This window comes from Helicobacter anseris (assembly GCF_003364335.1).
GTDB lineage: Bacteria > Campylobacterota > Campylobacteria > Campylobacterales > Helicobacteraceae > Helicobacter_H > Helicobacter_H anseris.
On sequence record NZ_NXLX01000006.1, the window covers coordinates 1 to 57,671 of the forward strand.

At 32.4% G+C, this 57,671-nt stretch carries 51 protein-coding genes (1 of these 51 running past the window's edge); 32 read left to right on the plus strand and 19 right to left on the minus strand.

The window, feature by feature from the left end; all coding sequences use genetic code 11:
• Positions 1–246: 246 nt before the first annotated feature.
• From mnmH to CQA57_RS03350, 9 genes are all read right to left on the minus strand, one after another.
• On the minus strand, positions 247–1,263 hold the full coding sequence (mnmH, locus tag CQA57_RS03310) for a tRNA 2-selenouridine(34) synthase MnmH (RefSeq protein WP_115578819.1): 1,017 nt from the start codon (positions 1,261–1,263) through the stop codon (positions 247–249).
• A complete protein-coding gene (locus CQA57_RS03315; protein WP_115578820.1) occupies positions 1,260–3,224 on the minus strand; it encodes an LTA synthase family protein in 1,965 nt (654 codons plus the stop codon). The genes mnmH and CQA57_RS03315 overlap by 4 nt, the downstream gene beginning before the upstream one ends.
• Entirely contained in the window at positions 3,221–3,781 is a 561-nt protein-coding gene (locus CQA57_RS03320) for a hypothetical protein (RefSeq protein ID WP_147288344.1), read from the minus strand. Before CQA57_RS03320 ends, CQA57_RS03315 begins: the two co-directional genes overlap by 4 nt.
• Before the next feature lie 2 nt (positions 3,782–3,783).
• Positions 3,784–4,914 (minus strand): sialidase family protein, encoded by a 1,131-nt coding sequence (locus CQA57_RS03325; RefSeq protein WP_115578822.1) that lies wholly within the window; start codon positions 4,912–4,914, stop codon positions 3,784–3,786.
• 3 nt (positions 4,915–4,917) lie between these two features.
• Complete coding sequence (locus CQA57_RS03330; protein ID WP_115578823.1) at positions 4,918–5,418, minus strand: chemotaxis protein CheW; 501 nt, start codon at positions 5,416–5,418, stop codon at positions 4,918–4,920.
• Positions 5,411–7,711 carry a hybrid sensor histidine kinase/response regulator gene (locus CQA57_RS03335; RefSeq protein WP_115578824.1) on the minus strand — a complete coding sequence of 767 codons (2,301 nt, stop codon included), beginning with the start codon at positions 7,709–7,711 and terminating at the stop codon, positions 5,411–5,413. The genes CQA57_RS03330 and CQA57_RS03335 overlap by 8 nt, the downstream gene beginning before the upstream one ends.
• A 64-nt stretch (positions 7,712–7,775) precedes the next feature.
• Entirely contained in the window at positions 7,776–8,492 is a 717-nt protein-coding gene (locus tag CQA57_RS03340; RefSeq protein ID WP_115578825.1) for a metallophosphoesterase, read from the minus strand.
• A gap of 1 nt (position 8,493) precedes the next feature.
• Positions 8,494–9,498: an N-acetyl-gamma-glutamyl-phosphate reductase gene (gene argC, locus CQA57_RS03345; protein WP_115578826.1), complete on the minus strand. Its 1,005-nt coding sequence runs from the start codon at positions 9,496–9,498 to the stop codon at positions 8,494–8,496.
• A complete protein-coding gene (locus CQA57_RS03350; protein WP_245941849.1) occupies positions 9,495–10,013 on the minus strand; it encodes a DUF4149 domain-containing protein in 519 nt (172 codons plus the stop codon). Before CQA57_RS03350 ends, argC begins: the two co-directional genes overlap by 4 nt.
• A gap of 64 nt (positions 10,014–10,077) precedes the next feature.
• Between CQA57_RS03350 and yaaA the strand changes: the two genes are divergently transcribed.
• On the plus strand, positions 10,078–10,836 hold the full coding sequence (gene yaaA, locus CQA57_RS03355; RefSeq protein ID WP_115578827.1) for a peroxide stress protein YaaA: 759 nt from the start codon (positions 10,078–10,080) through the stop codon (positions 10,834–10,836).
• On the opposite strand, the gene fliI is transcribed toward yaaA, so the two are convergent.
• A complete protein-coding gene (fliI, locus tag CQA57_RS03360) occupies positions 10,820–12,124 on the minus strand; it encodes a flagellar protein export ATPase FliI (protein ID WP_115578828.1) in 1,305 nt (434 codons plus the stop codon). The genes yaaA and fliI overlap by 17 nt on opposite strands.
• A gap of 79 nt (positions 12,125–12,203) precedes the next feature.
• Here fliI and tig point away from each other — a divergent pair, with 79 nt between their 5' ends.
• From tig to CQA57_RS03395, 7 genes are all read left to right on the plus strand, one after another.
• On the plus strand, positions 12,204–13,577 hold the full coding sequence (gene tig, locus CQA57_RS03365; RefSeq protein ID WP_115578829.1) for a trigger factor: 1,374 nt from the start codon (positions 12,204–12,206) through the stop codon (positions 13,575–13,577).
• Positions 13,577–14,164 carry an ATP-dependent Clp endopeptidase proteolytic subunit ClpP gene (gene clpP, locus CQA57_RS03370; RefSeq protein ID WP_211305539.1) on the plus strand — a complete coding sequence of 196 codons (588 nt, stop codon included), beginning with the start codon at positions 13,577–13,579 and terminating at the stop codon, positions 14,162–14,164. The genes tig and clpP overlap by 1 nt, the downstream gene beginning before the upstream one ends.
• A gap of 19 nt (positions 14,165–14,183) precedes the next feature.
• A complete protein-coding gene (locus tag CQA57_RS03375; protein ID WP_170126811.1) occupies positions 14,184–15,275 on the plus strand; it encodes a diguanylate cyclase in 1,092 nt (363 codons plus the stop codon).
• Positions 15,275–15,787 (plus strand): peptide deformylase, encoded by a 513-nt coding sequence (def, locus tag CQA57_RS03380; protein WP_115578832.1) that lies wholly within the window; start codon positions 15,275–15,277, stop codon positions 15,785–15,787. Before CQA57_RS03375 ends, def begins: the two co-directional genes overlap by 1 nt.
• A 4-nt stretch (positions 15,788–15,791) precedes the next feature.
• Complete coding sequence (locus CQA57_RS03385; RefSeq protein ID WP_115578833.1) at positions 15,792–17,303, plus strand: YifB family Mg chelatase-like AAA ATPase; 1,512 nt, start codon at positions 15,792–15,794, stop codon at positions 17,301–17,303.
• A 231-nt stretch (positions 17,304–17,534) separates the two neighbouring features.
• Positions 17,535–19,553, plus strand: coding sequence for a heavy metal translocating P-type ATPase (locus CQA57_RS03390; protein ID WP_115578834.1), 2,019 nt, complete (start codon positions 17,535–17,537; stop codon positions 19,551–19,553).
• Between the two features lie 68 nt (positions 19,554–19,621).
• Entirely contained in the window at positions 19,622–20,584 is a 963-nt protein-coding gene (locus CQA57_RS03395) for a catalase family peroxidase (RefSeq protein ID WP_115578835.1), read from the plus strand.
• A 27-nt stretch (positions 20,585–20,611) separates the two neighbouring features.
• Here CQA57_RS03395 and CQA57_RS03400 read toward each other — a convergent pair whose 3' ends face one another.
• From CQA57_RS03400 to CQA57_RS03430, 7 genes are all read right to left on the minus strand, one after another.
• A complete protein-coding gene (locus CQA57_RS03400; RefSeq protein WP_115578836.1) occupies positions 20,612–21,118 on the minus strand; it encodes a YagU family protein in 507 nt (168 codons plus the stop codon).
• Between the two features lie 9 nt (positions 21,119–21,127).
• On the minus strand, positions 21,128–22,543 hold the full coding sequence (locus CQA57_RS03405) for a class I SAM-dependent DNA methyltransferase (RefSeq protein ID WP_115578883.1): 1,416 nt from the start codon (positions 22,541–22,543) through the stop codon (positions 21,128–21,130).
• On the minus strand, positions 22,536–24,173 hold the full coding sequence (locus CQA57_RS03410) for an AIPR family protein (RefSeq protein WP_115578837.1): 1,638 nt from the start codon (positions 24,171–24,173) through the stop codon (positions 22,536–22,538). The genes CQA57_RS03405 and CQA57_RS03410 overlap by 8 nt, the downstream gene beginning before the upstream one ends.
• A 33-nt stretch (positions 24,174–24,206) precedes the next feature.
• Positions 24,207–25,412, minus strand: coding sequence for a restriction endonuclease subunit S (locus tag CQA57_RS03415; RefSeq protein WP_170126812.1), 1,206 nt, complete (start codon positions 25,410–25,412; stop codon positions 24,207–24,209).
• Entirely contained in the window at positions 25,409–26,290 is an 882-nt protein-coding gene (locus tag CQA57_RS03420; protein ID WP_115578839.1) for an STM4504/CBY_0614 family protein, read from the minus strand. Before CQA57_RS03420 ends, CQA57_RS03415 begins: the two co-directional genes overlap by 4 nt.
• A gap of 72 nt (positions 26,291–26,362) precedes the next feature.
• Entirely contained in the window at positions 26,363–26,977 is a 615-nt protein-coding gene (locus CQA57_RS03425; RefSeq protein ID WP_115578840.1) for a DUF6037 family protein, read from the minus strand.
• 29 nt (positions 26,978–27,006) lie between these two features.
• On the minus strand, positions 27,007–29,808 hold the full coding sequence (locus tag CQA57_RS03430; RefSeq protein ID WP_115578841.1) for a type I restriction endonuclease subunit R: 2,802 nt from the start codon (positions 29,806–29,808) through the stop codon (positions 27,007–27,009).
• 159 nt (positions 29,809–29,967) lie between these two features.
• Between CQA57_RS03430 and CQA57_RS03435 the strand changes: the two genes are divergently transcribed.
• The 23 genes from CQA57_RS03435 to CQA57_RS03545 all read left to right on the plus strand — a co-directional run bounded on the left by CQA57_RS03435 (position 29,968) and on the right by CQA57_RS03545 (position 54,611).
• Positions 29,968–30,756: an undecaprenyl-diphosphate phosphatase gene (locus CQA57_RS03435; protein WP_115578842.1), complete on the plus strand. Its 789-nt coding sequence runs from the start codon at positions 29,968–29,970 to the stop codon at positions 30,754–30,756.
• Positions 30,749–31,426 (plus strand): uroporphyrinogen-III synthase, encoded by a 678-nt coding sequence (locus CQA57_RS03440; RefSeq protein WP_170126813.1) that lies wholly within the window; start codon positions 30,749–30,751, stop codon positions 31,424–31,426. Before CQA57_RS03435 ends, CQA57_RS03440 begins: the two co-directional genes overlap by 8 nt.
• A complete protein-coding gene (crcB, locus tag CQA57_RS03445; protein WP_211305541.1) occupies positions 31,395–31,805 on the plus strand; it encodes a fluoride efflux transporter CrcB in 411 nt (136 codons plus the stop codon). Before CQA57_RS03440 ends, crcB begins: the two co-directional genes overlap by 32 nt.
• Before the next feature lie 94 nt (positions 31,806–31,899).
• Entirely contained in the window at positions 31,900–32,736 is an 837-nt protein-coding gene (locus tag CQA57_RS03450; protein ID WP_115578844.1) for a peptidylprolyl isomerase, read from the plus strand.
• Positions 32,737–32,750: 14 nt separating this feature from the next.
• On the plus strand, positions 32,751–33,674 hold the full coding sequence (locus tag CQA57_RS03455; RefSeq protein ID WP_115578845.1) for a class II fructose-bisphosphate aldolase: 924 nt from the start codon (positions 32,751–32,753) through the stop codon (positions 33,672–33,674).
• A 10-nt stretch (positions 33,675–33,684) separates the two neighbouring features.
• Positions 33,685–34,248, plus strand: a complete 564-nt coding sequence (gene efp, locus CQA57_RS03460) for an elongation factor P (RefSeq protein ID WP_115578846.1) — start codon at positions 33,685–33,687, stop codon at positions 34,246–34,248.
• 136 nt (positions 34,249–34,384) lie between these two features.
• Positions 34,385–35,848: a Na+/H+ antiporter NhaA gene (gene nhaA, locus CQA57_RS03465; protein ID WP_115578847.1), complete on the plus strand. Its 1,464-nt coding sequence runs from the start codon at positions 34,385–34,387 to the stop codon at positions 35,846–35,848.
• A complete protein-coding gene (gene nhaA, locus CQA57_RS03470) occupies positions 35,838–37,154 on the plus strand; it encodes a sodium/proton antiporter NhaA (protein WP_115578848.1) in 1,317 nt (438 codons plus the stop codon). Before nhaA (CQA57_RS03465) ends, nhaA (CQA57_RS03470) begins: the two co-directional genes overlap by 11 nt.
• 48 nt (positions 37,155–37,202) lie before the next feature.
• Positions 37,203–37,487, plus strand: coding sequence for a preprotein translocase subunit YajC (gene yajC, locus CQA57_RS03475; protein ID WP_115578849.1), 285 nt, complete (start codon positions 37,203–37,205; stop codon positions 37,485–37,487).
• A complete protein-coding gene (gene secD, locus CQA57_RS03480) occupies positions 37,488–39,074 on the plus strand; it encodes a protein translocase subunit SecD (protein WP_115578850.1) in 1,587 nt (528 codons plus the stop codon).
• Positions 39,074–40,045 (plus strand): protein translocase subunit SecF, encoded by a 972-nt coding sequence (gene secF / locus CQA57_RS03485; protein ID WP_115578851.1) that lies wholly within the window; start codon positions 39,074–39,076, stop codon positions 40,043–40,045. The genes secD and secF overlap by 1 nt, the downstream gene beginning before the upstream one ends.
• Before the next feature lie 12 nt (positions 40,046–40,057).
• Positions 40,058–42,478 carry a leucine--tRNA ligase gene (gene leuS, locus CQA57_RS03490; RefSeq protein WP_211305542.1) on the plus strand — a complete coding sequence of 807 codons (2,421 nt, stop codon included), beginning with the start codon at positions 40,058–40,060 and terminating at the stop codon, positions 42,476–42,478.
• The gene (lptE, locus tag CQA57_RS03495; RefSeq protein ID WP_115578853.1) at positions 42,475–42,969 is read left to right on the plus strand and encodes an LPS assembly lipoprotein LptE; all 495 of its coding nucleotides are present in this window, start codon (positions 42,475–42,477) and stop codon (positions 42,967–42,969) included. The genes leuS and lptE overlap by 4 nt, the downstream gene beginning before the upstream one ends.
• 5 nt (positions 42,970–42,974) lie before the next feature.
• Positions 42,975–44,354 carry a GGDEF domain-containing protein gene (locus CQA57_RS03500; protein ID WP_115578854.1) on the plus strand — a complete coding sequence of 460 codons (1,380 nt, stop codon included), beginning with the start codon at positions 42,975–42,977 and terminating at the stop codon, positions 44,352–44,354.
• 8 nt (positions 44,355–44,362) lie between these two features.
• Entirely contained in the window at positions 44,363–45,472 is a 1,110-nt protein-coding gene (locus tag CQA57_RS03505) for a Mur ligase family protein (RefSeq protein WP_170126814.1), read from the plus strand.
• A complete protein-coding gene (locus CQA57_RS03510) occupies positions 45,462–46,379 on the plus strand; it encodes a M23 family metallopeptidase (RefSeq protein ID WP_170126815.1) in 918 nt (305 codons plus the stop codon). The genes CQA57_RS03505 and CQA57_RS03510 overlap by 11 nt, the downstream gene beginning before the upstream one ends.
• Entirely contained in the window at positions 46,376–47,296 is a 921-nt protein-coding gene (locus tag CQA57_RS03515; protein ID WP_115578857.1) for a M23 family metallopeptidase, read from the plus strand. Before CQA57_RS03510 ends, CQA57_RS03515 begins: the two co-directional genes overlap by 4 nt.
• The gene (locus tag CQA57_RS03520) at positions 47,230–47,616 is read left to right on the plus strand and encodes a bactofilin family protein (RefSeq protein ID WP_115578858.1); all 387 of its coding nucleotides are present in this window, start codon (positions 47,230–47,232) and stop codon (positions 47,614–47,616) included. The genes CQA57_RS03515 and CQA57_RS03520 overlap by 67 nt, the downstream gene beginning before the upstream one ends.
• A complete protein-coding gene (mfd, locus tag CQA57_RS03525) occupies positions 47,613–50,594 on the plus strand; it encodes a transcription-repair coupling factor (RefSeq protein WP_115578859.1) in 2,982 nt (993 codons plus the stop codon). Before CQA57_RS03520 ends, mfd begins: the two co-directional genes overlap by 4 nt.
• A 59-nt stretch (positions 50,595–50,653) precedes the next feature.
• A complete protein-coding gene (gene argF / locus CQA57_RS03530) occupies positions 50,654–51,613 on the plus strand; it encodes an ornithine carbamoyltransferase (RefSeq protein ID WP_115578860.1) in 960 nt (319 codons plus the stop codon).
• The gene (locus tag CQA57_RS03535; RefSeq protein ID WP_115578861.1) at positions 51,586–52,008 is read left to right on the plus strand and encodes a DUF2603 domain-containing protein; all 423 of its coding nucleotides are present in this window, start codon (positions 51,586–51,588) and stop codon (positions 52,006–52,008) included. The genes argF and CQA57_RS03535 overlap by 28 nt, the downstream gene beginning before the upstream one ends.
• A 9-nt stretch (positions 52,009–52,017) precedes the next feature.
• The gene (gene hemN, locus CQA57_RS03540; RefSeq protein WP_115578862.1) at positions 52,018–53,391 is read left to right on the plus strand and encodes an oxygen-independent coproporphyrinogen III oxidase; all 1,374 of its coding nucleotides are present in this window, start codon (positions 52,018–52,020) and stop codon (positions 53,389–53,391) included.
• A complete protein-coding gene (locus CQA57_RS03545; RefSeq protein WP_115578863.1) occupies positions 53,388–54,611 on the plus strand; it encodes a (Fe-S)-binding protein in 1,224 nt (407 codons plus the stop codon). The genes hemN and CQA57_RS03545 overlap by 4 nt, the downstream gene beginning before the upstream one ends.
• Here the strand turns inward: CQA57_RS03545 and pseB are convergent.
• Positions 54,585–55,574 (minus strand): UDP-N-acetylglucosamine 4,6-dehydratase (inverting), encoded by a 990-nt coding sequence (pseB, locus tag CQA57_RS03550; RefSeq protein WP_115578864.1) that lies wholly within the window; start codon positions 55,572–55,574, stop codon positions 54,585–54,587. The genes CQA57_RS03545 and pseB overlap by 27 nt on opposite strands.
• 9 nt (positions 55,575–55,583) lie before the next feature.
• Positions 55,584–57,233, minus strand: a complete 1,650-nt coding sequence (locus tag CQA57_RS03555; RefSeq protein ID WP_170126816.1) for an outer membrane protein transport protein — start codon at positions 57,231–57,233, stop codon at positions 55,584–55,586.
• Between the two features lie 233 nt (positions 57,234–57,466).
• Between CQA57_RS03555 and CQA57_RS03560 the strand changes: the two genes are divergently transcribed.
• Positions 57,467–57,671, plus strand: the 5' portion of a protein-coding gene (locus CQA57_RS03560) for a hydrogenase small subunit (RefSeq protein WP_115578865.1). The gene runs 947 nt beyond the window's last position; 205 of the gene's 1,152 nt are visible here — the first part of the coding sequence; its start codon is at positions 57,467–57,469; its stop codon lies beyond the right edge, outside the window.

A 57,671-nucleotide genomic window follows, 5' to 3' on the forward strand; every position in this document is an offset into this window, starting at 1 on the left:
AAAGATTTTTCCTTCTCCTGCCACCACTTAAACATTTTTATATTTTTTATTTTATTTTTTACTTTTCACTTTATAATTTTTTTGTTTTAAACAAACTAAAACAAAAAGAAATAAAACAATACTTTAAGCTTTAAAGATAAAAGAGAAATAACAAAACTCTTTAATCTTAAAATCAAATCTTAAAGTTTTATGACAAAACTCCTTAGTTTAAGTGGTGGTTGGAGAGGGAAAGAGAATGAAATGTATTTATGGGGTTTTATTGAGGGATTGTATCTCTTTTAATTCTTTGAGTGCTTCATTTAAATCTTTATTTTCTATCTTATACTGATAAGATGGGATTTTATAAACTTTGTCATAATATTTCTCAATTAAAATTTGTGCAATTTTTTCAAGAGCTTGTTTTTCCCATAGCTGCAAAATATCATCAAATGTGTTATTGCTAATGTAGGGTTTGATTCTATGCATTGCACAAAAAAAGAAATCTTGAGTGATAGTTTTATAGAGATTTGTAATTCTTTTTATTCTTTGTTCTATGGGTGCATCGATAAAAATAAATATCCCCTTGTGATAATTATCATAGAGCTCTTTTGGGATAATAATATTTCCTAATTTTTTTGATTCTGCTTCGATAATAAGAGGAGAATGGATTTGTTTTTTTGAGAGCTCAAATTCTAAGAGATTTTCAAACATTTTTTGAGTAGGTTGGGTTCCTAATACAAGGGTGGCTAAATCTCCAAAACTAGAACCATAATGATGTGCTAAGTTTTCTAAATCAATGCTTGATTGTGAGTATGCTTGAATTATTTCACTTTTTCCACAGCCAGTAGGACCACAGAGTGTAAGGAAGTGATGGGGGGTTTTTAGATTGCAAAGTACAAGTTGCCGATATCCTTTATATCCCTCTTGGAGTTTATATACTTGTAAATCAAGATTTTTCAATACTTCATAAAGTGCTTGACTTCGTTTTCCACCTCTTGCACAATAGATAAGAATTTTGTTTTTATGTGAAAAAAGCTGAGCTATTTGTTTTTGTGAAGCAATTTTTTCAAGAAGTAGTGCAATATTTTTACAAGCTATGCTTGCGCCAAGAATTTTTGCTTGTAGAGAATCTTGATGATAGAGTGTGCCAATTTGCTTAAATTCATCATCATTTAAAACGGGGAAATTGTATGCTGTAGGGATATGAGAGTGTTGGTATTCGCTAGGGCTTCTTACATCAATGATTACATCAAATCCCCTATAATCATTTGCATAGCGTATCATTTTTGTGCTTCTTGATTTTTAAAAATAAGATACCAGCTTATAGCTTTGGCTTGATTGAGTTTTTCATAGAGCGTTTGAATGTGTGTGATATTAGCTTGCTTTGTGATGAAAATCGGATTTTCATTTGGAGTATAAAGCATATCTTTATTTCCTATGACAAAGTATCCTAAAGCAAGTTTATTAGGGATCTTAAAGTTTGGATTGGTGCTTGCTAGAGGATTTCCAAAACTAGAATATTTGAAATCTTTGTGAGAGATGAGCTCAATAATTGTTGGAGCAATATCAATATGTGCACCAATATTTGTGGTTTTATGTAAGGAGAGTGTAGGGGCGTAGATGATACAAGGGATTTGCTTTGTAATGGCAATATTTGGGTTATTGGGATAGTTTCTATCGTAGTGATCTCCTGTGATAATAAAAAGAGAATCGGGATATTTTTTTGACATTTTTTCAATAAAGTCAATAAGAATTTTGTCATACCAATAGATATGTCCTAATATTTTTGCAGAAATAGGAAGATGATTTGTGTCTATAAAATCTTGTATTTTTTGCAATGGCACACCATATTTTTCCAAAGGAATATCATAGGGTGGGTGGTTTGATGTTGTCATAATCATATTAAAACTTGGAGTATTTGTTGTATTTTCAAAGATAAAGTCAAATAAAACATTATCACTTACTCCCCAAATATTTTTATATGGAGAGGGATAGTCTTTTTGTTTTGCGAAGTTAAGAAGAAAGCTCTCATCAAAAAGTTTATTGAATCCTTGAGAATGGGTAAAAGTATCTAGTTTTTGCCAATTTCCAGATCCTCCATAATAAAAATAAGTTTGATAATGTAGTTTTTTTACAATATTGGCAATAGAGGTTTCAAAACTAGGGATTTTCCCAATAAGTGTGTGTAGTGGAATATCTAGTTGCAATAATCCACTAATTTGAGAATCTAGGCTTTTTGCAGTAGATGGGGCATTTTCTAAAAAATAATCAATAGAGATAGCGTGAGGGTTTTTGATGAGATTTTTTGTAGCACTCATAAGGTTGATATCATCAAACCTTTCTTCAAAATGCCATTTGCTTAAACTTTCTGAGACAATATAAAAAATATGTCTAATTTTAGCAGAAGCAGTATTTTGTGATGATTGTTCAAGGAGTTTGTAAATATCATAAGGGGGATTTGTATTGATATCAAAATATTCTTGTAGTGTTGTATTGATATCTTTTGGGTAAAAATCACTCATAGAAGATTTTGTAATAACTTTGTAGCCTTTATATACAAAGTAGAGTGCTCTAAAGCTATCGGTAGTGATTTTTTTGAGAAATAGATTCTGTGATGGGGTGATTTGCTGATCTAAGGATTTACCTTTGAAACTAAAAGAAGCATTGATAAAAAATGTAAGCAATAAAAGTAAGAAAATTGCTGCAGATATGGTGTTGATAAGATGGTATTTTTTAAAAGTCAAAGTATTGATAAATGCAATGCTTTTTTGATAAAACCATAAAAAGATAAAGACAATTACAAAAGCACAAAGTATTTTTACGCTAATAAAATATTCCCCACTAAGACCTGTTTGTAAGATCGCAATTCTATCATCAAATATAAGTCCTAGAAGATTGCTATTATAAATATCATGATAGATAAGAAAAAATACCATATTGCCTATGTCTAAAATAACAATGATGGCAATAGAAAAGCTTGTAAAGATTTTTAAGCCCCTATCTTTAAAGATAAAACTAAAGATAAGATATAAGATTGTAAAAAGTGCAACGATTCTGTTGTCATATTGCATTCCATTATAAAGGCACAAAATACTATCTAAGAATAAGGAGATATTCCATTGCTCTATATTCATTTCATTATGTAATATCCCAACATAGACAATAAAAATAATTCTTAAAGTAATAAATAAAACCGCAAGAATTAGGGCAAAAATGAGGGTTTTTAAAAGATTTTTTAGAATCATTTTTTGATTTTCTGAAAGCTTTTAATACAAAGTGCAATAAGGGTTGCAATTAAAATTGGCACATCAAAGAAATAATCAAAAATATTATTGACTTCAAAAAGACCTAGGTTGTAGGCAAAAAGGCAAAATAGATACGCCAAAGAGACAATTTTATCAAAGAAAAAAGATATAAAGATAATACTACTAGCAATAAGAATTGTGTAAGTATGGTCAGTATAATAGATATTAAGTGGAATAATATTTAAAAAACAAAGATAGAAAAATAAGTTAGCAAAGGCAATATAAAGATATCCTTTGTAGGAAATAAAAAAGATTTTTTTCTTTTTAAATTGCAAAATCTCTAAGCATAAGAGTGCGCAAAGTATGAGGGTAAAAAAACTAAGATTGCTCGTAATACTATAGGTTAAATCATTAAGACTTAAGTGATGGTAGAAAGGGATATTGCATAAAATGCCAATGAATAGTATGCAAAAATAATAAGCAAATTGCTTTGCTCTTGTATAAGAGAGTAGCAAGAGAGTGATGGTGATATAAGGAAGAGTTAAGAGATAATGCATTATCATGGTTGTTCCTCCAAATAATGAGTGCTTAACATAAGGTGTCTAATAAACTTTCTATCCACTGTATAAGTAATATGCAAGATTCCATTTGAGATAAAAATATAAGGATAACTTACTTCTCCATTTGGAGTATTTGTTTCATCAATATTAAGTAATTTTGTGAATTGATTATCATAATTAAGTTTTGAGATGACAAGTTCACCTCTAGGGAGATTATCAATTCTTGTATTGTGTAGCAAATAGGCTGTATTATTTATGGCAAAGAGATTAAGAGAGTTATCTTCATTTGGAATATTTGCGGATTGTAGTGGTTGGTATTTAAGATTGTTATCACATTTTTGCGTATAAAGAATGGATCTTGCTTTTTTGTGGGCTCTAAAGGCAATAAGACAGTGTGTAGAATCTAGAGCTGTAATACTTGGTTGTAATAATCCAAATGCATTATTTGGCTTTGAGATTTGTAATTTTTTCCCTGTAGTATCAAAAGTAACCATTAGTGCATATTTATTTGCAAGTTCGTGATAAATAGGAAGAATAAATCCTTTATCTTGAAAATCATTAAAAGTTATTCCAAGAGGTGGAGTGCGAACAAGGTTGCTTAGATTGGCAAATGGGCTTAAATGTAATGCTTTTTGAAAACGAAAATAGATATTTTGAGGGTTTGCTACAGAGGTGTAGTGATAAATTTTGCTTGTTGCCCATCCTCCAATACTCACTCCCACTACAAAAAGATGCAAGGTATTATCAAGATGATAAAGCACAGGATTTCCAATTTTGCTTATATATTCTTTGGCATCTTGCATCAATTGTTTTGGATTGAGAATCTCAAAAGCCTCGCTCCATTGATTGTTGTGAAAAATATTTGCATAGATTGCCACATCTTTTGCACCTTCTCTGCTTCCAGCAAAATATGCACTGATAAGATATTCAGAATCAATAGGAGCAATCGTGCTAGAATGGGCAGATTTTACATTTGGAGGTGGAGGAATATCTTGTTTTTTATAAATTCTTTGAGTTGTAAAATCTGCTGTTTTAGCGATAAAATCAAATTGTCTATCAGGGGGAATTTGATAATAAGCAATGCCTGATAGAATGCAAAGGGTAATAAAGAAAAATGAAAAATATTTCATATCCTAGAAAGTCTTTTTCAATAAGTTTTCAATCTTTAAGATAGTGATAAGTTTGTCGTTTTGTTTTCCCACGCCAAGCATCAAATCTGCCTTTTCATTGATAGTTTCTGGGATAGGGTCAATTTCACTTTGTTTTAACCTTAAGGCTTCAGTAAGTCTATCAATCATAAAACCAGCAATCATATCTTCGTGTTTGATGACAAGATAGCAAGTATCTTTATTTGGCTTTATTGCAGGAAGATTAAATTTTCTTCGTAAATCTATAAGAGGAAAGACATTGCCTCTAAGATTAAAAACTCCTAAAACATAATCTGGGGTTTTGGGAACTCGTGTATAGTCTATAGGTTTTACAATTTCAAGAACATTTAAAATAGGCACAGCAAATTCCTCATTACCCACAACAAAACCAATAACTTGTGTTACATCTTCAATTTCTTCTTTTTTTGTTTTTGTGTAGTTTTGTTTTTGGTTATCAAATATTTCTTTTAATCGTTCTTTATTCATCATGAGTTCCTGTATTTTTAAAATTGATATTTCTTTTTACAATGTTGATAAGATAGTCTTGTGTGCATGGTTTGGTGATGTATTCTGTCATACCAGATTCAATGCCTCGCATTCTATCTGTTTTTTCTCCTTTGCTTGTTAGGGCAATGATTGGAAGGTTTCTGAAACGATTGTATTTTCTTACTTCTGAAGCAAAGGTATAGCCATCCATTTTTGGCATTTCTACATCTACTAATATCGCATCAAAACCTTTTTCACTATTTTTAAGCAACTCTATCCCCTCAAGACCATTATTAGCTTCTATGATTGTAATGCCAAGAGGTTCTAAAAATTTCTTAAATAAGTGCTTATCTGTAGTGCTATCATCAATCATTAAGATTCTATAATCACTTGGAGATTTTTTGATATCAGAGGAGTTTTCTTTTGCGTCATTTACATTAGTTTTGACATCTTTTGCCATTTCCATCATTGCAGGCACATCAACAATAAGAGTAATTTTTCCATCTCCTCTTACTGTGGCACCAGCGATACCAGGAGTTCCTTTGAGGTAATAGCCTAGAGATTTAATAACAATTTCTTCTTGTCCTATGAGATAATCTACAATAATTCCAATTTTTTGTTCAGCTAGTCCTACAATTACAACATAAACTTCATTAGAGTTATCAAATGTTGTTTTGACATCAAAGATGTCTGCAAGACGCACCAAAGAAAGAACTTCATTGCGTAGTCTTAAGACACTTCTTCCATCAATGCTATAAATTTCATTAGGATCAATTCTCACTGTTTCTAATACAGAGGATAGAGGGATTGCGTAGTATTCTTCTTGAATTGCTACAAGTAATGCTTGAATAATAGCTAGTGTAAGAGGGATTTTTAGCTTTAAGGTTGTGCCAACATTTTTTTCAGATTCTATTTCTATGATTCCATTAAGTTTTTCAATATTGGTTTTTACAACATCCATTCCAACGCCACGACCAGAAATATTTGTAATAGAGCTTGCAGTGGAAAAACCAGGTTTAAAAATCAAAGAATAAGCTTCTTTTTCGCTCATATTTTCAGCTTCAAATTGTGTAATTAGTTGTTTTTCAATAGCTTTTTGCTTAAGATATTGGGCATCAAGTCCTTTTCCATCATCACTAATTTTAATAACAATATGATTCCCCTCATTGTAAGCGCTTAGATTGATATTTCCAGTTTCACTTTTATTAAGGGATTTTCTAGTGGTTATATCTTCGATTCCATGGTCACAAGAATTTCGAATGATATGCACAAGAGGATCTCCAATTTCTTCAACAATAGATTTATCTAGCTCTGTTTCTTCCCCACTAATATTTAGTTCAATATCTTTGCTTAGTTCTCTTGATAAATCTCTAATCATTCTTGGAAATTTGTTAAATACCTTGCTAATTGGAAGCATTCTAGTTTTCATTACAGCAAGTTGCAAATCCGTTGTTACTGTAGAAATAGAAGACACAACTTGATTAAATTCCTCTAGGAAATTTTCCCCATCATAGCGTTGTTCGGCATCACTATAGATTCTTAAAAGTCTATTTTTTCCTAAAACAAGTTCTCCGATAAGATTCATTAGATTATCAAGGCGTTTGACATCAACTCTAACAGTTTGCTCTATGGTTTTTTCTTCTACTGCTTTGGTATTTTTTTGAGGTTTGACATCTGGAGTTTTTGGAGAGGATGTTTGAGGAGTTTTCTTTTGCGCTCTCTTTGCCTTATCAATTTGCTGTCTTTCATTAAGCAATCTTTCTATCTCTGCTTCGACTTCATCACTGCTCATTGCACTATAATCCACATCTTTTGTTTCTTCTTGGGGTTGCTTTGTCTTTTCTGCTTTGGATTTTGTTTTCGTGCTTTTTTTACTATTTTTTTCTTTTGTTGGAGTAAAGGTATTGTTTGAGATATCTTGGAGATTTTGGACACATTCTGTGATATCAATGCTACTATCTATATCACTTTTATTTTTTTGTATAGTTTGCAAAAGTGCTTTCATAAGATCAATAGATTCTAAGACGACATCCATAATGCTAGGAGTAATTACCAATTCCTCTTTTCTGGCTTTATTGAGGACATCTTCCATGTTGTGTGTAAGGTTTGTTAAAATATCAAAACCTAGAAAAGAGCTTGAACCTTTTATGGTGTGAGCTACTCTGAAGATGCGATTTAAAAGCTCTAAATCCTTTGGATTGTGTTCTAATTCTATAAGGTCTTGATCCAATTGCTCTACAAGTTCGGAGGCTTCGATTAGAAAATCTTCTATTATTTCTTGCATTTCATCCATTATTGTGCTCTTCCCTTTCAGTTAGTATTTAATAATTATCTTTCTAATTTTACAATTTTAATCTTTAAATTAGGTTATAAAAATGTTTTTTGCTCATCTGCAAGATTTTTTTATGGCAATAAAATGAAGGAATGGCAAGATAATTTTCCTGATACAATATAGTATGAAAGTGTCCCTCAAGTATATAATCAAAGCTTATATGATTTTTTTTTGAAAAATTGTTGTAGTGATCGATTCTCTTTTTTGAAAAATTTGCATTATTATGCAATGGAATAATTTTTTTTAGCATTATCTTTGCGTGAATTTTTTGATAAATTTTTCCAAAACTCAAAGAATCTATAATCCTTAATAGACTAAGAATTATTGGATTATTTATGGTGTTGATATAAAAAGAATACCACGCAGAAATAAAAATATCCCCGTGTGCAAGTAAAATTTTTTTGTTTTCAAAGCTAAAAAGCGCGGGTTGAAGTTTTCTAGGATAGATTTTTACTTTAGGTAAAAGTGATTGTGGCAGTGCAAAGTCGTGATTCCCTTCAAAATAAAAAACTTCACTTTTTAGGCTTAAATCATTGATTTTTTTTAGCAAGGGTAGATGTTTGTTGAGGCTTGAAGGGATGTGCCCAATTAAAAGATGAAAAATATCTCCCATAAAAAATACTTGCGAAGGAGGATTGAGATTTAATCTTTCTATTAATTCAAAAAACCTTGCATCATTATCATGAAAATGTGCATCTGCTATAAACAATGCACCTTCTTTAATCATAGGTAGGTTTTGCATTTTATCCTATCATGGGTATGCCAAGTGTTTCTTCAAAACCAAACATTAAATTTGCATTTACCACTGCTTGGGAGCTAGCACCTCGCATAAGATTATCAATACTTGTATTGATAAAGAGATCATTTCCGCTACATTTTGCATAAATATCACAAAAGTTTGTTCCTCTGACATTTAATACATCTACACTTTGCGTGCGTATGCGTATAAAAGGTTCGTTTTTATAAAAATCAAAAAGAAGCTCTAGTGGATCTAAAGTTTCTTTAAGAGTAGCAAAGATACTAACAAGCATTCCTTGAGTAAGTGGGGTTAAATGCGGAATAAAATTGATTTTTACTTCTTTGCTTCCAATAAGTTGGCATTTTTCTGCAATTTCTATTTGATGACGATGTGCTAAAGGATTGTAAGCAAAAATATTTTCATTGATAAAGGGGTAGTGTGTATTGGAGCTTAGTTTTTTTCCAGCCCCGCTTACTCCACTTTTTGCATCAATAAAAATGCTTGATTGGATATGTGGAAGAAATGGTAATAGTCCAAGCAATGAGGCTGTTGGATAGCAACCAGGATTTGCGATAAGTCTTGCTTGTTTAATTTTTTCTCTTTGATATTCAACAAGACCATAGACTGCATGCTGTAGATTTTTTTCATCAAGATGTTGGCAATAATTAAGCTCATAGTTTTCTTTGCTTAAGCGATAGTCCGCAGAAAGATCTATGATTTTTATTTGAGAATCAAGCTCAAGTAATTCTTTGCAAAAAAGCATAGATTCTTGATGTGGGAGTGCTAAGAAAAGCAGTTGGATTTTATTTGCAATATCTCTTGGATTTGCTTTATAAATCTTAAGATTACTTACTTTGAGAAGACTAGGGTGTATTGTTTCAATGGATTCTTCACCGCTTGAGTTAGCGATGTATTGTATTTCAAATTTTGGATGTTTGGCAAGAATTTTAAAAAGCTCAAGACCTGTGTAACCACTAATACCAACAATACCTACAGAAATTTTACTCATTTTTTACTCTTATAATTTGGGTTTGTTTGTATAAAGAGTAGAACAAATCTTGTAAAAAAACTTAGTGTTAGCATAATGAAAAGAAATTTAAAAACATATTCACTTTGTAAATGTAGTGTTGCAAATTCTGGGGTCGCTGTGGCTGCAGCTCCTTGAGTCTGTGCCTCAATAATTTTTGGGGTAAAATAAAAACTGAAAAGAAAAATTAATAAGACATTTATAATATTGATTGTTAGGGGAAAAAAACTTGTTTTTTTGGAGAGATTAAAAGCAAGTAATTCATAAACAAGTATCAAGATGGCACTTACATTTAGTAGTGTATTGAGTTTAAGAAAAATTTGTGTCATTAAGATGCCAGAATCATATTGAGTGATGCCAAGATCTGGTAAAAAACTATAAGCATTAAAAACAATCGGTGCGACAAAAATTCCGCAGGTTGCAATAGCGCCAATATTGATACCAATAAGCCATAAATAGGCAATGTGTAAAATAAGTTTCAATCCTATCTTATTCAATGTGATTCCTTAAAATTTTTCTTCGCTTTTGATAATATAATGATACCAAAAAGAGGGAGTAATTATGGAAATATTATTTAGTCCAAGTGAAGGGAAGCTTAAGGATTTTCAGGGTATTGGACAACAGATTGATTTTGCTAAAGGCTTTGCGCTGAGTTTTTCAGAGAGAAGCAAAATTATTATGAAATATTTGGAGCTTTTAGAGAGCGGGGATGATAAGGAGATTTGTAAATTATTTGGAGTAAAAAGTCTTGATAAATATTTGGATGAATTAGCGCTTTGTTCTAGTATTCTAAAATCACCCACTATTCAAGCAATTCGCTTGTATGATGGAGTAGCATATAAGGCATTGGCATTTGATATACTAGATGAAAGAAGCAGGGAGTATATCTTGCAAAATGTATGGATTTTTAGCAATCTTTTTGGAGCCATAAAAGCTTGTGATTTAATCCCATTTTATAAGTTCAATCAGAATTATTCTAATAAATTTTTGGGTATAAAGGCGTTGTATCAGTCTATGCAAGAGGTTTTGGATACATATTTTGAAGATAAAAAGCAAATACTAGATTTAAGAGCAGAGGTGTATGTGAAGGCTTATATGTTGAAGCAGCCTCATTGCGTGATTGAATTCTTAAAGTCTGGAAAAAAGGTAAGTCATTACGCAAAATATTATCGTGGAATTTTTTTACAAGAGATGGCTAAGAATCAAATCTCTAATCTATGTGATATAGAACAATTGGTATTTGAAGATATCTATCTAAAAGATATTGTTTCTAAGGGAGAGCAAACACGATTTATTTATGAGATTAAGATGAAATTTTGATGAGTTGTTGGAGTGTTTCATTAAAATTAAGTAATTCATTTTCATCTTGTTTGATAAAACCTTCCATTGCAGATTTTTTGTCAATTGCTTCATCAAGTTCTGCATCAGATCCTTTTTGATAAGAACCAATGCGTATTAAGATTTCATTTTCTTTGAGTAAGGAATAAAGCCGCCTAAATTTTCTCATAGCATCTTTATGTTGAGGTGTGATAATATCATTACTAACCCTAGAAGCAGAATTTAGAATGTTAATTGGCGGATAGATTCCAAAATCTGTTAATTCCCTGCTTAATACAATATGCCCATCTAAAATGCTTCTACTTTGATCAGCAATTGGGTCGCTTAAATCATCACCTTCTACCAATACAGTGAAAAAAGCAGTAATAGAGCCTTTTCCTTCTTCTTTTCCAGCACGCTCCATAAGTTGAGGTAAAAGAGAAAGCACAGATGGCGGATAGCCTTTGCTAGTGGGTGGCTCTCCTAGTGCCAAGCCAATTTCTCTTTGAGCCATTGCAAAACGCGTAACAGAATCCATGATAAATAAAACATCTCTTCCAGTATTTTTAAAGTATTCAGCAACAGCCATAGCAGAAAAGGCTCCATATTTTCTCATTAGTGCAGAATCATCACTTGTAGCAACAATAAGCACGGTATTTTCAAGATTATTATTAAGATTTTTGTGAATAAATTCAGGAACTTCTCTGCCTCTTTCTCCAATAAGTGCAATAACTTTGATGGGAGCCTGAGTGCCTTTGACTATCATACCCATAAGCGTAGATTTACCAACACCAGATCCAGCAAAGATTCCAAGTTTTTGTCCCTTGCCACAAGTTAGGATTCCATCAATTGCCTTGATACCCACGGGAAAAATTTCATCAATTACTCCTCTTTTCATCGCCTTGATGGGGTGTGAAATTATGGGAGTGGTTTGTGTGGTATGTAATTCTCCTTTATCATCAAGAGGATTGCCAAGAGGATCAAGCACTCTACCAAGCAAGGAATCTCCGACAGGAAACAGCAACCCTTCTTTATCTAAGATAGTTTTATCGCCAACTCGAAACCCTTCTACAAAAGAAAATGGAGTAAAGCCAAATTCTTTATTTTGAATGATAGTCACCATTCCTAGTGCAGTTTCTCCATTGCTTTTAAAAATTTTTACAATATCACCCAAAGAAGGAGCTAAACCACTAGCATAGATAATGGTAGGTGTAATTTTTGTAATAAGGCCATATTTTGGTGAAAGCTGAAAATCATTTTTAAGCTTTGCTTTTAGAGTTTGCAGGGACATTTTAAAAACCTTATAGCAATATTGAGGCATTCTTTTGTTATAATCACAAAATTATACTTAATTTTGTTGAAGGAAAGTTATGAATTTATCTACAAAGAAATTAAATAGTGCAAATGCAATTGCTAATGGAGTGATAGCGACTAAAGATTTAGAGGAGAAATTGACAAAAGTTGCTACAAGATTGAGCAAGACAATTAAAGTGGATGGCTTTAGAAAGGGAAAAGTGCCTTTAAATTTAATCAAGGCTCGCTACAAAGATGCAATTAAGCAAGATGCTCAAAAAGAAGCAGTTCAAGAAATGTTGCAAGAAGCTATTAAAGACTTAAAAATTGAAAGCAAGCAGGTAATAGGGGATCCTATCATTACAAAATTTGATGAAAAGAGTGAGGGGATTGATGTTGAGATAAAAATATCTTTAACACCTGAAATAGATTTAAAACTCGTGGATAAATGTATCCCAAGTGTAAAATTTCCAAAGATTGAGAATAAGGCTATTAAAGAAAGATTAGAGGAAGTTGCAAAGAGGGAAGCACCTCTTGTTGAAGCACCTAAGGATAAAAAACTTGAAAAGAATGATTTTGCAGTTTTTGATTTTGAAGGTTTTATAGATGATAAGCCATTTGATGGCGGAAAAGCAGAGAATTTTGAACTTATGATTGGTAGCAATCAGTTTATTGCAGGTTTTGAGGATTCTATGATTGGAATGAAAGCAGGAGATAACAAAGATATCAAAGTGACATTTCCAAAGGACTATCAGGCTGAGAATCTTGCAGGAAAAGATGCTGTTTTTAAGATCAAGCTTCATGGTATAAAAGTTAAAGATTCAATTAAGATTGATGATGCATTAGCAAAGCGTCTTTTGCCTCAAAAAGAAAATGCAAATCTAGAAGATTTGAATGAGCAAATAAAAAACCAGCTTGAAATAGAAGCTAAGACAAAACTCTATAATGAAGAATTGAAAGAAAAATTAGTGGATAATTTATTTGATACTATTAAATTTGATTTACCAGATTTGATTGTGGAGCAAGAGATGGATATGCTTTTTAGAAATTCTCTTGGCACAATTAGTCCAGATGAGTTAAAACAATTGCAATCAGATGCAAACAAAGCAAAAGAAAAAAGAGAGAGCTTTAGGGCTACTGCTCAAAAGAGCGTAACTATAACATTTATCGTTGATGCATTGGCAAAGAGAGATGGTGTTGTTGTAAGTGATAATGAGGTATTTCAAACTATCTATTATGAAGCAATGATGATGGGGCAAAATCCAAAAGAAGTTGTAGAGTATTATAAAAATAACAATCTTTTACCAGCTATTAAGATGGCAATGATTGAAGATAGAGTTTTGCATAAGCTTTTAGATAGTAAAATTGAACAATCTGAAAAAGTAGTAGAAGAAAAAAAGGAAAGCAAAACAAAAAAAGAGAATAAAAGTACAAAAAAGGATAGTAAATAATGAATTACATTCCTTATGTTATAGAGAGAACAGGTAGGGGTGAGAGAAGTTATGATATTTATTCTCGCCTTTTAAAAGATAGAATTATTCTTTTGAGCGGTGAGATAAATGATATGGTTGCTTCATCAATTGTCGCACAACTTTTGTTTTTAGAGGCTGAAGATTCTGAAAAGGATATTTATCTTTATATCAATTCTCCAGGCGGAGTTATCACAAGTGCATTTAGTATTTTTGATACAATGCATTATATTCGTCCAGATGTAGCTACTATTTGTATTGGGCAAGCAGCTTCTGCTGGTGCTTTTTTGTTGAGCTCTGGAGCTAAGGGGAAGCGTTATTCTCTACCACATTCTCGCATTATGATACATCAGCCTTTAGGTGGTGCACAAGGTCAGGCTACGGATATTGAAATTCAAGCAAATGAGATTTTAAGATTAAAGAAGATTCTAAATGAGATTATGGCAAAAAATACAAATCAAAGTTTAAAGAAAATTACTCAAGATACTGAGAGAGATTTCTTTATGAGTGCTCAAGAAGCATTAAAATATGGTCTAATTGATAAGGTATTGCAAAAAAGTTTGAAGTAAGGATAAAAAAGGAAATATGATGCCAAATAGTAAAGATGACAAGGACGAATTAGATTTTACTAGTAACCCTTATTTTGGGGATATCAATTCTGATATTTTAGATATTCATGAAGAACCAATAGAAGATGTTCAAGAGGAATATGTACAAGGGCAGATTGCAGAAAAAGTAGAAAAGCTCGCAGAAGATACGGTTAGAGAGCTTGCTAATGAGTCTTTGCCACCTTTTCCGGCAAATTATCAAATGTATTTTGAACGGCTTCTTGAGAAAGAAGACGCAATATTAAAACAAAAAATACAAGCTGTAATTGATTTGCAAACAATTAGCGAAGATAGAATAATTGCTTTTGAGAGAAGTGTAAAGGATAGCTTTAAAAATATCAAAAAAATTTTAGAGCTTGTGGCTGCTTTATATAAAAATATTCAGGTAACTCAGGGAATTTCAGATAAGTATTCCAAGGAACTGGCAAAGATTGATAATAAGCTAGTATTTAATAATACAATGCAGATTTTTTTAAAAGATTTAAGTCAGATGAAAGTGCAAGCAGATGAGCAACTTTTGCAAATTAAATCTATTTATCAAAGCACAGCACAAATGATCAATAATGTCAATAATAATACTATTTATGACCCTAAATTTGGCGTTTATAATAAGCGTTATTTTATCTCTTTGATTGAAAAAGAAAGAGAGCTTATTGGTGAGTTAAAACACGAAACGACAATATTAACTCTAGGTTTAGCAAAAAACATCACAGCAGATTTAAAAGATAGGGCAATGACATTGGTATTGTTAAAGAGTATTGCAAGATTGTTGTTAAAGACCTCAAGAAGAAGTGATATATTGGCATATATTGGTGATGGTATTTTTGCAATGGGATTGAAAAATTCAGATCTATCAAGTGCAAAAAAAGCTGCTGAGAGATTAGCAGAAGCTGCGAAAACAACAAATGTTTTTTCTGATGGCAAGGATATTGTATTGCATATAGCTATTGGTATTTCAAGGGTTATTCCAAGCAAGAGCGCAGAAAATATTCTTCAATCTTCCCTATCAGCACTTAATAGTGCATTGGAAGAGAGTGTTGATTTTAAAGTTTATGCACAAGATGAAATATAATGGCAGTCTTAGAGGTTGTTAGCTATCCTAATCCCTTATTGAAGCAAAAGTCTAAACAAGTTGAGATTTTTGATGAGGATTTGCATCATTTATTGGATGATATGTTTGATACGATGAGAAGTCGCAATGGAGTTGGTCTTGCTGGTGTTCAAGTAGGAGTTTTAAAAAGGGTATTACTTGTAAATATTCCTAGAGAGGATGGAGAACAATATAAGGAAGATTTGTTAGAAATTATCAATCCTGTGGTGTTAAATAAAGAGGGGGATATTTTGTGGAATGAAGGATGTTTGTCAGTTCCAGATTTTTACGAAGAAGTGAAGCGTTATCATCAAATTACTTTAGGCTATCAGGATCGTTTTGGTAATGAAAAAGTTTTGCAAGCAGAAGATTTTTTGGCTGTAGCATTACAGCATGAGATAGATCATTTAGATGGTATTTTATTTGTTGATAGACTTTCAATTTTAAAGCGCAAGAAGTTTCAAAAGGAGCTTAAGAAAAATCAGAAAGGCTAGCTAAATGGTAAGAAAAATTTTTTGTGCTACAAGATTTGGTCTTCATACTAAAATTGTAGAAGTAGAAGTTTCTTTTACAAGAGGTTTGCCTGCTTTTTTGATTTCTGGGCTTGCGACTAATGCAATTCAAGAATCTAAGCAACGCGTGCATTCTGCACTAAGTGCAAATGGGTTTAATTTTCCTCCCTTAAAAATCACAATCAATCTATCTCCGGCAGATTTGCCTAAATATGGAAGCCATTTTGATTTGCCTATAGCACTTTTGATTGCTATGCAAAAACAAGAAAATACACTGCAAAATAATTGGTTTGCTTTTGGAGAATTAGGACTTGATGGGACATTAAAGCATAGTAATGATATTTTTGCACTTGTCTTAGATGTGATGCTCTTTGATTCAAATGCTTGCATTATTTTGCCAAAAGAGAGTGAGCAGTATTTTTCTTTTGTGCCAAACTTGCGTTGTGTCTATGCCAGTAATCTCAAAGAAGCTATGGAGCAAATTTTACAAGATACCCCACCATATCCAAATTCAAAGCAATTAACATTTCCAAGTATAAAGATACGTAATACAGAATATTTTTATTTGCAAGAGTTTAAAAATGATTTTAAAGAAGTTAGAGGTCAGATTGTTGCAAAAAGAGCGGCATTGATTGCAGCTGCTGGGTTTCATAACCTTATTTTGGAGGGAAGTCCAGGATGTGGAAAGAGTATGATTATTAAGCGTTTGCAGGAGATATTACCCCCAATGAGTCTTGAGGAGATTATGCAAAATGCAAGACTAAATGCACTTAATAATCAAGAAATATCTTTCTTACCACTTAGAAATTTTAAATCCCCGCATCAGAGTGCTTCAAAAGCCAGTATTCTTGGTTCAGCTTCAAATAAGGAACCAAAACCAGGTGAAATTGCCTTAGCACATCAGGGAATTTTATTTTTTGATGAACTGCCTTATTTTAAAAAGGAGGTTTTAGAATCCTTAAGGGAGCCTTTGGAAAATAATTGCCTAGTTGTTTCAAGAGTGCATTCAAAAATAACCTATGAAACCTCTTTTTTATTTGCAGGGGCGCAAAATCCTTGTCCTTGTGGGAATCTGCTAAGTCTTATTAAAGAATGCAGATGCTCTGAAAAAGAAATTAAAACTTACAAAAATAAGCTAAGTCAGCCTTTTTTGGATAGGATAGATTTGTTTGTGCAAATGAAGGAAATAGATGAAGATAAAAGCATAGGTATGGATTCAAAGACTATGCAACAGCAAGTTTTTGATGCTTTTATAATGCAGAAGCAAAGAGGGCAGAAAAATTTTAATGCAAAAATGAGTGAAAAAGAATTGGAAAAATTTTGCACTTTAAGTGATGAGATACAAGATTTATTAGCAAGGGCAGTTCAGAGATTTGGTATTTCAGAGAGGTCTGTAAATAAATTAAGAAAAATTGCTAGAACGATTGCAGATTTGGATAAAAGCGAGGTGATTCAAAAATCACATATGCTAGAAGCTCTGAGCTATCGTCGCATTTAGAGAATTATGAAGCCCAATTAGATAATCAAAATATTTTTATCTTTTTAATATTTAGATATTGTTATAAAATTTTGGGTAAAAGATATTTTTATTTTTTGATTACAAGGATTTTTATGAAACAATATTTTGGTATATCTTGGGGGGGGGGGATTTAATACTTCTTTAAATATTTTTTTCTTTTTAAGTAATTATTTTCAAAGAAATCTTAAAATACTAAAAGTGAGATAATAAATGAAAAGAATCTATTTAAAAAATATTGATTGTCCTAGTTGTGCAGAAAAGATAGAAAATGCACTTAAAAATCTTGATAGTGTAAAAAGTGTGCAATTAAATTTTCCATCGGGTTTATTGATACTTGAAGGTAATGATATGGATATAGTATTTAAAACTATAAAAAATATTGAACCTAAAGTAGAGATTTTGCTTCAAGAAGATGATGGAAAATTTTCTCACAAAAAGATTATATTTGTTATTGTAAGTTTTATTCTTGGTTTTATTTTTGAATATTTAAATTTTTCTTTCTTTTGGGTTTTTTTGTTTTTATCCTTAAGCTATATGTTTGCCATAAAGCCTATTATTCTTGGTGCTTTTTCTAGTCTTAAAAATAAGATTTTTTTTGATGAAAATGTTTTGATGTTAAGTGCGAGTTTAGCTGCCTTTTTTCTACAAGCCTATACAGAATCTGTTGCAATCATAGTTTTTTATGCACTAGGAGAGCATTTACAAGCTTTTGCAATCTTTAGATCTAAGAAATCTTTTTATGCCCTTCTTGATGCGATGCCTCATAAAGTTTGCATTTTAGAAAATAATACAAGAGTGATGAAAGAAATCTCTCAAGTCAAGCAAGGTGAGAGGGCATTGTATAGTGCAGGAGATTTGGTTATCTTAGATGGTGAAGTTTTGCAAGGAGAAGGTAGTGTAGATACCCAAGCTATTACTGGGGAGAGTGTGCCTGTTTTTGTTTCTAAGGGTGATAGGGTTTTGAGTGGTAGCGTGGTTTTAGATTTTCATTTGGAGGTGCTTGTTACTGAAACTTATGAAAATAGTTTTATACTCAAAACTAAAAGAATGCTTGAAGATGCATTAAATCAAAAAACAAAAGCGCAAGGTTTTATCACAAAATTTGCTAGATTCTATGCACCAATGATTTTTTTTATTGCTGTGGCTTTGTGTTGTATTCCTGTTTTGTTAGGATATGGGGATTTTAGAGAATGGCTTTATCGCTCTTTGGTTGTTTTAATGGTTTCTTGTCCTTGCGCACTTGTCTTGGCGATTCCTCTAGGATATTTTAGTGCGATTGGCAAGGCTAGTAAAGATGGTATTTTGATAAAAAACGCTCAAATGCTAGAAAAACTCAATGAAATTGATTTGATAGTTTTTGACAAGACAGGAACTCTCACAACAGGGCATTTCAAAATAAAATCTTTAAATGCTCATAGGGCTGTGAGTGAAGAAATGCTTTTAGAATCTGCTTGTATTGCGATGCAAGATTCAAAGCATCTTATCGCCTTAGCTTTTCAGAGAGACAAAAAGATTCCTGTGATACAAAGCAGAGAGTTATCTGGTAGGGGAATGATGGTGCAATTGCAAGAGGAAGTTATTTTGGCAGGGAATGCTAGATTGATGGAAGAGTTTGCAATAAAGTATCAAGAGGAGCAAGAGAGTGGATTGGTGGTGCATATTGCTAGAGATGGAAAATATCTTGGTTATATTTTATTGCAAGAAGAACTTAGAGAAGAGGCAATGCAAACTATCAATTTGCTAAAAAAGATTCAAAAAGAAGTTGTGATTATAAGCGGTGATCGTCTAAAAAATGTCCAAGAAATAGCACAAAAATTGCAATGCAAATACTATGCTCAAGCCTTGCCACAAGATAAATATGAGATTTTAAAATCTTATCAAAAACATCATAGAGTAATGTTTGTAGGTGATGGGATAAATGATGCCCCTGCTTTAGCTCTTGCAGATATTGGGGTTGCTATGGGGGTGAGGGGAAGTGATATTAGCAAGCAAGGTGCTGATATTTTATTATTAAGGGATAATCTCCTAGGCATTTTTAGAATGTTTGAAATTTCAAGAAAAACAAAAAGTATCCTTTGGCAAAATGTATTCTTATCTTTGGGTATTAAAGTAGTTTTTATTATTCTTGGAATTTTTGGAATGGCAAATATTTGGGAGGCTATTTTTGGAGATGTTGGAGTGAGTTTATTGGCATTGTTAAATGCTTTGAGGATTTTTAAAATAAGATAATTTGCCAATGATTAAAATAATGAAGTAATAATTATTATCTTTAACATTAAAATTATGAGGAAAGAATAATGAAAAAAAGTATTTTAAGCGCGTGTTTATTGGCTTTTTTGGCAAGTGACTATACAAATGCCAATGAAACTTATGATTCCAATCAGATTGCTGATATTTTTTATAAACTCAATGGCGATGTCAATGATCCACATAGAAAAGTAAATCATGCAAAAGGGTTTTGCACAAGTGGTAATTTTGAACCCACAAAGGATATTGTAAAAAGTCTTGATGTGCCTTTTTTAGATCAAAAGTCTATCCCTACACAGGTGCGATATTCTTTAGGTGGAGCGATTATGAGTGATAAAAGCAAGCCTAGAGGTATGGCAATAAAGATGCAAGATGATAAAGGAAGCTGGACGATGGTAATGCTTGGTTCTGAAATCAATTTTGCAAAGAATCCACAAGAATTTGGTCAGTATTTTGAGATGAGAATTCCTGTAGATGGTAAGGTAGATCAAGAAAAAATCAAGAGATTAACTCAAGAGGTAGATTCTTATCGTAATTTTGAAGAATATATGAAAAATGTAGGTATTAGCTCAAGTGTCGCAAATACGGCTTATTATAGTATCCATACTTTTTATTTCAAGGATAAAAAAAGTGGCAAGATGTTGCCTGCAAGATGGAAATTTGTGCCTGTTGAGGGCGTGAAATACCTAAGTGATGAGGAATTAAAAAAGGTAGGTGATAATTATCTATTAGAGAGATTTCAAGAGCATATAAAAAGTAAGCCTATAGAGTATAAGATGTATCTTGTCTATGCAAATAAAGATGATGTTACTAATGATACTACTGCACTATGGAAAGGTAAGCATAAAGAGGTATTGGTAGGAACTTTAAAAGTTTCAAAGTATGATGGAATGGATTGTAATGCTGATGTATATTTCCCATCAGATTTACCAGATGGTGTAGGTGCTCCAAATGATCCGCTTTTCCAAATTCGCAATGAAACTTATGGTGTTACTTTTGGAAGACGCCAATAAATTTTTCACCCTTTTGATAAGGGTGAATCAAACTTTTAGACTATTTTTTAGCTGATTTCTTACTATCTCAATACTCCACATCCACACAATATGTCCAAAAAATTCTGAAAAATGCTCATCAAAAGGTATTTCTCCCAAAGGTGGTGTGTGTTGCATAATAGGCATTAAAAGGACATGTGCAAAGAAATAAACAAAAATACCAAATAAAACCCCTTGATATTTTGTAATCCAGTGATGTTTTTGAGCAACAAAACAATAAAAAAGCGCAAAAAATACAGAAAATCCTATATGCACGATAAAAATACTCAGAGGTAACTCTATCCCAGAAAAAATATAAAACCAATCTGTAGGCAAGCCTAATTGTTCTAAAAATATTTTTGGTGGAGTGGTGCGTTCAAGAGAATCTATAGGGAAAAATACTTCAGGATTTCTTGGTGGGAATGGTATCTCCCATCCCCATTTTACAATCGCTCCAAAAATACCTGCTACAACTCCAATAAAGAAGAGTTTTAAAAAATTTATTTGCCTTTGCATTTTTTATCCTTAAATGTTGTTTAATATTTTTTGTATATCAGAAATTTTATTTTTAATAGATTCTAGGACTTCTTCAGGAGAGGGGAGTGCGTCTTCCTCTTCTTTAATCCAATTGATATCAAGTTTATAGCTATTGCTTTCAATCTCAGAGTAAGAAAATCTTTTAAATCTCTCGCTTTCTACCCTTTTGCTTCTATCTTCCATACAATAACATCGTTTAAAATCTTCCAAATCTTCAATCCTTATAGGATTTTCTACGAGGGTAAATCTTTTCTTGCTTCTTAGATCATAAATCCATACCTCTTTGCTTTGTATTTCCTCACTCATTTCTTTTTTCTCAAAAAACAGCACATTGGCCTTTACTCCTTGAGCATAAAATATTCCTGTAGGAAGTCTCAAAATCGTATGGAGATTAAAATTTGCAAGCAGTCGTTTTCTTATTTTCTCTCCAGCTCCTTCCTCAAATAGCACATTGTCAGGCAAAACTACCCCAGCTCTACCATTAAAAGAAAGAATACTCATAATATGTTGAAGGAAATTTAGTTGTTTGTTGCTTGTAGTGGCAAAAAAGTCATCCCTCTCATAATATTCTTCTTGGGCTTTCGTATCACCCTCATCAGTAATAATCTTAGTGCTACTTTTTTTACCAAAAGGTGGATTAGTAGCGATAATATCAAAATATTTAGAGCCTTTTTCTTTTAAAGAATCAGCACAAGAAATGTTTCCTTCTTCTCCTCCTATATTATGAAGCACCATATTCATTGCACAAAGACTTGCTACAAGAGGGGCTATATCTTGTCCATATAAAGTAGAGGTTTTAAGCTCTCTAAGCTGAGTGCGGTTGAGAGTGTTATGAGATTTGATATATTCATAGGCTGAGAGCAAAAACCCTCCTGTCCCGCAAGCAGGGTCACAAATCTTTTCCCCAAGTGAGGGACTTAAGCATTCAATAATACAATCAATAATCACTCTAGGAGTGAAATATTGTCCAGCCCCTCCTTTGCTATCTTGAGCATTTTTTTCTAACAACCCTTCATAAATATCGCCTTTAACATCACTACTTAATCCCAACCATTCTTCTTTGTCGATGATGCCAATCAATCTTTTGAGATTAGCAGGCTCATTGATTTTATTTTGAGCTTTGGCATAAATGGTGCCAATCACACCACTTTGATGAGAAAGGGTAGAGAGGATATGCGTATAAATTTTTTCTAATTCTTCTCCTGATGAATTTAAAAGGTTGCTCCATTGACAATCTTTTGGGAGAAGTGATGTAGTGGCATTGCTTTTACATTTTTCATCATCCATTTTTAAAAAAAGAAGATAGGTAAATTGTGCGACATAGTCGGTATAAGCCACACCACTATCTCTTAAGATTGTTGCATAATTCCAAACTTTTTTTATCAATGTTGAAGTATTACTCATTTTTTTCTTTACCGCTCCTTTTTGCAACTTTTTGATCAATGAGGATTTTGATTTCCTTAGATTTGAAAAGGTAATTATGAGAGTAGTTATCTTCCAATTCACTTTTTTTGCGTTCAATGATTGTGTTTATCACTCTAAGTGCTTGTATAAATACTTCGCTAAGTTTTTCTTGTTGTTTTTCAAACACAAATTTTTCATCTAAAATATTTGGATTTAGCTTACTCATTGCATAGCATATGCTGAAAATTGCGTGTGGGAAAAATGCCTCATTTGTATTGTTTTGATTAACAAATCTAATAATCTCATAGCTTCTAAAAAGTCTAAAAGCTAGAGTTTTTTCTTCACTCTTATTTTCAAATATCTCATCAAAATATCTTCTTAATACTGCCATTTTGGAAGATTTGGCATCTGAGGGGTTGGATTTGTAAATTGCCACATAGGCTTGAATAAGAAAATCATTTTTCAAAACTTCAATTTTTTGGTCTTTGCTAGGGATTTCTCCTGATTTGATTTCTAGGAATATTTGATGATCTAAAAAATATTTTTGGATAAAACGCTGTTTTTTATGGTTGGCTTTGAGATCACGAAAATTGATAGGATTTTGGCTATTTGCCCCTTCTGTGATTTTTGCAATGATTGAATCTTCGGTGAGAACAAATATTTTAAGCAAGATTCTTGTATTTTCATTGATATTTGAGCGTGCAAGGGTTTCGGTGGTTTGTCCTCCATTGATAATCATCGGATTTTTGATTTTTAGAATCTTATTGCCAAGCCCATCACCGATGGGAGGGGCAAATCCATCGCATACGATAGAGATACCATTGTTGATAAACCAAAAGAATTTGCTTTCTTCCTTTGATTCTGCTGTGGCTTGAATTTTTTTGTTGATTGTGTTTAGTCCTTTGTAGTAGCGAATATTTTTTTCAAGTAGATTTTGCTCTCCGTGTTTTTTATACATATCTATAAATTCTCTAGCATTTACTGTTGCGATATGTCCGCTCACTCCACTGATGAGGTTTTCGGTAATATCTCCTATGGTGGTGAGTGTTACTTCAAAATCTTTTTTGATTGGTTCAAGCGAATATCTTGCTATCTCTTTTGCCCCATAGGTGCAAATCTCATATTCTTTGTATCTTTCTTTGAATATCTCAATATCCTGAGTGGCTTCCCCATTGCTTACAAAATGGATAAAAATATTAGGGAAGCCATTATCAGTGATTGCTTCTTGAATATCTTGTATTCTACTTTTGAGGAGCTCAGAGAGCTTTGCAGGGATTTTGCCTCCAAGAATTCTATGTGTGGATTCTAGTGTGAGTCGGATATCGTTTTCACCGATACTTTTGTCAGGCTTAGAGAAGTATTTGGATTGAAAAAAATGGATAGAAAAGTTTTCTTCAGTGTGAATGTAAATCGCATCAATTTGGGCATCTCCACTTCCATCGGTAATGCAAGGAATAGCTTCTAAAATATCAATATTGCATATCTCACTCATTGCGTAAGCCAAAAATGCATAAGAGTTTTTTCTCTGCAAGATTTCATCTGTATTCTTAGCTTCAAATTCTTTGAGTTTTCTCTCTGGAATAAGTGAAAAAAATCTTGTGATTTTGTTGGCTAAATACTCATAATACATTGCTTACTCCTTAACTTTATTTTCTGTATTTTATCATACAAGCTCACCTTTGAACGCACTCTCAAGCAGAGAGAGGCGATAGGTTTCGCATTCTTTGAGAGAGGATTCCAAAAGGCTTTTGGCTGAAGCGATTTTCTCTAGTTTTGATTCCAAAATCTCCACGATTTCCCTCTGAATCTCAAGGGGTGGGAGGGGGATTGAGAAGTTTTCTAAATCGTGTGAGCGAATAGAGGGAGAATTATCCCCACGCATAAATTGATTTAGCCCATTGACAACTAGAGGAGAAATCATCAAAAAGAATAAATATTTTGGGAGTAGATTTGACTTTGGGCGACAGACATAAAACCCTGTTGAGGCTACACAATGGCTAAACTCCAAATCAACAAAAGCAATATTTTTGAGATAGGGTCTAACCATAGAAAACAAAGTATCTCCCTCTTTGACTTCTCTTTTGGCACGGCTTGGGGCTTTGGAAGTGGGGAGAGTTTTTGGGGTGGTAATCGTTTGGGTTTTGTTGTCAATGCTTTCTATATCAATATAGGAGAAAGTATCTTTATCAAGTTTTGCTGTTGTCATTTTCTCCAAACACTCTCCTAATCTCACCCATTGCCAATCTTTGGAATGAGGGGTGAGGTTGCCATTGAAAGCGTCGTTGAGGAGTGAGAGGCGATAGGTTTCGCATTCTTTTAGAGATGATTCCAAAATGGCTTTGGCTGAAGTGATCTTTTCTAGTTTTGATTCCAAAATCTCCACGATTTCCCTCTGAATCTCAAGAGGTGGGAGGGGGATTTCAATCTGTTCAACTATGCTTTTTGAAATCTCTTTAAATGTCGTTCCTCTCCCCAAAGAATTGAGAAAAGTAGTTTTGCCTTTGAGAAAGTAAAAAAGATAAAGATTGTAGATTTTTTTCTCATCACATACAAGGTTTTTGAAACCTTGATTGCAATACATTTCACTACCTACAATAGCAACCTTGCCAATAGGTGCTCTTGAGCTTAGCAAAATTGTTCCTATGGGGAGAATTTTTAGGCTTTTATCTTTGACTGCTTTTTGTGTAATTTGTCTTTTTGTCTGATAGATAATCTTTGAATCATTGTTGATTTCTGCAGGGGTAATCCACGGACATTCTCCGTCCCAATACTCTGGGTTTGTTGTTGAGGGGGTTGTTCCTCCAATAATTTCAGCAATATCTCCAAGTCTTATCCATTGCCAATGTTGGGGGAGGTTGTGGGGAGTCATTTGGATTCCCATTCTTTTTGTCTTTGGAGCAAAAAGAGCAAGGTTGAGGCTGTGGAATGCATAGCGTAAGTGATAAAAGATTGGTCGATTTTTCTTTTTTCTACTCCTGTTCCGTGTCCTCCATTGTTGTTTCTGATATTTCCTATGGTGTTTAAAACCTTTGCGAGTCCATTGAGAGATTCTGTGCTGTAATTGGGTAGAAAGTTGTTGTTTTTGAGAGTTTCTGTTAGTGAGCTGAGCGTAGAGCTTTTGGGTAGTTCAAATTTGTTGATATCACAAATAATTTTTATTGTTGATTCTGCAGATTTACAAAGATTGACAAACATTTCTTCATAACGCCTATGATTGCAATCATCAAAAGCTTGACGATATTCGACATTGGCATTTTCAAAACGAGAATCTTGTAAAAGTTCAAGAGTGGGTTTGACAACATTTTTATGCATTGGCAAACTATCAATGCGAATTAGCGTGTCGTTTTCAAATTGATATCCAAAACCATTTTCTAGCATTCTTTGATTGAGTTCTTGTAGGATTTTTTGGTCATGGATTCTGAAAAAATGAAATATTATTGTTAATAAGTCTAGAAAAATTTCAAGTTGTTCGTTTTTGAATAGACAAATAAAATTTGCAATATCGCCAAAATAATTCATGGAAAAACTACAAGCGTTTTCTTCTAGTTTATAGAGTTGGAATAGTCCGTGTTCATCACAAATGAGTGTATGAATTTGATGAGAAAAATTTTTAGCATAGCTTTGGTCAAAAAGCCTAACAATTATGTTTCTCAACTTCTGAGAAACTTCATCGTATTGATAAATGTCAGGGTAGAGTGTTCCATTTTCAATTTTTTTTCTACGACTTGGTAGATTATCAAATATCATTCTCTCTCCTTGTTTTTATCGTGTCTATTTTTTTGAGTTTTTTTCTAGTGTATTGTTCTGTTCTTTCAATTTTTATTCCTCTTCATCATGAATGAATTTACAGGTTTGATATGTTGTGTTTTTTGAACAATTTTCATTACTCGTATATTTAATACTGATATTTTTGTCTTTGATTGCCCGATAAACTTCAGGATAAAGAATTCTTGTTTTTTCTCGATTTTTTTCAGAATAAGTTTTATTTTTCCCTGTCCAATCAATCATTCCAAGTATGTAAATTTTATTTTCATCTTCATCTGGATTGTAAAATTTTGCAAAAATTTGTTTTATTTCCGAAGATTGGGTGTATTCTAGTAAGGTGCTTGGAATCTTTTTGTTAAATTCTTTGAAGAATTCTGAGGGTTGAAAGGGATTTTCTCCTTTGGGCATTCTAGGTATCTCTAAAATCTCTTTCAATTTTTCATAGTCTTCTGGTAGCAAAAAAGTCTCAAGGGAAAAACCATATTCTATATCTAGAGATAGCGTAAGGTTTGTTCCTTTTTTGATAATGAGTAATTGAAATGGATTTTTGTCAATATCAAACATTGCAACCAATGCAATACTGTTATGGCGATAGTCAAAAATTGTGTAAGTTAGATCTTTGTCTTTCATTTGTTTATAAAGATTTTTTAATCCACTCATGCAATACATCGTTAATTCTCCTTAAATTTATTTATTTTTTACCCCACCAAAGCCTCATAAAGCTCTTCAAGACAGACTTCTAGCTTGAAGCTATCACCTAACACTCTGTTAGCATAGGCGATTCCTCCCTCATCAGCGAAGTATTCGCCAAAGTCTTTTTGAGAGAAATAACCCTCTGTGATGATACATTCTTTGATGGTATCAAAAAGATTTCTTTGCTCTTTGGTGAGATGGATTCCTTTGTTGATAAGTCGTCCTAGATAAAGCTCATAGAGTTTGTTGGCATTTTCTGCAAAAGAGTGGAGTTCTTTGATTTGTTGATAGCCTAGTCGCACTAAAGAAATGAGGTCTGTGAGATTTTTATAGGCACTTTGTTTGTTTTGCTTTTTTGCATAGCTTTTCCAAAGCTTAGCGATGTCTATTTGAGATTCTTGAAGCTTTTGTTTGAGCTCTTCTAGGGCATTTTGAGTAATATGGATTTTTTTCTTATCATAGAGGATAGAGAGAGCAAGGATAGAATCTTTGTGTTCTATGATAAATCTCTCAAAATCTTCGATTTGATTAGTAGATTCTATGGGTTGAGAGAGTGTAACTTCATCGGTGTTGAGTTCATCGATATAGATATAGAGGATTTTAGCGATATTGATGAGCGAGTTTCTAAATGAAGCGTGATTAAAGGGCGCTGTGATGAAGTTTGCAAGCTGTTCTTTTTGCTCCTCTTGTGTGAGTGGTGTGGGGGTAGATGGGTGTAGCGTGATATCTTCTTCTAAAATATTTGAGAGTGTATAGAGTTGCTTAGATAAGGAGAGAAGAGAATTAGATGGAATAAAGTCATATTCTTCTTTATTTTCTCCGAAATTTCCTTGAAGTGGAGTTTGGATAGGTGGGATAAAAGTCTCTTCCAAAAGTTTTTGAAGATATGCTTCATCTTTCTTGTCAATTTTTTGAGCTATTCTTGAGATTTTGGAAGCAAGGAGGGAAGTGTTTTGTGGTGTAATGATTCCCTTGGCAATATCTTCTATGGCTTTTTTAAGTGTGGGGGTTTGTGCTCTATCACCTTTAATGATAGGAGTAGAGAGGATTTTAGCGCTATCTAGCACCCCAATACAATCGATAATATAGAATTTATTTTTGCTTTTGGCATTTGGGGTAACTTCTCTTAGAGCTTGATCATCTATGGAGCGACATCCACGCCCTTTCATTTGTTCAAAATACCCTGAAGATTTGACATTTCTCATAAAGATTAGCACTTCAAGAGGTTTGATGTCTGTCCCTGTGGCTATCATATCCACTGTGATTGCGATTCTAAAGTTTGGATTAGTTCTAAAATCTCTTATGGCTTCTTTGCTATTTTTGTTGGTATGGGTGATTTTTTGAGCAAAAGTATTGCCTTTGCCAAAAACCTCTCTAGCAATGAGTGTGATTTCCTCGGCGTGATGATCATCTTTAGCAAAAATAAGAGTTTTTGGGATGTAGGCTAAATTTTTGCTTTCATCTTCACTTTTTCTTTCAGAAAAAAGTTGAGAATAGATAAGTTTTTTATACTCTGTGAGGATTGTGCGGATTTGAGAGCGATTGAGCACTTTTGTATCTAAGTCTTTGTTGCTATAGGCTAGCTCTTCATCTAATTCTTCATAGATTATTTTTCTATCGCGTTTGTCTCTTTTGATGATTAGACTTTTAGGAGGGATAACAGATCCATTTTGAGTGATATTAGTCTCAATCCTCCACGCCCAAAAATCTACATTTACTCCATCTAAGACAGATTGCTCATAAGTGTAGGAGTAGATAAGATTGCTTTGGAAAAATCCAAAAGTAAGCTTAGAGGGGGTAGCAGTCAGCCCAATAATAAAGCTATCAAAATAATCTAAAATTGCTCTCCAATTCCCATAAATAGATCGATGACATTCATCCACAATAATAAAATCAAAGAAATCAAAAGGAATGCTTTGGTTATAAGGAATTTTAGAAATTACATTTTGGAGAGTTTGAGAGGATTCTAGCTCTTCATCTTCTTCTGTTAAAGGGGTATTTGTGAGGATAGAATAAAGCCTTTGAATAGTCATAATCACAATTTGACTATCTTCAGGGATAGTATTTTGAGTAATGTGATTGATGATGTAGAGTTCAGAAAAGGAACGATTGGAGATTTTAAAATTTTCATATTCGCTTAGTGTTTGAGAACCTAAATCCTTTCTATCTACTAAAAAAAGAATGCGTTTAGCACGAGCGTATTTCAAAAGTCTGTAAGAAATATTGCAAGCAGTATAGGTTTTTCCGCTACCTGTTGCCATTTGAAGCAAAGAGCGATTGTGGTTTTCTGCAAGAGAAGATTCTAGATTTTTTATAGCATGATATTGACATTCTCTGAGATTATTTTTTTCAAGAAGAGGTATATTTTTAAGAAAATTTCTCAAAGGGTCAGATTTGATGAGATTTAGCAGAGAGCTTGGAGTATGAAAATAGCTTAAGATTCTTGAGCGATAATCTTGCTCTCTTAAGTCGCAAAAATAAATTTCTTCCCCATTGCTTTCATAAATAAAAGCAGGAGCATTTTGAAATATTGGAGCACCTTTTGGGATAAAGTTAGCATAATGAGAGCTTTGAGCAAATACGCCACTTAGGAGGTATCCTGATTTTTTGGCTTCGATGATACCGATGATTTTTCCTTCAACATAAAGCACATAGTCTGCAAATTTTTTATCACTTGTGCAAAATTCGCAATATGCTACACCTTGTGATGCCAAACGATTGAAATTTTCTTTCGTTTGTATTTCCCAGCCTGCAAGCTTTAGTTTTTGATCAATCTGTTCTCGTGCAATCTCTTCAGGTTTTTTCACTTTTTGTTTCCATAATTGATTTAAATAATAGGGTTAATTTTTTTGTTTAGATTATACCAAATACTTTGAGTATGCAGTTTTATGAAAATATGTTGTTTATGATTTTAAGTGTGATAGAATCACTTCTTAGCTTAAAAATTTATGAATAAATGAGGTTTTATGGATATTTTTCAAGCGATTATTATGGGGATAGTGGAGGGATTGACAGAATTTTTACCAGTATCTTCTACGGGGCATATGATTTTAGCAGGGCATTTTTTGGGCATTGATCAAGAGAGTGATTTTGTAAAAACTTTTGAGATAGCAATTCAGCTTGGTTCTATACTAGCGGTGCTGTTTGTTTTACATCAAAAGCTTTTAAGGGGATTTGATATTTGGATAAAGCTAATAGTGGGTTTTGTGCCAACGGGGTTGATAGGATTTTTTGCCTATAAATATATCAAGGCTTTTTTTGTTCCGCAAACAGTTGCATATATGCTTATTTTTGGGGGCATTGTATTTTTGTGGATAGAGTGGAGAAATAAAAAAAGAGATTCTAAAGTTTTTGGTAAAAGTGATTTTAATCAGATAAGCTATAAAGAGGCTTTTATCGTGGGATTGTGTCAGAGTCTTGCGATGATACCTGGAACTTCAAGAAGTGGAGCAACAATCGTTGCGGGGTTGCTTATAGGGTTTTCTAGGACTTTGGCAGCAGAATTTTCTTTTATGCTTGCTATTCCTACAATGTTTGTCGCGACAACTTATGATATCTGTAAAAATCTTGAGATTTTAGATACACAAAATATCACCTTGTTGCTTGTGGGTAGCGTAGTGGCTTTTTTAACAGCACTTGCAAGCATTAAAATCTTTTTGGGCTTTGTGAGTAGATTTAGTTATGTGCCTTTTGGTATTTATAGAATCTTGGCGGGCATTGTGTTTTTATTTTATTTTTGGAAGTTTTATGCGTGATATTGTTCTTGTAAGCTCAAAACCACACGAGGAAATAAAAACCCTTGTTGTAAATGAAATAGAATTTTTAGATATGTTTGACGCTCTAAAAGAAATCAAAAAAGATTTTCAAGCTTTAGTTTTTACCTCAAAAAATGCCATAAAATCTTTGGAGCAAAATATACAAAAATATCCAGAATTTGAGTTTTTAAAAAAAATCCCTTGCTATGTGATAGGGCAAAGTAGTGCAATGGCTTTGGAGAAATACGGCTTTAATGTTGAGTATATTGGAGAAGATTCTCATGGCTTTGGTTTTGCAAGCGAGATTATTCCTATGCTGAAAAAAAAGAAAGTGCTGTATTTTAGGGCAAAAAAAATTGTTTCTGGACTTGATGAGTTGCTTTTGAATGCAAGTGTGAAACTCAAACAAATCATCGCTTATGAAAATAAAAAAAATAGTGTAGATAGAGCATTAAAACCAAGCCCAAAATCTATTTTGATTTTTACTGCCCCAAGTCATTATCTTTCTTTTGTGCAAAATTTTTCTTGGGATGGGAGTTATATTGCTGTTGCCATAGGGATGACTACTTTTGGTATTTTTGATACAAGTATCGAGGCTTTTGTGAGTCCAAGACAGGATTTGCAAAGTTGCATTGATTTTGCAAGAGAAATTGCAAGAAGATTGGCATAGTTTGGATATAAAACTTTTATTTTTTGTGTTTGTTGGAGGGGGATTGGGGAGTATTGCTAGATATTTGTGTGCAATATTTTTGCAAAAATTTTCTTATTTCCCTTTAGGAACACTTTTTGTCAATGTTTTTGGAGCTTTTTTAATGGGGGCGTGTATCTATTTATTTTTTGAAAAAAATTTAAGTAGTGATTGGAAGATTTTTTTGATGAGTGGATTTTTGGGAGGTTTTACTACTTTTTCTAGTTTTGGAATGGAAGTATTCTTTATGATGAAACAAGGGTATTTTTACAAAACATTGCTTTATGTTTGTGCGAGTAATTTTTTGGTATTTTTGTGTGTGTATTTGGGTTTTGTTTTTGCAAAAAAGCTTGTAAATTGAAGTTTTTTTGGTGTGATTTAAGTTTTCATTGTAAAATATTGGCTTATTTCATCATTTATAGGTGATTAGATTTTTACAAGGGAGAACATATACTATGGTATATAATAAGTTAGTAAGCATTGTTGCAGCTGGTTTGATTCTTTCAGGAAGTATCTATGCGAAAGATTTAGCAAATGTTGATGGAGTTGCTATTACGGAAAAGGATTTTGACGCCCTAAAACAACAAGTTCCAAATTTTGATTTTGATAAATTGACAGCAGAGCAAAAAACAAATCTTATCAATCAAAAAATCAATGAAATTTTGATTGAAAATGCTGCAAAAAAAGAAAAAATTGAAGATACTAAAGAGTATAAAGAGGCTTTAGAAAATATCAAAAAACAACTTTTAATCAATGGGTGGCAACAAAAAATTGCACAAGAAGTTAGCAAAATGAAAATACCTGAAAGTGAATTGAAAGAGTTTTATGATAAAAATCCTCGTCAATTTGTTCAACAAGAAGGTCAAGCAAGACACATTTTAGTAAAGACAAAAGAAGATGCAGAAAAGATTATTGCAGAGCTTAAAAAAGCTGGTAAGTCTAGAGTAGAACAAAAGTTTATTGAGCTTGCAAATAAAAATACAATTGATCCAAATGCACAAAAAGCTCAAAATGGTGGTGATTTGGGAACTTTCCAAAAAAATCAAATGGTGCCAGAATTTGCTGATGCTGTATTCAATCTTAAAGAAGGAACATTTACAATGGAGCCTGTAAAAACAGAATATGGCTATCATGTAATTTATCTTATTAAAAAGAGTGACGCAAAGACCATTAGTTTTGCAGATGCTAAGCAAGGTATTGAGAATATGTTTAAAGAAAGAAAATTTCAAGAACTAATTCAGCAAAAAATACAAGATCTTAGAAGTAAGGCAAAGATTACTATCAATCAATAAAAAGGTAAAATTATATGCTAGTAAATGGGAATGAAATTTTACAGAAAGCACATAAAGAGTTTTATGGTGTTGGTGCGTTTAATTTTGTAAATTTTGAGATGCTTCAGGCAATTTTTGCAGCTGCAAATGAAGCTAATTCTCCTGTGATTGTCCAAGCAAGTGAAGGGGCTATCAAATATATGGGGATTGATATGGTCGTAGGAATGGTACAGGTGATGGCTAAGCGTTATGGACATATACCTGTTGCTTTGCATTTAGATCATGGGACAACCTTTGAGAGTTGCAAGAAGGCAATTGAAGCGGGTTTTACATCTGTAATGATTGATGCTTCACATCATCCATTTGAAGAGAATCTTGCTATGACAAAAGAGGTAGTAGATTTTGCACATTCAAAGGGGGTAAGTGTTGAGGCAGAATTAGGTAGATTGATGGGGGTAGAGGACAATATCTCTGTTGATGAAAAAGATGCTGTCTTGGTAAATCCAAAAGAAGCTGAAATATTTGTAAAAGAAACACAAGTAGATTTTCTAGCACCTGCGATTGGAACAAGTCATGGTGCTTTTAAATTTAAAGGAGAACCAAAACTTGATTTTGAGCGTTTACAAGAAGTAAAAAAAATGACAAATATTCCTTTGGTTTTACATGGTGCAAGTGCGATACCAGATTATGTAAGAAATGCTTTTTTAGCAACTGGTGGAGATTTAAAAGGTAGCAAAGGTGTGCCTTTTGAATTTTTGCAAGAAGCTATAAAGGGTGGTATAAATAAAGTTAATACAGATACGGATTTGCGTATAGCCTTTATGGCAGAAGTTAGACGAATTGCAAATGATGATCCTACGCAGTTTGATTTAAGAAAGTTTTTTGCTCCAGCGATGGAATCGATGAAAAAAGTAATAGTTGAGCGTATGCATATTTTAGGCTCAGCAAATAAAATTTAAGGATTTTTTTATGGCTATAGGTATGAGTGAATTAAAAAAAGGTTTAAAGATAGAAATTGATGGAGTTCCGTATAGAATTGTTGAATATCAACACGTAAAACCTGGAAAGGGAGCTGCTTTTGTTCGTGCAAAAATTAAATCATTTTTAGATGGAAAGGTGATTGAAAAAACCTTTCATGCAGGTGATAAATGTGAAGAACCTAATTTGGTTGAAAAAACAATGCAGTATCTTTACCACGATGGCGAGATGTTTCAATTTATGGATACAGAAACTTATGAGCAAATTGCTCTTAGCGATGATCAAGTAGGTGATGTTGCTAAATGGATGCTTGATGGCACAAATGTGCAGATTCTCTTCCATAATAATAAAGCGATTTCAGTAGATGTGCCTCAAATAGTTGAATTAAAAATTATAGAGACTGCACCAAATTTCAAGGGAGATACTTCTAGTGGCGGAAAAAAACCTGCTACATTAGAAACAGGTGCTGTAGTGCAGATACCATTCCATGTATTAGAGGGTGAAGTAATTCGTGTAAATACAGAAACTGCAGAATATGTGGAGAAAGTAAAATAATTTTAATATTAAATTTTTCAATCTAGCTTGAGCTAGATTGTTTAAAGTTTATTAAGGAGTTGTTTATGCTAGGAAATCTGCTTAATAAACTTTATTTTCTATGTGAAAATTTGGTTTTTAATTTTAAAGAGTGATAATGAAAGATATTGTTGAAATTGTAGTTCCAGATGCTAAACATAATGGAAAGCTTTATATTAAAGACAGGTTACAGAGGGGTTTATATAGCTTTATTGGGCATGAGTCTTTTGGAGGTATCTTACTATTTTTTTGTGTAGCAATTGCAATGATTGTTGCAAATACACCATCTTTGTCAGAGCATTATTTTGCATTTTGGGAGACAAAGATCGGTGTTTCTATAAATGCTAGTATTAAAGATATTAGTATTTTGCATATAGTAAATGATGTTTTAATGTCTTTATTTTTTTTAATGGTCGGTTTGGAGATGAAGCGTGAAGTTCTCTATGGGGATTTGGCCGGATTTAAAAAAGTAAGCTTTTCTGTGTTTGGAGCTTTAGGGGGGATATGTATTCCTATTGCATTTTATTTATATTTTAATCACAATGCATTTGGAGCAGATGGTTTTGGTGTGGCGATGAGCACAGATACTGCTTTTGCTCTTGGTGTTATTTTATTGATGGGAAAAAGAATACCATCAGTGATAAAAATCTTTTTGGTTACTTTGGCTGTTGCTGATGATTTGGGAGCAGTGATTGTTATTGCTGTTTTTTACACTCAACATTTAAGTATTTTTTGGTTATGTGTGGCAACAGGCATTATTTTTATTCTTATTTATATCAATTATAGAGACACAAAATTTGTATTTTTATATTTGCTATTAGGAATTTTCCTTTGGATAGCCATTTATAAAAGTGGTGTTCATCCTACTATAGCAGCGGTTTTACTTGCTTTTTGCATTCCTGGTAGAACCAAAGCATCTGGAGTATATTTTGAGAAAATGATGCAAGAATGGGATAAAATTGATTTTGATGAATTAGAGAAAATTAAGCGTAACTATCCTATAAAAAAACATAAAAGCTTATTGCAAGCCTTTAGAGATGGTATTAAGAATTTTATTCAACCTACCAATGAAAAAAAGATTGATATGGAACGTGCTAGCCATTATGTGCATATTTTAGATAGTATTGGTCGTTATTCGCATTATGCAAAAAATCCACTTCTTAGAATTGAGCACGCTCTACAACCGATTTGTGCTTACTTTATTGTTCCTTTATTTGCTTTTGCAAATGGAGGAGTATTGATAAGTGAAAACTTGGATTTAATTTCTAATGATATTTTTTGGGGAACTTTACTTGGATTGATATTGGGAAAACCTATAGGTATTACACTTTTTGCATACTTGAGTGAAAAATGTAATATTTCCATTAGGCCAAGAGGTTTAAGTTATGGACATATTTTGGCGGTTGGCTTTTTAGCTGGTATTGGTTTTACGATGTCTATGTTTGTTGCTACTTTGGCATATGATGATCAAAATTTAGTAGATATCTCAAAGATTTCTGTTTTGATTGCTTCATTTTTGGCTATGATGTTAGGAATGGTAGCACTGTTCTTTAGCACAAGGAATAAGAAAAATGAAAAATAATAATATAGAAACAAATACTAGTTTTAGGAAAATTTTATTGCGTTTTATTCAAAGCGAGTCTTTTAGCGGTTTTTTCTTGTTTATTAGCATGCTTCTAGCGCTGTTAATTGCAAATTCTAGTTTTTCAGATTTATATTTTAAATTTTGGCATTATGAATTTGGTTTTAGCTTTAATGATGTATTTATTGGATTTGATTTGCATCATTGGATCAATGATGTCTTAATGTCATTCTTTTTTTTAATGGTTGGGCTTGAGATAAAAAGAGAATTTTTAGTTGGCGAGCTATCTGGATTTCAGAAGGCTATATTTCCTGTAGTTGCAGCACTTGGTGGTATGATTATTCCTGCTCTGATCTATTATACTCTTAATGTTGGCACAAATTCTATTCATGGCTTTGGAATACCTATGGCAACAGATATCGCCTTTGCATTAGGTATTGTATTGTTACTAGGAAAAAGAGTACCTTTTGCCTTAAAAGTTTTTTTGGTTACTTTAGCAGTAGTAGATGATTTGGGTGCAATTATTGTAATTGCAATTTTTTATACAAATCAAATACTTTGGGAGTATCTGATTGTTGCTAGTGTGCTGATATTGCTATTATTTTTGCTTAATAAGATAGGGGTTAAAAGTTTAATACCTTATTTATTTTTTGGTGTAATTCTTTGGTTTGTAGTTTATAAGAGTGGAATACATGCAACTATATCTGCTGTTATTTTGGCTTTTTGTATTCCTTTACAAGCACGAGAAAATAAAAAGAATTTTTTATCATTTCTGCAAGAAATTATGGATAATTTTTATCAGAAAAATACAGAAATTCATTGGGATAAAGAACAAGAGAAAACACTAAAGTTGCTTTATAAAAAATCAATACACACCCAAAGCCCACTTGAAATATTAGAACATAAATTGCATCCATGGAGTGCATATTTTATTATGCCTTTATTTGCTTTTGCAAATGCTGGTGTAAAGATAGATAGCGGTATTGATTTTGGAATAGATCACATCTTTTTGGGAGTATTATTAGGTTTATTATTGGGAAAACCTATAGGTATCTTTCTTATTACCTACTTATGTTCTAAATTAAAAATTGCTTCTAAACCTGTAGATTTATCTTGGTTTCATATTTTTGGTGCTGGAATGTTGTCTGGTATTGGTTTTACAATGTCTATTTTTGTCTCAAATTTAGCATTTGATAACGAACAATCTGTCGAGATTGCTAAAGTGGCAATTTTGCTAGCATCTTTTTTATCGGCCATTTGTGGTTCCTTAATGTTAATTTTGTTTAATAAATTAAAAACTAAGTAAAAAATCGTTATTATTACAAACTTATTTTAGTTTATTAAAAGGATGGATATGGAAAATTCGCAAAATATTGTTTCAGCTTTACTGCCATTTGTAGTATTAATTTTAATTTTTTATTTTTTTATTATTAGACCTCAGAGAAATCAACAAAAAAAACATAAAGAGATGATTGATACTCTTGCTAAGGGTGATAAGATTGTCACTACTGGTGGCTTGGTATGTGAAGTGATAAAATCAGAAGAAGGGTTTTTTACAGTAAGACTGAATGATGAAACTACAGCAAGAATAGTAAAAGACTATATTGCTTATAAAATTGAAGACAATATTCAAAAATAAATGAAGCAAACTAAGAATTTTAAACTACTTATTTTTATTATTGCTCTAATTTTTGGCATTGCTTTTTCTATTCCTTCTCTATTCCAAACAAAGGGACCAAAGATCAATTTGGGATTAGATTTACAAGGTGGCTTGAATTTGCTTTTGGGTGTAAAAACTGAAGATGCAATTCAGGCGAGATATTCTTCTTTGGCGTCTTCAATCAATTTTGAATTAAAGCAAAAGAAGGTATTGGTAGATTATTTGCGTTCAAATGAAAATGGTATAGAAATTGGATTATTGGATAGTGATGATTCAAAAATCCTTGATGAAATACTAAAAAAGAATAATGGATTATTGATTAGTAAAACCGCTACAAATTATTCTATTGTTTTTAATCAACAGGAAATAGAGCTTATTAAGAAAAATGCCGTAGAACAAGCAATAGCAACGATTAGAAATCGTTTAGATCAGTTCGGGTTATCTGAGCCTAGTATTACACAACAAGGGCAAGATAATATTCTTGTGGGGCTTCCTGGAATTCAGACAACACAAGAAGAGGATAGGGCAAGAAGCTTGATTTCTAAATCTGCGCATTTGCAAATGATGGCAGTTGATGAAGATAGGAATCATCGAGTTGATTCAATGAGTGAGCTTGAGGCACAAAAATATGGCGATGTGATTTTGCCTTATGTAGATTCAAATAGTAATGAAGTTGGAAAAATGTTGCTAAAGGCATTGCCTATTTTAGATGGTGATAGGATTACAGATGCTAGAGTAGCTTATGATGAAAATCATCAGCCTGTCGTAAGTTTTAGTTTAGATTCTTTGGGTGCAAAAATATTTGGAGATTTTTCAGGATCTAATATTGGCAAACGTATGGCTATTGTTCTAGATGGTAAGGTATATTCTGCACCAGTGATACGACAAAGGATTGGTGGAGGTAGTGGACAGATTAGCGGTGGTTTTACTAAAGAGCAGGCTAGTGACTTGGCTATTACCTTAAGGAGTGGTGCATTACCAGCGCCATTAGAAATACTAGAAAAAAGAAGTGTCGGACCAAGTCTAGGTCAAGATAGTATCAAATCTTCCGTAATTGCACTAATTAGCGGATTTGCTTTGGTTGTAGGATTTATGATTATATATTATTCTATGGCAGGTGTGATTGCAAGTATTGCATTGATAATAAATTTATTTTTGATTATTGCAATTATGGCAATTTTTGGAGCTACGCTCACTCTTCCTGGTATGGCCGGTATTGTCTTGACTGTTGGGGTCGCAGTGGATGCTAATATTATTATTAATGAGAGAATTAGAGAAGCCTTGCGTGCAGGAGAAAGTGTTACTAGGGCTATACAGCTAGGCTATATAAATGCTTCCAGGGCAATTTTTGATTCAAACATTACTTCATTGATTGCTTCAGTATTATTGTATGCTTATGGAACTGGAGCTATTAAGGGGTTTGCAATTACTACTGGTATAGGAATTGTTGCTTCTATTATTACAGCTATTATTGGAACACAGGGATTTTATAATGCCATCTTACCAAAGATAGCAAATACAAAATCATTGTATTTTTGGTTTGGAATTCGTGCAAAGGATGCTTAATGGAGATTTTGAGAAAAGTAAAAATTATCGATTTTGTTGATTATTCAAAATATGGTTTGATTTTTTCTATATTTTTAACCATAGGTGCCTTTGTGCTTTTTTTTACAAAAGGTTTTAGTTTAGGGATTGATTTTGCTGGAGGAAGTAGTGCGCAATTGCGTTATGAACAAAATGCTCCTTTGGCACAAATAAGACAGATTTTAGAAAAAACAGAAGGTTTTAAAGGCAGTCAAGTAAGCGAGTATGGTTCCAATCATGAAGTGCTAATTAAAATTCCTTATACTAATTTATTCGCAGGAAAGAATCTTAATGTTATTTTAGAAGAGACATTGCTTTCGACTGGAAAATTTGAAATTAGAAAGCTTGATACCGTTGGACCAAAGGTTGGAAATGAGCTGAAGCAAAAAGGTCTATTATCTTTATTTTTGGCAACATTGGCAATGATGTTATATGTGAGTTTTCGCTATGAATGGCGTTTTGCGTTAGCCAGCATTATTGCGCTTGTGCATGACGTAATTGTTACTGCTGCATCTGTTATTGTATTTAATATAGATTTAAATTTAGAGGTTGTAGCAGCACTTTTGACATTGATTGGATATTCTATTAATGATACGATCATTGTTTTTGATAGAATCAGGGAAAAAATGCTAATTGATAGAGAAAATAATATTACTCAAGTAATCAATGAGGCCATTTCAAATACTCTTACAAGGACACTTTTGACTTCACTGACAGTATTTTTTGTTGTTTTAACACTTTTTTTATTTGGTGGAGAAAATATAGTTGGATTTTCTTTACCAATGCTAGTTGGTGTAGTTTTTGGAACCTATAGTTCAATGTTTGTCGCACCAAAATTAGCAATTATTTTTGGTTTTAATATTCAAGAATATCATCAAAAAGAGATTAAAAAACAAAAAAAGGCACAAGAAAAAGAGCGTTTAAGAAGAATGTATGAAAATGGTGTTGTGTAAGGAGATTGAATGATGGAGTATCAAGCAAAAGACATTGAACAAAAATGGCAGGATTATTGGAAAAAGCAAAATATTCATGAACCAAAGCAGGATTTTAATCTTAAGAAAAAATATATTTTAAGTATGTTCCCTTATCCAAGTGGTGCAATACATATGGGGCATGTTCGAAATTATTGCATTGGAGATGCAATGGCAAGGTATTATCGCAAGCAAGGATATAATGTATTGCATCCTATTGGTTTTGATGCTTTTGGAATGCCAGCAGAAAATGCGGCAATCAAAAATGGCATTCATCCAAAAAAATGGACTTATGCAAATATTGACACTATGGATAAGGAATTAGATTCTTTAGGTTTGTCTTTTTCAAAACAAAGAGAGTTTGCAACTTGTGATGAAGATTATACGAAATGGGAACAAAAATTTTTCCTAGATATGTGGAAAAAAGGTTTGGTGTATCGAAAAAAAGCTTTTTTAAATTGGTGTCCAAATGATAAAACAGTGTTGGCAAATGAACAAGTAAGTGATGGTAAGTGTTGGCGTTGTAGTACTGGCATTGTTCAAAAAGAGATGTATCAATACTACATAAAAATTACAGATTATGCACAAGAATTGCTTGATGATTTAAGGGTATTGCAAGATAAATGGCCTCAAGCTGTTTTAAGCATGCAGGAAAATTGGATTGGAAAATCTCTAGGGTTGCAGTTTGATTTTGCCTTAGAAAAGCAAATTAGTAATTTCAAAGCATTTGAAGTTTTTACTACAAGACCTGATACGATTTTTGGAGTTACTTATTGTGCATTGGCACCAGAACATCCGCTCGTAAAAGAAGTATTGCCAACTTTAGATATTCAAAGTCAGCAAAAAATCATACAAATGCAAAATACACCTGTGAGAAATAGAACAATGGCACAAAAGGAGGGGGTGAATCTTAGAATCTTTGCAATCCATCCCCTTACAAAAGAGAAAGTGCCATTATGGGTGGCGAATTTTGTTTTAATAGATTATGGTAGTGGCGCTGTTATGGGTGTTCCTGCGCATGATGAAAGAGATTATTTATTTGCTAAGGAATATCAAATTCCATTAAAACAAGTAATAGAATCAACAGAATTACCTTTTTTAGATGATGGAATCTTGTGCAATAGTGGCGATTTTAATGGAATTGAGACATCAAAAGCAAAATGGCAGATTATAGAATTTTTTGAGGTAAATAAACTTGGTAAGGGCGTTGTGCATTTTAAATTAAAGGATTGGGGAATCTCAAGACAAAGGTATTGGGGTGCTCCTATACCATTGTTGCATTGCAAGGATTGTGGAATTTTGCCTCAAGATGAAAAGAAGTTGCCCATAACCCTACCTCAGGATGTTGTGATTGATGGAGAAGGAAATCCTTTGGACAAACATCAAAGTTGGAAAGAGGATATATGTCCAAAATGTGGTGGGAAGGCGACAAAAGAAACGGATACAATGGATACTTTTTTTCAATCTAGTTGGTATTTTTTACGCTATGCAACTCCTAGAGATTTATGGATACAAATGCCATTTGATAAGCAAAATACCAAGTATTGGTTGCCAGTAGATGAATATATTGGTGGCATAGAACATGCAATTTTACACCTTTTGTATGCTAGATTTTTTACAAAAGTTCTAAGAGATTTGGGATATATTGATTTTTCTGAACCATTTGAGAATCTTTTAACACAAGGAATGGTATTAAAAGATGGTGCTAAGATGAGTAAATCCATAGGTAATATTGTCGAACCTAATGATATTATCAAAAAATATGGTGCGGATACGGCAAGATTGTTTGTGCTTTTTGCAGCACCTCCTACACGAGAGCTTGAGTGGATTGATTCTGGAGTAGAAGGAGCATATAGATTTATTCGTCGTTTTTATGAAAAATCAGAAAATATACAAAAAACAAAAACTATGCCTATTGTACATAAGCAAGATTTGAGTGAAAAACAAAGGTATGCTAGAAAGAAGATTTATGAAGCTTTAATTAAGTCTAATGAAATTTTTGCAAAAAAACAAACAGGCTATGCTTTTAATACTCTGATTGCTTCTTGTATGGAAGCTTTTAATGCACTAAATGATCAAGATAATTTACAGATTTGGACAGAAGGTTATTATGTCTTAAGTAATATTTTAGAACCTATTATACCTCATATTTGTTGGGAAATTTCTGAGAAATTTTTTGATTTTAGTAATTTTGGATCGATTGAGATTGATGAGAGTGCATTGGAAGAAGACGAAGTGGTTTTGGTTGTTACTGTCAATGGAAAAAAGCGTGCAGATATGAAGGTAAATAAGCAAATGCAACAAGATGAGATTTTATTGCTTGCAAGAGAGAAGGTTCAAAAGTGGATAGATGGTCAAAATATCATAAAAGAAGTGGTTGTGCCAAATAAATTAGTTAACTTTGTGGTTAAATGAAATTTGTTTTTGTAGTTTTTTTGATTCTATTTTCTGGTTGTGGATATAAGCCTGTAGCACATTTTGCAAAAAGAGCGTTAGGAGATAGTATCTATGTGTCTTTAAAGGTGAATGTAGCCAATACAGAGAGTTCTGTTGAGATAAAAGATTTATTAAATAAGCTTATTGCCACAAGGTTTCAGAAAAATCTTGTGGAAAAACAAGAGGCTGATACAATCGTAAATCTTGAGATTTTGAATGTTACTGATACTTCAATTGCTACAAATACTGATGGTTTTACAACGTTTTATCGTGTCAATATTAGGGTAAAATTTGAATTTACAAATCAAAAAAAAGAAACAAAGCTATTTTATAATAGTGCTTATCAAGATTATGCGGTATCTTTGGAGGATCCTTTGATAACCTATAATAATAAGCTTGAGGCAATTAAGGAGGCCTCAAATCAATGTATTGATAGTTTCTTAACTCAAATTGCATATCAAGGAAAGTAGGGATAATGTTAAAAGAAAAGATTGAGGAAATTTTTTATATTTTAGACAATGAAAAGCAATCTGGTATTGAAGTAAAGATTGAGCGATTCTTAGACTTGCTAGCTTATCATAAAATTGAGCTACATCACAAAATAGATGCAATGGAAGAAAAATCTTTAAGATCACAAGATGATTTATTAGAAGATGATTGTAGTGAGATTTTATCAAAACTAGTATTTCTGATAGAAAAAAGCACTAAAGAAAAGCAAGATACTATAGATGCAATAAGACAATTGTGTGTATCCTTATTGCATCTATTAAGAGATACCACTTCTAGAAAAATTATTAGAAATCGCCCCCATTTATTTGATATTGAAACAATAAAAACTGTTCAGGACTATCAACAATTAAAAGAAAGATGGGAAGAGATTTTAAAATCACAAGGACATATTTTATTGCAGAAGCGTATAACTTCTATTATTGTTCGTTTATTATTGATAGCTAACTTTTATGATAGGAAAAAAGTGCAAGAGCTAACAAGCATTTTATTAGAATCTCCAGAATCTATTACGGATATGGACGTTTTAGAGCAGTTAGAAATACTGTGTAAAAATGGAGAGGGAATGCAAGATGGTGATTGTGAGATTGACACTTTGCAAATTGATAGAGTTTTGATGGAGTTGCAAAAAACTTTAGAGTTAAATGCAACAGAGATTAAGCAATTACATGATATAAAAGAACAAATTATTGATAAAAACAGCAGTGTTAGTCAAGATAATTCTATAGATGACATTGATGATGCAATTTACAAAAAGATACATTTTCTTGATCAATCTTTGCAGAAAAAAGAAGAATACATCAAAGAACTTAGCACAAAATTACAGGAATTGACAAGTACTTTAAAAACAATGGAAGAAAAATCGCAACGAGATGGTCTGACAAAACTTTATAATCGCTGTTATATAACCGAAGTAATGAAACATTATGAAACTAGATTTATTCGCAATGGTCTAAATTATTCTGTTTTGTTTTTTGATGTAGATGGCTTTAAGGAAATCAATGATAAGTATGGACACTTATCAGGAGATAAGCTTTTAGAAACTTTTGCACAAATTTTACGACAAAATTCTAGAGTTTCTGATGTTATTGGTAGATATGGGGGAGATGAATTTTTAATTTTAATGCCAAATACCAATGTGAATTTGGCAAAAGATGTTGCATTAAGAATTTGCAGTGCTGTATCAAAACAACAATTTATTGTTAATGGTAAAGAAATGCAGGTTACAACATCAATTGGTGTGGCTCATAGATTGGATCATAAGAGTAGAGAAGATATGCTAGAGAGAGCAGATAAGTTATTGTATAAAGCTAAAAGAGGTGGCAGGAATCAAGTGCAATGGGAATAAAGGATTTTTTGGATCAAAAAGGTCAAGAATATGCTCCATTTGATCCAAAAAGAGCAATTAGAATCTATGCAAGTTTAAAAAAATATCTAAGCCTATCTTGCTATAAAATTCATATTTTAGGAACAAATGGAAAGGGTAGCACAGGAAGGTATCTTGCTTTAGGTTTAATGCAAAATAATGCAAGTGTTTTGCATTTTAGCTCACCCCATATTCTTGATTTTAGAGAGAGGTATTATAAGAATGGAAATAATATTTCTCAAGAGGGTTTAGAGCAGGCGCATTGTTTTTTGCAGCAGTTTGATTTTATACAAGATTGCAGTTATTTTGAATATGCAACTTTTTTGGCGTTAGTATTGGCTAAAGATGTGGATTATCTAATTCTAGAGGCTGGTCTTGGTGGAGAATATGATTCTACAAGTTGCATTGAATGTGATTTGAGTATTTTTACAATGATAGGAAAAGATCATCAAGAATTTTTAGGAAAAGATATTAAGGATATAGCAGGAACAAAACTTAGAGCAATGACTCAACTAAATTTTTTAGCCTTGCAACACTACAATGAAGTGGTTGAGATTGCAGAGCAAATTGCAGAGCAAAAAAAAGTTACTTTAATTAAAATAGGGCAATGGCATCAAGAAAAATATAGGGATATTTTAGATACATTGCCAGAAAATTATTTAAGAGATAATTTGCTAAATGCTCTTGTTGTGTTAGATTTTTTAAAAAAGCAATTGCCACAAAAAGCCTATGAGCTAGATCTTAGGGGTAGGTTTGAAGCATTGTCTCCTAGTATTACTCTTGATGTAGGACATAATATTGATGGTGCTAGTGAGGTAAAAAAAGCTTTAAAAAATCAAAAGGTAAATCTTATTTACAATGCCTATAAAGATAAAGATATTAGAGAGATTCTGACAATTCTAAAGCCAAATATCCAAAAAATTTATATTTTAGATATTAAACATCCAAGAATTATTGATAAGAATCTTTTATGTATGATATTGGAATCTTTGAAGATTGAATATGAGGATTTTAAGACTATAGATACACAAAAAAAATATTTAGTTTTTGGTTCCTTTAGTGTGATTGAAGAGTTTTTAAAGAGGTATGATGCAAAATAAGCTTGTGATTACAATTGCTGATGAAAAAGGAGCAAGACAATTTCAAGTACATAAGCATATAAAAAAAATTATAGTCTGGGCACTGATATTATTTTTTTGTTTTATTGGTGGCATTATTTTATTGATGAAGTTTCTAATGCATACGATGGATGTGATAGCGCTTGAGCAAAACATTGCTATTTCTGAGTATCGTTATATCTATCAGCAAAATGAGATCTTAAAGCATAAGATTCAGCAAAAAAATAATGAATTAAATATGATACATCAAAAAATTGGAGATTTAGAGAGTATTATAGGAACTCAAAAAAATAATCAAAAAATTTATGATAAGGTAAAAGAAATTGATTTAGAGCAATTGGCTTATCAGCACAAAGAAATGATGTTGAATCTTATTCCAAGTGGAGCTCCAATTTTACAGCAAGCAAAAAGACAAAATGCATTACCAAAAGAATATCTTAATAGAAAAAAAGAAGCGTTGGGGGTAAATTTTGATGTTCCTAAACGCACGCCTGTATATGCGACTTCAGACGGTGTTGTTGATACTTTGAGACTAAATTATAAAAAAGGCTATGGAAATTTTATAAAAATCAATCATTCTTTTGGCTTTAGCTCTTTATATGCTCATTTAGATGAGATTTTATTAAAAAAAGGTGATTTTGTAAAAAAGGGTGATTTGATAGGATATAGTGGTAGTAGTGGTGGGGTAAAATCTCCAGTGTTATACTATGAGGTTTTGTTTTTAAATAAGATATTAAATACTGAGATTTATGTGCAGTGGAATATGGAAAATTTTAATTCTTTATTGTTAAATAATAATACCATTGATTGGGAAAGTCTTGTTTGGACAATACAAGATGTTTTAAGGCTTAAAAAATTTCAAAATAATTTAAAAAGCGAAGAAGAATGAAAGATAAAAGATTGGTGATTATGGTTACAGATTCTCATGGAACCTTTCATTTTAATGTAAATATGCTTTTTAAACAAATAAGTTTATATATACTTATAATGATTGTTGCAGTAATTGTTTTTATAGTCTTCTCTATTGGTATAATGCAAAGTGAGATCAGTGCAATTGATACAAAGAAAGATATCTTAGAACAAGAATTTAAAAAGACTTTAAAGATAAATAATTTCCTTACAAGCGAGATTAACCAAAGATTATCAGAAATCAATATCGCTGGCGATAAAATTGATGATTTGGAGGATATTATAGGAGTTTCAAAAGATGAAAATGCTATAATGCAAAATAATCTTTTGAGCAGAATTGATATTGCAAATATTACTGGTGCTCAAAAGGCATTTATTATGAAATTTATTCCAAATGGCTATCCGATGGATCGTTTTTTGAGAATTTCTGCTGGGTTTGGCACAAGAATTCATCCTATTTTACATATTGCTCATAAACATACAGGGATTGATTTTAGTGTGCGACTAAATACACCAATTTATGCCACAGCAGATGGGGTTGTAGATTATGCTGCAATGGGTTGGAATGGAGGGTATGGTGGATTGATAAAAATTACACACTCTTTTGGTTTTAAGACCTATTATGCACATTTAAATTCTCTTGTGGTTAGTAGTGGGCAGTTTGTTAAAAAAGGACAGATTATAGGATATAGTGGAAATACGGGAGTTTCTACAGGACCGCATTTGCATTATGAGGTTCGTTTTTTAAATAATCCTATTAACCCCTATGATTTTGTAAAATGGAATATGAAAAATTTTAATCTTATTTTTGAAAAAGAAAGGATGATACAATGGCAATCTTTACTAGCACTGATCAACAATCTAATGCTCCACTCAAGGGAGGTCCAGCAACAATAATTGCACAAGGAACTAAAATAAAAGGAGAGATACAAATAAGCTGTCATTTGCATATTGATGGTGAATTTGAAGGCAATATTCATTCTAAAAATACAGTAATGATAGGAAAAAGCGGTATTGTCAAAGGTGATATTTATGCTCAAAAATTGATTGTAAGTGGTAAATTTCAAGGAAATACAGAAAGTAATGTTGTTGAAATACAGCCTTTGGGTAGAATCGAAGGTAAGGTTATTACTCCAGAATTTGTAATAGAACGCAAAGGTATTTTTGTTGGAGAGAGTAAAATTATGCAAAAAGATACCCAAGTGGATAAGAAGTGATACAATCTAGTCTTTACGCATTTTTCTTACAGCAAAATAGCACGCGAATTTTAATTGTAGAGAATGACAAAGAAGCTCAAAGTGCTTTTCATCTGGCACAATTTTGCTACCAGCAAGGAATAAGTAAGTTAAAACCTATTGTGCTTCCTGATTTTAGAGCAAGAATGGGCGATGATATTCGATCTTTTTTAGAAGAGTTTATGCAATTGCTTTGTAAGTTGCGAATGTTTTATGAAGATGAAAAAACTTTTTTGATAGCTCCTGTTTCTAGTGTTCTTTATAAGCTTCCTAAAAAAGAACTGCTTCAAGGTTTTTTTATTGCAAAAAATGATTTATTTGAGCTTGGTGAGTTAAAAGAGAAACTTATAAACTTTGGATATGAGGTTGTTGATATTATTGAAATGGAGGGAGAGGTAAGTTTTAGGGGAGATATTATTGATATTAGCATACCTTATGATAAGAACTGCAGGATAAGTTTTTTTGATATTGAGTGTGAGAGTATCAGGGAGTTTGATATTAAAACACAAAAAAGCAATCCTTTAGAGCTTGATAGAATCTTTATACCACCTGCACTTTTTAATTTAAGTGACACAGAATATGAAGATTTAAGACAAAAAGTTTTAGAATCTGAATTTGATACTTTTTCAAAAGATTTGATTTCTCTTGGATTTTGGTTTTTAGATGATTTGGGTATCAAACTTTTGGAATTATATCCATCGATGATAACCCCTCAAGCACAAGGTTATGCAAAAGAAATTTTTGAGTTTGATTTGCATGATGCTTATGGTATTGATTTTTTTATGCAATTGCCATTACTTCAAGAGATAAGTGGCTATGCGGATATTCAAGTAGATGCCAAAAATTTAGATTATTTCTTAGAATTAAATAGTGATAAGGAAATTATAATTTTGGTTCCAACAGAATTACTGCAAGAGCAGTTTTTATTGAAGGGACTTAAGGTGATATGCACAAATCTTGTAGTAAATATCGCTTTGCCAAAGGCTTTTATTATTTCATTAAATACCTATCCAAAACATAAGGGTAGGCAAAGACCAAAAATTGCAATTGATGAGTTAAATATCGGTGAATATGTGGTGCATAAAGATTATGGAGTTGGGATTTTCAGAGGTATAGAACAAGCAAAAATATTAGGCTTTGTGAGGGATTTTATCCGCATCGATTATCAAGGAGAAGATTCTTTATTACTACCTGTGGAAAATTTAAATTTTATTGATCGCTATATTGCAGGCTCAAATACAATACCTTTGATTGATAGACTTGGTAAGGGTAATTTCTTAAGACTAAAGGAAAAAATTAAAAGCAAGTTATTTGAAATTGCAGATTCTATTGTTGCATTAGCAGCAAAAAGAAATCTTATTGAGGGAAAAAAGATTGATACGAGCTTGCCAGAAATAGAGATTTTTCAAAAACAATCAGGTTTTGATTTGACATTAGATCAAGAGAAGTCTATCCAAGAGATTTTCTATGATTTGGGTAGTGGTAAAGTGATGGATAGGCTTTTGAGTGGGGATGTTGGATTTGGTAAAACAGAAGTTGCATTGAATGCTATTTTTGCTGTTTGCAAAAATGGATTTCAAGCCCTTATGGTTGTTCCGACAACTTTATTGGCAATGCAACATTTTAATACATTAAAATCTAGATTAGTAGATTTTAGGGTGGTGAAGTTAGATAGATTTGTAAAATCAAGCCAGAAGCAAGCAATATTGAAAGATTTAGAAAATGGCACAATAGATGTGGTCATCGGTACACATAGTGTATTGCAAGCGACTTTTAAGAATCTTGGATTGATTGTTATAGACGAAGAGCATAAATTTGGAGTGAAGCAAAAAGAGGCAATAAAATCTCTGAGTAAAGATGTGCATTTGTTAAGTATGTCTGCTACTCCCATACCAAGAACTCTGAATATGGCACTTTCTCAAATAAAGGGTATGAGTCAATTGCTTACCCCTCCAAGTCAGAGGATACCTACAAAGACTTTTGTGAAAGAAAAGAGCGATTCTTTAATTAAAGAGGTGATTTTAAGAGAGCTTAGGCGTAATGGTCAAATATTTTATATTCACAATAATATTGCAAATATTCCGGTGATAAAAAGTGAGTTAAATTACTTACTACCTCAATTAAAAATTGCAGTTTTGCATTCTCAAATTGATCCAAAACTTACAGAAGAAATTATGCTAGATTTTGCCCAAAATAAATACCATTTATTACTCTGCACCTCTATTGTAGAATCTGGAATACACTTGCCAAATGCTAATACGATTATTATTGATGGTGCTGATCATTTTGGATTGGCTGATTTGCATCAGTTGAGAGGAAGAGTAGGTAGGGGTGATAAAGAGGGATTTTGCTATTATCTCATTGAGGATAAGACAGAAATTACACAAGAAGCTACAAAACGACTTTTGGCTTTAGAGAAAAATTCATTTTTAGGTAGCGGGGCAATGATCGCTTATCAGGATTTGGAGATTAGGGGAGGAGGTAATTTGCTTGGAGAGGCTCAGAGCGGGCATATTAAAAATATTGGATATAGCCTTTATTTAAAAATGCTTGAAGATGCTATTTATCAACTTAGTGGCAAGCAAAATGAAAATATAGAAAATGATGTGGATTTAAAATTGCAGGTTTCAGCATATCTTAATTCAGATCTTATTAGCAGTGATACTTTAAGATTGGAGCTTTATCGAAGACTTTCGCTTTGCAAAAATACTGATGAGGTCTATGCTATTGAGCTTGAAATCCAAGATAGATTTGGAAAATTAGACATCTATACCAAGAGATTTTTATTGTTAATTTTGATAAAAATTTTAGCTCGAAATAGCGGTATTGTTAGTATTTCTAGCTTCAAGGAAGATATCAGCTTGGTCTTTTTAGATGGGAGTAAAAAATTTATTAAAGCAATAGATGAGGATGAAATGCTTGCAAATATTTTAAGTTTTTTACATAATAAATGTAAGTAATTAAGGGTTTTGTTATACAATCTCACAATGTTTGTTTGAAAAAAAGTATTAGGAATAGTATGAAACATTTTTTGACACTTAAGGATTTTAAAAAAGAAGAAATTTTAGAGATGTTAGCTCTTGCAATTCAAATTAAGAGGGATTTTTTGGATTCTAAAGAGTGTAATTTGATGCACAAAAAAACCTTAGGAATGATTTTTGAAAAAAATTCAACTAGAACTAGAGTGAGTTTTGAAGCAGGAATTTATCAGCTTGGGGGTATGGGTATTTTTCTTTCTAACAAAGAGATACAATTAAGTAGAGGCGAGAGTATCGAGGATACTGCAAGAGTGATAAGCTCAATGCTTGATATGATTATGATTAGAACTTTTGAACACTCTAGGCTTGAAGATTTTGCAAGATATTCCAGTGTTCCTGTAATAAATGGATTGAGTGATTTATATCATCCAGTTCAAGTTATGGCTGATTATCTTACGATGATAGAAAATGGTATTTTTGTAAAAGAAGATATTTTTGACTCAAAGCACCATATGACACCAAAGGTGGCTTATATTGGTGATGGTAATAATATGACACATTCTTGGTTGATGTTGTCTGCAAAAATGGGATTTGATATTAATGTGGCAACACCAAAGGGTTATGAACCAAATGCACATATTCTACAAGAAGCAAGAGAAATGGCAAGGGATACAGGTGCAAAAATCAATCTTTATGAAGATCCTTTGGTTGCAATTAAAAATTGTAATGTTGTAGTTACTGATACTTGGGTTTCTATGGGACAAGAAGAGGAAAAAATGCAGAGACAAAAAATCTTTGCAGATTATAAGGTTGATGAAGTGTTAATGCAAAATGCACATCCAGATGCGATTTTTCTGCACTGCCTTCCAGCTTATCGTGGGCAAGAAGTTGCAAGCAGTGTGATTGATGGAAAACAAAGTAGAGTATTTCAAGAGGCGGAAAATAGATTACATGCACAAAAGGGAATAATGGTATGGCTTTATCAAAACAGCAAAAAATGATTGATTTATTGAGTGTAAAAAATCAAGGTAGGATTCAAAGGCTTACTGAAGATATCTTAGAAATACACTTGCAAAGTGGTGATTTTTCAAGCACAGAGCCTTGTTTTTTAAAAGATGAAAAAGATAGAGAATATGTTGTTTTACCTCAAAAGGCGTTGCAACACATTATAAGTCTTGTAAGGAAGGCTCACGAGGATAAATTGAAGGTAGAATTAGAAAGAGATATTATCAGCCTAACTCCTATTGACTTTGATGATGCAATGAGTGTTGTTATTGCAAAATTAGAATCTTTAAGGGGAAAAGATGGGAGTTTGCCAAATATCAATACCTTGCAATTTACTAAAGAGATAAAAAAAGAATACCCTAATTTATTTTTAGATTTTCATGTTTATTGAGGTTGAAAAATGATTGATTTTAAAAAATTTTCTAGTTATTCAAAAGCTGGTCCTAGATACACAAGCTATCCTACCGCTGTTGAATTTCATTGTAATTTCAATGAAAAAAGTTTTCAAGAAGCTTTGAAAAGAAATGATGAGCAAAAGCATTTACCACTATCAGTTTATGTGCATTTGCCATTTTGTAAAAGTGCTTGTTATTTTTGTGCTTGCAATGTGATTTATACAAATAGTGAAGATAAGAAAGAAAGATATCTCAAATATCTAAAAAAAGAATTAGAGCTTTTAAAAAATGCTATGGATACAAAAAGAGAAGTAGTGCAACTTCATTTTGGTGGAGGAACGCCTACATATTTTAGTGCCAAGCAATTAGATGAAATTATTGGAATGATTAAAGAAACTTTTGTCAATTTTTCTAATAATGCAGAAGTGAGCTGTGAGATAGATCCGCGTCATTTTAATAAGGAGCAAATGCAAGTATTAAAGCATGGAGGATTTAACCGCGTAAGTTTTGGTGTGCAAGATTTTGATGAGAGAGTGCAAAAAGCAATCAATCGGTTTCAAAGTATGGAATTGATGCAAGAGGTAGTAAGCATTGCAAGGGATTATGGTATAGATTCTATAAATTTTGATTTGATTTATGGTCTTCCATTTCAAAATTTACAAAGTTTTAAAGAAACATTGCAAAAATCTCTCAGTCTCTCGCCAGATCGTTTTGCGATTTTCAATTATGCGCATGTTCCTTGGATAAAAAAAACTATGGGTAATATTGATGAAAAAACACTTCCAACACCAGAAGAGAAATTAGAGATTTTGAAATTTACTATCGAATTTTTGGAATCTAATGGCTATAAAATGATTGGTATGGATCATTTTGCAAAAGAAAATGATGAGCTTTATTTGGCAAGTCAAAAAGGAGAATTAAGAAGAAATTTTCAAGGCTATACCACAAAAGGCTTTTCTCAAACTATTGGTATTGGATTGACTTCAATTGGCGAAGGTCTAGATTATTATGTTCAGAATTTTAAAGAGATTAAAAAATATGAAGAAGCACTTGATCGTGGATTTTTACCTATAGAGAGGGGTATTGACTTGAGTTTTGATGATATTTTACGCAAAGAAGTCATTATGCAATTGATGAATAATTTAAGGCTAGAATACAAGATTATTGAAACAAAATTTTCTATTGTCTTTAAAGAATATTTTGCAAAGGAGCTTGAAGCAATCAAAGTTTTTGAGCAAGATTTGTTGCTAGAACTTAGAGAAGATGGTATTTTTGTCAATGAAACAGGCGGAATGTTAATTAGGAATATAGCAATGTGTTTTGATGCATATTTGCAAAAAATCCCAGTGGAACAAAGGCGTTTTAGCAAGACTGTATGAAAGTTTTCAAAAATATTGCCTCTACTTGCATAAAATGTGCAAAATGCATACCTGATTGTTCAAGTTATCAATTTTATAGAGATGAGGTGCATTCTCCTAGAGGTTTTTTAGAGCTTATAAGTCAATATGAAAAAGGCTCTTTAAGGTTAGATTCTAATTTACAAGAGGTGATGGATACTTGTTTATTATGCAATCATTGTGTGAGTAATTGCCCCATTAGTATTCCGATTGATAGCTTGATTCAAGAAATACGCACAAAGCAAAAAATAAGTCTTTCTAAAAGGATTTATTTTTTTCTTTTAAGACATAGTGTGCTTAAAAAATTTGTTTTTAAATTTTTTGCATTTTTGCCACCTTGTGAGATAAAACACAAAGATAGCGCTTTATGGAATTTAAGGTTTTCTAGAAGTTTTTTTTTGGATTCTCACCCTAAAAGTATTGCATCTTCAAAGCAAGGAGGACAAAAAAAAGTCGCGATTTTTGCAGGTTGTTTGATAAATTATAATTACCCACATATAGGAAAATCTTTATTAAAAGTTTTAGATTCTTTTGGTGTAGATGTTTTGCTACCAAAGCAAGAGTGTTGCGGAGCTCCTACATATTTTAGTGGAGATATTCAAACAAGTATTTTTTTGGTAAAAAAGAATTTGCTTTACTTTGAAGAAATTATTGATTTAGTAGATGCTATTTTAATTCCAGAGGCAACTTGTGCATCTGTAATGCTAAAAGACTGGCAAAAGATTTTGAGTTTTGATGAGAAGAATCAAGAATGGATATTGCTCTTAAAAAAGATACAAGACAAAATGTTTATAGCAACAGAGTGGATATATAAATTTTGTGATTTTAGTGGGATAAGAAAAAGTAAAAAAAGGGTAACTTATCACGATTCTTGTCATGCATGCAAGGTATTACAAATCACAAAAGAACCAAGAGAGATTATTAAGAGCGGTTTTGAACTTATTGAGATGTCAGATTCTTCTTCTTGTTGTGGTTTTGGCGGTATTGAGGTGCAAAATAACAATTTTGAATTCTCTAGAGCAATTGGGGTAAAAAAGATAAGAGATATTCAGCAAACAAACGCACAGATTGTCAGTGCAGAATGTAATGCTTGTAAAACCCAAATAGATTATCTTTTAAAAAAAGATCAATCTAATGTGATTTTCTATCATCCTATTGAGTTGCTTGAGCAAATGTTAGAGAGAAAGGATATTGTGCAGTGAGTTTTCATTGAGCCATTGTGTATTGCTATCGCTACTATATTCAAATCCCTCTGCTACTTTTTTACCCTGCTCATTTAAGAGTGTTGTGCTGTAGTCAATAGGGGTTTGAAATTGTATAGTTGGCATCAAAATAAAAAAATCTTCAAATTCCATACAAAGATGCGAATCATCTTTTGGAATCATTACTTCATGTAGTTTTTCTCCAGGTCTAATGCCAATAATCTTGGTTGGGAGATGTGGAGCTAGTGTTTTTGCAAGATCTACAATTTTCATACTAGGTATTTTTGGTATAAAAATTTCTCCACCATGCATTCTTTGCAGATTCTTAATAACAAAATCTACCCCCTGTTCTAAAGTAATCCAAAATCTAGTCATTCGCTCATCTGTGATGGGTAGTTCTTTTGCACCTTCACTAATAAGTTTTTTAAAAAAGGGTACAACACTTCCACGACTTCCTACAACATTTCCATATCGCACGACACTAAATTTGGATTGATTGGCACCTTTGATATTATTAGCAGCAATAAAAAGTTTATCGCTACAAAGCTTTGTGGCTCCATAAAGATTGATAGGATTTGCAGCTTTATCTGTGCTTAGAGCAATAATATGCCCTACATTATTAGCCAATGCTGCATCAATAACATTGCTTGCCCCCTCAATATTAGTTTTGATGCATTCCATAGGATTATATTCAGCTATAGGAACATGTTTGAGTGCTGCTGCATGGATACAAATATCTACACCATTTAACGCTAATTTCAATCTTTCTTTATCTCTTACATCCCCAATAAAATATCGCATACATTTGTGATTGAAATTTTGTGCCATCTCATATTGTTTTAATTCATCGCGACTATAAACAATAATTTTTTTAGGATGGTAATTTTTCAAGATTGTTTCGATAAATTTTTTACCAAAACTTCCAGTCCCTCCAGTGATGAGTATATTTTTGTTATTAAGCATTTTTTCTCCTTACCAATGATATTCTAAGCTTGCGGTTAAGATTCTAAATTGACCTAAATTTGAGGATTGTTGATAAAGACTTTGGCGATTGTCTTTAATAGTAAGAGAATAGGCAACCCCCAATACAAAATCTCTAAATTTATACTTTCCACCTAAGGCAAACATATAGCCATTAGAATCAGGAATTCCTATTTTATCCTGTGGGCTTGGTGCTTCATCATAGGCAATACTTCCCATAAGTCTTAGATTTTTGTGATTAGTATAAGTTACCCCAAGTCTAAAGGTATTAGTGTCTTTCCATCCTCCCCCCATATTACTCACCCCAGAAAAATCAGCCAATCCTACCATGCTTTTTAATTTTTCAGAAGTAAAATGTGTGACCATACCACTAAGCCCGATATAATCTGCATTATCAAAATCTGGAGTTACTAAAAAATTTGGTCCTTTTGCCCAAAAAGTCCTTTCATATACCCCCTCAATACGCAATTTTTTATTAAAAAATTCATGAGCATAGGCAAGGGTGAGAATCTCGGGCATATTTACAGCGATATTGAGATTTGTTTTTGTTAAAACATTTCCCATAGCTCCACCTACATAGCTTGTGGCTTCTAGACTTCCTTGCATATTAAAAGGCACGCTTGAGTTATACACTACAGAAAACATCCCATTATCAAATACCCTTAAACTTGCACTAAGGCGATAGCCTGCTGATAAGTCCTTGCCTTCTGATTTTTGATAAACTTTCGTAGTGCCATACATTGTAGTGGTGGAGGTTTGCACAATATCTGTGAGTCCATCGCATTTGGATAATCCAATGATTCTGCATAGAATAGGATTGTTGAGGAGATTTTTTAACATACTTTTTTGACTTTCACTCATCAATTCACTAGGGATGTTATCAATTCCAATAGCATCTAGATCTGCACCTGTTAGGGCAATGCAGGAATTTTTGGGATCTGTGCAGGTTGCTCCACCAATATTTTCTCCATCTTTCCATTGCATAGGGACATAAACCACATTATTAAAACTTCCCATAGCATACATAATCCTAGGACCAAAACCAAAGGATAATCTATCATTGATGGTATAACTGATAGATGGAGAGAATTCCACCATCATGATAAAAACATCTTGTAAGAATTCTCCCCCTTTATCTTGCCACTGCATTGCAAGACCAGAGCTTGCTACAAAACTTGCCCCAAAAGTAAAGCCATGATTGGTTCTGCTTTTGTAAAAAAACTTTGGAAGAATAAAATTGGTAGTATCTGTATAGCCATCTACAATTTGATTATCGGGATTTGAATGGAGGATATCAATATCAGTTGGAGCAAAGGCTTCTATTAAGGCAGAGGTGTATTTTATTTTGGTATGTGACCTTAATCCTTGATTGGTAGTAGGCACTTGGAAGCTAAATCCAGGGATTTGCAAAAGTGAAGTTGCAAGCTCAAATTCACTTTTATTTTCACCCCAATCATTATTAAAACCCATATTTGCAGGGTTATAATAACTTGCATCAGCACCTCTTGCTCCTGCTACATACGCAGAGTTTAAGGCTGTGCCATTGAGGGATTGCTCTTGGACTTTAAACCCTCCAGCATAGACCAAATGGTAAAAAAATAGAGAAAAAAATAAAAAGATTCTTTTAATAAAAAAACCCACGAAACCTCATATATTTAAATTGAACTATTTTAGCAAAGTAATAATTTTAATATATTTTTATGTATGTTGATTTCAAATAGCTAAAATTTTTAGTAGGTAATAAAAAAATTTAATTTTTTAAAAAAATGTAGTAGAATAATCAACACTTTAAAGTTGGCAGTAATTCTGATTTTAAGTTTATAAAAGCAGGAGTCTTTAAAACTACAAAGAGGCTTGCAAATCAAGGGAGAAAAATGGAAAATAATACAAAGTTGTTTAAGCAAATATCACAAAGATTAGATAATTTGGCAAAGTTGCCTAGTTGCAAAGAGGGGAGGGAGTTGCAAGAAGAGCTCAGTAAAAAGGGATTTGAGAGAAGAGATTTTATGAAATGGGCAGGGATGATGACAGCTACTTTGGCACTTCCTAGCACCTTTGCACCTCTTACTGCAAAAGCTG

Excerpts from the sequence above, each read along its gene's own strand:
- CQA57_RS03450 (WP_115578844.1), top strand. The coding sequence starts at position 31,900 with ATGGTATATAATAAGTTAGTAAGCATTGTTGCAGCTGGTTTGATTCTT.
- CQA57_RS03420 (WP_115578839.1), bottom strand. The coding sequence starts at position 26,290 with ATGATATTTGATAATCTACCAAGTCGTAGAAAAAAAATTGAAAATGGA.
- CQA57_RS03320 (WP_147288344.1), bottom strand. The coding sequence starts at position 3,781 with ATGCATTATCTCTTAACTCTTCCTTATATCACCATCACTCTCTTGCTA.
- argF (WP_115578860.1), top strand. The coding sequence starts at position 50,654 with ATGAAACATTTTTTGACACTTAAGGATTTTAAAAAAGAAGAAATTTTA.
- def (WP_115578832.1), top strand. The coding sequence starts at position 15,275 with ATGGCAGTCTTAGAGGTTGTTAGCTATCCTAATCCCTTATTGAAGCAA.
- tig (WP_115578829.1), top strand. The coding sequence starts at position 12,204 with ATGAATTTATCTACAAAGAAATTAAATAGTGCAAATGCAATTGCTAAT.
- CQA57_RS03455 (WP_115578845.1), top strand. The coding sequence starts at position 32,751 with ATGCTAGTAAATGGGAATGAAATTTTACAGAAAGCACATAAAGAGTTT.
- CQA57_RS03515 (WP_115578857.1), top strand. The coding sequence starts at position 46,376 with ATGAAAGATAAAAGATTGGTGATTATGGTTACAGATTCTCATGGAACC.
- CQA57_RS03535 (WP_115578861.1), top strand. The coding sequence starts at position 51,586 with ATGGCTTTATCAAAACAGCAAAAAATGATTGATTTATTGAGTGTAAAA.
- CQA57_RS03425 (WP_115578840.1), bottom strand. The coding sequence starts at position 26,977 with ATGTATTGCATGAGTGGATTAAAAAATCTTTATAAACAAATGAAAGAC.
- lptE (WP_115578853.1), top strand. The coding sequence starts at position 42,475 with ATGAAATTTGTTTTTGTAGTTTTTTTGATTCTATTTTCTGGTTGTGGA.
- nhaA (WP_115578848.1), top strand. The coding sequence starts at position 35,838 with ATGAAAAATAATAATATAGAAACAAATACTAGTTTTAGGAAAATTTTA.
- secF (WP_115578851.1), top strand. The coding sequence starts at position 39,074 with ATGGAGATTTTGAGAAAAGTAAAAATTATCGATTTTGTTGATTATTCA.
- CQA57_RS03375 (WP_170126811.1), top strand. The coding sequence starts at position 14,184 with ATGCCAAATAGTAAAGATGACAAGGACGAATTAGATTTTACTAGTAAC.
- CQA57_RS03435 (WP_115578842.1), top strand. The coding sequence starts at position 29,968 with ATGGATATTTTTCAAGCGATTATTATGGGGATAGTGGAGGGATTGACA.
- CQA57_RS03545 (WP_115578863.1), top strand. The coding sequence starts at position 53,388 with ATGAAAGTTTTCAAAAATATTGCCTCTACTTGCATAAAATGTGCAAAA.
- CQA57_RS03405 (WP_115578883.1), bottom strand. The coding sequence starts at position 22,543 with ATGAGTAATACTTCAACATTGATAAAAAAAGTTTGGAATTATGCAACA.
- CQA57_RS03410 (WP_115578837.1), bottom strand. The coding sequence starts at position 24,173 with ATGTATTATGAGTATTTAGCCAACAAAATCACAAGATTTTTTTCACTT.
- CQA57_RS03500 (WP_115578854.1), top strand. The coding sequence starts at position 42,975 with ATGTTAAAAGAAAAGATTGAGGAAATTTTTTATATTTTAGACAATGAA.
- CQA57_RS03440 (WP_170126813.1), top strand. The coding sequence starts at position 30,749 with ATGCGTGATATTGTTCTTGTAAGCTCAAAACCACACGAGGAAATAAAA.
- CQA57_RS03395 (WP_115578835.1), top strand. The coding sequence starts at position 19,622 with ATGAAAAAAAGTATTTTAAGCGCGTGTTTATTGGCTTTTTTGGCAAGT.
- CQA57_RS03400 (WP_115578836.1), bottom strand. The coding sequence starts at position 21,118 with ATGCAAAGGCAAATAAATTTTTTAAAACTCTTCTTTATTGGAGTTGTA.
- CQA57_RS03335 (WP_115578824.1), bottom strand. The coding sequence starts at position 7,711 with ATGGATGAAATGCAAGAAATAATAGAAGATTTTCTAATCGAAGCCTCC.
- yaaA (WP_115578827.1), top strand. The coding sequence starts at position 10,078 with ATGGAAATATTATTTAGTCCAAGTGAAGGGAAGCTTAAGGATTTTCAG.
- yajC (WP_115578849.1), top strand. The coding sequence starts at position 37,203 with ATGGAAAATTCGCAAAATATTGTTTCAGCTTTACTGCCATTTGTAGTA.
- nhaA (WP_115578847.1), top strand. The coding sequence starts at position 34,385 with ATGAAAGATATTGTTGAAATTGTAGTTCCAGATGCTAAACATAATGGA.
- secD (WP_115578850.1), top strand. The coding sequence starts at position 37,488 with ATGAAGCAAACTAAGAATTTTAAACTACTTATTTTTATTATTGCTCTA.
- CQA57_RS03510 (WP_170126815.1), top strand. The coding sequence starts at position 45,462 with ATGCAAAATAAGCTTGTGATTACAATTGCTGATGAAAAAGGAGCAAGA.
- CQA57_RS03325 (WP_115578822.1), bottom strand. The coding sequence starts at position 4,914 with ATGAAATATTTTTCATTTTTCTTTATTACCCTTTGCATTCTATCAGGC.
- mnmH (WP_115578819.1), bottom strand. The coding sequence starts at position 1,263 with ATGATACGCTATGCAAATGATTATAGGGGATTTGATGTAATCATTGAT.
- CQA57_RS03415 (WP_170126812.1), bottom strand. The coding sequence starts at position 25,412 with ATGACTCCCCACAACCTCCCCCAACATTGGCAATGGATAAGACTTGGA.
- pseB (WP_115578864.1), bottom strand. The coding sequence starts at position 55,574 with ATGCTTAATAACAAAAATATACTCATCACTGGAGGGACTGGAAGTTTT.
- hemN (WP_115578862.1), top strand. The coding sequence starts at position 52,018 with ATGATTGATTTTAAAAAATTTTCTAGTTATTCAAAAGCTGGTCCTAGA.
- argC (WP_115578826.1), bottom strand. The coding sequence starts at position 9,498 with ATGAGTAAAATTTCTGTAGGTATTGTTGGTATTAGTGGTTACACAGGT.
- leuS (WP_211305542.1), top strand. The coding sequence starts at position 40,058 with ATGGAGTATCAAGCAAAAGACATTGAACAAAAATGGCAGGATTATTGG.
- CQA57_RS03390 (WP_115578834.1), top strand. The coding sequence starts at position 17,535 with ATGAAAAGAATCTATTTAAAAAATATTGATTGTCCTAGTTGTGCAGAA.
- CQA57_RS03520 (WP_115578858.1), top strand. The coding sequence starts at position 47,230 with ATGGCAATCTTTACTAGCACTGATCAACAATCTAATGCTCCACTCAAG.
- fliI (WP_115578828.1), bottom strand. The coding sequence starts at position 12,124 with ATGTCCCTGCAAACTCTAAAAGCAAAGCTTAAAAATGATTTTCAGCTT.
- CQA57_RS03315 (WP_115578820.1), bottom strand. The coding sequence starts at position 3,224 with ATGATTCTAAAAAATCTTTTAAAAACCCTCATTTTTGCCCTAATTCTT.
- clpP (WP_211305539.1), top strand. The coding sequence starts at position 13,577 with ATGAATTACATTCCTTATGTTATAGAGAGAACAGGTAGGGGTGAGAGA.
- CQA57_RS03330 (WP_115578823.1), bottom strand. The coding sequence starts at position 5,418 with ATGAATAAAGAACGATTAAAAGAAATATTTGATAACCAAAAACAAAAC.
- CQA57_RS03385 (WP_115578833.1), top strand. The coding sequence starts at position 15,792 with ATGGTAAGAAAAATTTTTTGTGCTACAAGATTTGGTCTTCATACTAAA.
- CQA57_RS03340 (WP_115578825.1), bottom strand. The coding sequence starts at position 8,492 with ATGCAAAACCTACCTATGATTAAAGAAGGTGCATTGTTTATAGCAGAT.
- efp (WP_115578846.1), top strand. The coding sequence starts at position 33,685 with ATGGCTATAGGTATGAGTGAATTAAAAAAAGGTTTAAAGATAGAAATT.